This window comes from Paenibacillus vulneris, from assembly GCF_039543185.1.
Lineage (GTDB): Bacteria > Bacillota > Bacilli > Paenibacillales > NBRC-103111 > Paenibacillus_S > Paenibacillus_S vulneris.
On record NZ_BAABJG010000055.1, the window covers coordinates 461,374 to 513,152 of the forward strand.

Here is a 51,779-nt window from a genome sequence, read left to right on the forward strand (position 1 = left end):
AATTTATATTCATAATACCAATTGGGTGAACCACTTTGTTTATTGCTTAATCCAAAACGTTCCCTTACCAACAGCCCTTGTTTGCACATATCACTAAGCTGCCGCGACAAATCTTTCTCGCCAGTGAATGATTTCATTGTATCAGGATAAAACTTTTCAACATAAGCATGACAAAACTCAAGATTGAGAACATTGTCTGACCCATGTGTTAGAAAATACTCGTATAACCACGTTTGCTTATCCCTTTTACTCAAAATGGCATCACCTATTTTCCCATGAAACTTCGATTTTAATGGAAATTCATAAGTGCTTCTTTACCTGATTTATTTAATATGGAGTCATCAATAATTACATTTTTCTTATATAAATCGTCGTATTCGTCTGTCCAATGACGAATTTCATTAACTATTTCAAATGTGTTAGGATCAATCGACTTAGTTTTCTCATCGTTATGTCTGCTTTTTAGTACTATGTATTTGTTTGTTTTTGGCTGCTTAATTAATATTACATCTGGTTTCCACATCACACTTCTATTTGGCAAACCATAGATAATTCCCTGAAGTTTAGTTCTATCTTCAGTAATAATCATCTCCATAAAAACATCATCTCCCATTAAAAGATTCATTTCACCGCTTTTAAATTTTTTTTCTTTTAGGTTGTTCTGACAGATACAAGTACTCTCTTATAACTTCTCTCCTATCATCAACTAACGCATCGATAAAACGACCAAGTAACTTGTTATCTGGTGATCTAATTAGTTTAAATACCTCGGCAAGTTCCTCGTCTGTAAAACGATCACGTATTTTTTTATCAGTGAACATTATTAGCACCTCTCATGCAGTTCTCTGGGTCAAGTTTCAAATACATAACCCTTTGGAATATATTCGCCCATAAAATATCCCTTCGATCCTTCAGATTCCCACTGTTCGAGTTTCTCAACAAGTTTCCTTAGAAAGTCACACATATACTTAGGGATTGGCAACTTATCTATTCCTTCAAGATGTAAGCCTGTGGTCATATGTACAGCAATCTCCTTATCTTGAGTCATAAAAAATTCATACCTCTTAGCATATGCACTATCGTCTTCAGCCCAACCAGAAATAATATGAGGAAATACATTATGGGTTTTAAAACTTGAATCTGTCAAAGAATCAAAGTCTACATGTACAATCCATCGTGGGCATTCTTCATTCAATTTACTCCTGATGTTTGAATCAAAATCAAAAGTCTCAATTTTATGACTCAAGTAAGATTGAGGGTATCTGGTTATTCCAGAAAGGTAAAAATAATATTTTGGATCGCGCGGCACAAAAACACCTCTTATTTATGCTGTATCTCAGTCCATTCAAATCTACCGACATACCTACCCATTTTCCCTATTCTGTATCTAAATTCTCTTTTCGCGGCCTCTAAGTTCAAATGATAACCAATTACTAATATAAAAATGATTGGTGTTTATTCTTATATATTTGGCAGTTGTGTGATATATGTACCTAATCCCTTAAGCATCATCTGTTTTCCATTCACTAATAATACCTAAGTATACAACTTCATTGCCATCAAAAGTTCCTCTTACCTCAGTTTTCCACGTTCTAGTGTTTTCCGCCAAATCATACACTTCCTACAAAAGAATCACTTCATTAAACCGAAATTATTGTACTAAATTTTTATATAATTCCACAGCTTTCATAATGTCATCTTTATATTTCGTTGCCCCTTTTCCTCTTCTTTGATTACCATGGACGATTACATCAGCACAAACACCAATGATCACTCTATAAGTTCCATTATCCAGTCTTTCAACGCTGGCTCTTGTTTCACCTATTATATTGCCATTATAGATAATTGGTACTGATATTGACTTAATCAAACTAACACCTGCCCTCGTGTGCGCATCTTTCCAGAGAAAATTTATATATAGCATAAAAGTAAACATGATTTGAAAAACTTCCTAGTAAATTATCGCCAAAATAGACATCAAAATAATTACGATACTTTTCAATTGTGTATCCATTATCTAAGTCAATTGTTTCAGATGCTTTAGATATATTTCTTTTAAATTTCATAATGAATTTATTGAAAGCCATCATCGCCCCTATAAATGATCGTTATGTATGGATTATCTTAATTCTTCAACTGATTGCTTTCGATTTATTCCCATATTCGAGTTCCTTTCTATAGTATCCATAAGGATTTTGATTCCTTCAATACTTAAATGAGGAATCAATTCGTCTCGTAAGCACTCTATAAATGTCTGATCCCACTCATCATACCCACCTTGGTCAGTTTCGCTATATGCTTCTCGCATCATCCTTTGAGCTACTTCAACCTTATCATGTTTATTCATATGTGATCCCCTATTATAGACTCATTTTATTCTAAAACTTCACCATAATATTGCTTCTCTTCAACATCATCTGTCCAAATTGTAAATGGTAAATCTATTCCTCTTTGTTTTAACAATGCACAAAATTCATAATCACAACGTTCAGGGTAAAGGCGTTTATCTGGGACAAATTCTCTGTTGTCGGTCACTTCAAACTTTTTGGGTACGTTATTATAGTTATAAATCACTTTCACGATCTGACCATGTTTAAGATATACATGCCAAGTTTCTCTTTCACAGGTATAGCCATAAAGTAGTGTTCTCCCTGATTTTTCACTAAGGTCATCACATGTAATTATATTTTTGGCTTCTTGAGTACTAGTTAATTTTTCGTATTCTTCCTTTTTCATTATCCCACACCCCATGAAAGAATTGTTTTATAAAATTCGCTTACCACAATACCATGTCTTCTATTCTAAGATTAAACTCATCTAGAACAATATTTAATAAGTACGCAGCCTCTTCAGTGCCACCGCAATAATCTGGTGAAATTGCTATTGTTATCAAATCCCATGGGTATAAATCCAACAGTTTTTGAACACACAATCTAACTTCAGACTCAGGAACTAAATCTGATCTAATAGTTGAATCTAGTTGGTTAAATGTATCAATATCAAAATCTAAAATTACTGTCCTATCCCCTACAAACTCAGAAAATCTAACTTGACTAAATTCTTCAAAAAAAGCATCACAATTTTTGAATAGTTTGGTTCGATAGTTACAATCCTTTGGAAGTTTATCGACATAGTACCACTCAAGATCAGATAGGGTATTCAACTCTTGGTTATCTTTCGAAACATGAATAACTTCTTCGACAGTTCCTCTTCCAACAGATGCCCAAATAAAATTGTCTATATGCATTATATTACTAGGAGGTATTTGACCAAGAGATCTGTCAAAACTTCTGCTCACAGAAATGATTTCCTCTATAGTTTTAGCATCATGTAATCCCTTAACTGAGAGTCCATCAGTCACATCATCAAAATGAGAATCAACATGAACAACCAAAGATTTATCTCTAATCTCGCCCTCAAGTTTTGCAATCTCCCATGCAGCAAATGCCCAATTATGATCTCGCATGAGATAGATTTTTTTATTTAATGTATGCACTTTCCAATCAATATTATTTTTCCATTCCAAATCCACGGTAAGCCATCTCTCTTCTTAATAAATGTATTATTTTATTATCTTTCAATTACTCTTTTATGATAGTCAGGATCTTCTTCAAGTGCATCAAAAACTACATGTTTTTGTACATATTTGTTTAATAGGGAATAATCGTATTCTGGCCTATCTGTCCAAGACACAAGAAAAACCTTTGAAATTCTCCTATCTTCAAACAAGTCTTCAATTATCTCATTATATAATTTTTGGCTTCTCATTAATGGGTCAACAGGATACAGTACTGCAAAATCATAGTTATACCTTGTGTTTTTCCACGAAGTTTTATTAATTGTATCAATAAACATTTTATGATTTCCAAGTTTATACGGAGTACCAGTTTGATAATTGGCAGTTCTTGCTTCAAAGATCGTCCCTAAATTTTGCATGCTATTTGCTCTGAATAAAATAGTCGACGGAGTAGATATTGTTTGCGCAATAGCTCTTAAAACTAAAGGATGCTTCTCATACTGGTGTGTTCCAGTTATGAGTAAACCCTTTTCATCAGATGTTAAAAATTCAGATATCTTACGAAATGCCTCACTTCTTGTATTCATAATATGTGTCCCCTTATAAAATATTTGTTTCATCGAACAAATTCATCAGTCTTATTAAGCCAATGCATCAAACGAAATATTAGACTAGTTCTTATATATCCGCAAACTCTACAATCACTTTCCCAAGCTGAACCAATTAGTGCAGGAATATTGTTTAACCCTATACGCTTTGCGATGCAAGTTCGATGCTGCCCCCATGTAAATGAATAATGATCACAACTATGGGGGTGAATCCAAACATACTCAGTAACTCCTTTAGACTTAATACTTTCTGCTAGCAATCGACAATGATGTACTGAGGACTTATTGTGATGTCGATTTTTACCTTCAAGAGAAGTGTAGTATTCAACTTCTCTTTCAGTTAAATCTAAAGAACATTTTCCTGTTAGTTTACGAAAGCACGAGAACTTATCCAGATGATATGCATACTTATTTTTTGTTGGATCAAAGGCAGAAACTACATCGCTCAATGTAACGCTCCCCTTAAAATTGTTGTTTTATAAACTTATAGGAATGTGAATTTTATAATAATTGCCCTTTTGCTGTAATTGCCTAAATAGCTTTTTCCTTTTACTTGTAAAGACAAGTAATAAAATATCTTTAAAGGTTAGTAGCATTAGTCTTTCTTTTACCACTTTTTGTTCAATTTTTAATACTTTATGACCACTATCTGCTTCCGATTGGATATGGCGATATATGGTCTCATTAGTTGAAACCTTCATATTTGAAGTATAGAATTTAAATGGTGTTTTGTATTTAGGAATATTACCAATTTCCTTAATCCCGCTTACAAACATCCTTGTGAGAAATTCATCCCTTGTCATTCTGAAAACCCGTCGATACTGATTTAATTTGTTTACATCGGTGTCTGATCGCATGTTCAAAGATCCTGTGAACCTATTTACTGATAAGTAATCGTTTATTTTATAGTAAATGAAATCCATCAGGAAACTTGTTAAAAGAAATACTAATAAAATAAAACCAATTAAGTTGAATCCAAATAAAAAAGCCATTAGAGTGAGGCAAAAATAATATTTCATATGCCGCTCCATTAAAAATATATACTTGTTAAAAACGTATCTAAATAAAATGCCAACTCTATTCAAAAACACAACCCCCATAAAATTATCTTTTTATTCTTATTTTTCATTACGTATGGTATTTGCGTAATCTTCAACCATTTCTAAATCTTTGTGCTCAAACAACCATTTTCCTTTTTCAATTATGTAATATACATTACCTAATGACCAGTGCTTGATATTATATCCGTTAACCACTTTTACAAAGGTATGCAATGATGATCACCAGTCCCCTAAAAATGTTTATACAACCATTAGACGTTCAGGAAAATAAACGCATGTTTCATAATCTTCAAACTCCACTGTGACATTCGTTGTATCATCGTCTATGGCTATTACATTACCTTCAGTTCCATTCCAAAATCCTGAAAGTGGTTTGACTGTGGAGCCTATAAAAATTTTATTGCCTTTCTTATCTAACATGATTGAACAATCCCCTTCCCCCATGAAATTAACCTTTCATCGTGATTAGTTGTAGCTTTTCATTGATATCCGCTAATATTTGTTCATAGTGTGACTTCGATTTCTTAGCACTATCTACTTCGAATTCACTTCTAAACACATTCCCTTTTTCAAATTGACTGTTGACCAAGCTCAGAAGGGTCTCATATTCCTCTTTTTTATTATTTAACAGATCGATTACATAAGTCATACCTAATCTACTCCTCTCACTTTCCCCATGAAACTAGTCATTCATGGTAAATTATCTTCAATTAATTTAATAGTCATTTGAATACTCTTTTCTGTGGTCTCCATGCCTTGAGCAGCGTCTATAATAATGTCTTGAATTGCTCCACCACCATTTGTGTCTGTATTATCTGTACTAACTGTATCAATTCCTTTGGAAGCGAACCATTCATCAATCTCATCTCTAAGTTTACTGGCTTTATGAGAATATCTCATATATTGCTCAATTTTCTTCTTAACCTGTGTAGTTAATTCCACTTTCTCTCACCATCTCTCCTCAAAACATTCCTTTTATCTTAATTCTGCTTACATTCCCAAATGCTCTCTCTGACTCAGAAATAACATGTCTATAATGATTTCTCATTTCATTTTTCAATTTAAGAATTATATCGTCTTTATTGAACTCAGAAAGTGAATAATAAACAATATCCAATTTGTCATGTCCACGATCTATAATTTTAAATTTCTCAATATCTTCTTTCTTAATTGGTTTTCCACCATTAATTTTCTGAAATGATTTCGTTTTTTCTTCTACATCATAAGTCTTGAAATTAATAGAGCAATCATTAATATTTGAATTCAGTACAACACAGTATAGATTCAACCCTTACATTCACTCCTCCTAAGATAAATGGCCTTTACACTGGTTTGATCAATTTACAACGTTCACCTTGAAACTCCCATTTAAAATTACTCACTGTGTCACCATACTTTCCTTCTCCAAAAAATTCTTTTACAGTTCCACTGTACCCATTATTTACAACTACTTCAAATTGCTCGCTACAGAACTCAATAATATCGCCAGTGGCAAAAGTAGCTTCCCAGATAATTTTCATCACTCCTAATGAAATTAGCCTTATTTCAGCCATTAATGTAGCCTAACTCCATCTTTCAAAGTTACTGTCATAATATCATCTTCTATTTTATGTACTGTATCTTTAGAATATGGAAGCCACCTTTTAATCTCATCGAATAACTCATCAGTGACTGGAACTTTTACATCTCCTACGTACTTAACTGGTTGAACCCACAACTTCCCTCGCTCTATAGTCAATACTTGACGTTTACCAGTCCAAACGTGTTCAACCCACTCTAGAATTGATTTAGCTTCATTGCTCAAATCAGCCCATTTCATTAGTCTTCCCTCGCTCCCAAGTCCATTCTAAGCATGTTATAAATCATTGCAGGCGCAAATCGATCCTGACCATATTTACGGCTTAAAGCAAGCACTAAAGCCTCATCAAATGTCATACAAGACTCGCTATGAAACTTACCAAACACAACAGGATAATAATTTGTTTCTATTTCACCAAGTTTCGACTCTGCCTCTACTATAGCCATATCTTCACTGATAATTGTAGTCTTGATTATTTTGCGATATTTGGATTCAACTTGTTTTTCAATCTCCTTTTCTTTCTCAAGTTGCTGCTGATAATCATGTGCTAATCCATATATTTGCGCTCTTTGCATTTTCCAGTTTGCTTTTGTCTCTAGCTCTTCAAAAAATTGATCAATCTCAGGTACAGTTTGCAGGTCTTTTAACATCATTCACAACTCCCTTAAATAATTTCAAGCAGTCGCTCAAATTCGTCCAACTCTATCCGAGCGTGTGTAAAATAACCACTTTCAATTTCTTTCTCGCTAAAAAGATATTGAGCAAAAGTGAAATCTGGCGAAATTTCAACTACACAATAAAGCCCAAAGTAATCATAGTCAAATTCAGCATTACTTTCTCCAAAAAATTTATGTAGTTTAACCACAGACTCATCATCTTCAAAACGTCTTGAATAAAATACTGGCTTATCTTCTTGATTTTCATATACGATGCGAGCAAATCCTTTATTTTCAAGCAATTCTCTAGTTAACACTTTCATTCACCTCACAATAAAATATCTATTTCATTCCGTTTCGTTTAACATTAAACGCACCTTATCTAGATGTTCTGTAGACATGATTCTTCCACCTGTATTTAGTTTAATAAAATAACGTAGTTTTTGTGCTCTTGTGGCTTCTCTAACTTCTGCACAACTTATTGGATAATTCTCAAAATGGTCTTGATCCCTGTTCGTCATTTCACTAAAATAGAGTCCATTATAAGGGAATTTATCTTCATAAAAATCAAGGATTGCTCGAATTCTCTGCTTGCCATCAAGTATCTCATACATTTTCTCTACCGAATAACCCAGATGAACATAAACGAATTTGCCAATGTCTATATTGTTATAGATTGAATCAATAAGAGAAACCTTGTCTTCAAGACTCCACACATGCTCTCGTTGGTAGTCAGGATCAAAATCGATCCCAAAGTGATAAGCTTTACTAAAAATATCACCCATGTGCCGATTAGAATAGCTCAATTGAAGATCGTCTCGTTTGCAAAGTGTCTGAACATCAGACTGTGGCATCTTCCTTACATCTAACCACTTTACAAATCTTTTCTGATGTTCATTTCTAATCGGATTGCCGTAATTAGTGTTTACTGAAGTGTAATCAATCTTATACACTTTTCCATCCATTAGTACCTCTTCAATCATAACATCTTCTAGAGCACCAATCCTCACTTGTGTACCAGTTTGTAGTATCTCGCGAGGCTCTGGGATCAAGTGAATACATTCTGTAAGATCTCTAAGTTCTCTTGCTAAGGATTGATTCTGTAGTTCTTCAGGAGTTAACTCAACCTTCTTCTTTCCTCTAGCCATTTCTCTATCTCCTTCACCCTATAAAATTTCGGTTTCATTCTCATTCGTTTATTGTGTTCTCTATATTTTTCAACAGAGTCTTCAGATCACCAACTCCATTTTCAACAGTATCTATGTACTGATCCTCAATTTCCAAGTAATCCGTTGATTTATCTTCACCCAATAATCCTTGCTCTTCCAACCAATTTCTAGCTATGTTGTTAGATTCAATTGCCTTCTGAAAGTGCTTCCTTGCATCCTTAATCACCTTTAAAACATCAGTTGGAATTGACTGCATATGAACCACATTCCTTTCTCGTTTAACCCAATAAAATAACCATTTAATTATGTATTCTATATTTGCTAAAGATTTCCTATACCGTAAGTTAAATATACTAAAAACGCAACAATTAGTCAATGAAATTTTGTATTTTTCATTTTTTGTTTTATTAAAACATAGAAGAAGCTGTTTCCAGCTTCCCTCTAATGCGAATTGAGTTTCCTTTGACCAATCATTACTATAAATAAAGCAGCCCATAAAACAGATATCATAATAAGAACAATAGGCCAGTAATATTTATTCTTTTGAAATACATCGCTAAGGATTTCTTTTGTTTCTTCAGAAGTAATATTGTCTTCTCTAGCAAATACCTTATATTTTTTTGAATTTATTTCATTCCAATATACATGGATTATTAAACTAACAAGAATCCCAATAAACCAGTATGCACTTAAAACATATATCATACTTCATTTTCTCCTAATACCTCATCGCATGTTATTTGAAGTCGATTTCCAACAACAGGCATTTGCATTCTATCGCCTATAAGATCCAATTCAAACCCCTTAAACTGTTTTATAATTTCCTCCATTTTTTCTTGAGCGAGTGTTTTTGATTGCTCATAAATCACATACTTAAATGGAATATTGATCATCCCACATATCTCAAAACGTTCTTTCATGGTTTTCTCTCCTTTATGTATTGTGAACTTTTCTAGAAAAGAAATCTAAGAACTTCTTTATCTTTTTATCTTTTGTTTTTTCCTCATCAAGATATTGTACATCAAGCTGCTCCAATCTTTTGTTTTCTTTCAATCCATCTACTGTGTGTTTTACATATTTTGATTGCACTGCAGCAACTGATGCAAATCTAGTTTTTTTCTTATCGAAGTATATGTTCTTAAGCACCCCATCATAAGAATCCGCTTTGTGCATATTAACTACATTAGAGTTGTCAGTTTGTCTTAAGCCAAGATGGAATAAGTATTCATTATGATCATCTAGTGAAGTAATTAGCATATATTTTTTATCCTTGATATGATATATCGTATTATTTTTACTATCCTTTGTGATTTTCTCAATCTCTGCAAAAGAGATAACCTCAAGTTCATTTGTTATCAAGTTTATAACTGGTGGCCGAAAATCACTTAACTGAAACACAGGCAAGCACCCTCCAGCATAATCTACATAGTTTGTCAACAGTAATCTACTTTGTAATTTTCGCTTTCCGTTTAATACTTTTATTGTTAGAATGTTTTTGATAGAACACTTCTTTTAAAAGGACATTAGTTGCTGGTATCAACTAGTGTCCAATCCTTCTGTAAATAATCCTCAATAGATAAAACAAAACAACTAAGTAAATCCCATTCGCTCCCTCATTTCTTTTGGATAGTAGTATGCACTTTACAATTTAATCATAATGTATAAGCCAGATATGATAAACAAGCCAGTTTGGAATATTTTTTCCAAAATAGCCTGTTTACAAATTTACCAAAATATGTACCCATGTAGAAGAATGTCGGAAACATGTCGATAAATATTATATTAAAATAAAAAAAGAAACTCCTCTAAGTTGACGAGAGTTTCGATACAAATCCTTTTAGTGTATATTGCCCCACTTCGCTTACATCATTATGTTTTCCAAGTTCTGAGGCAAATTCATTAACAACCTTTTGAAAAGCCTGAACATATATAGATGATTCATCCACACATTCAGAAAAATAAAGTCGAAATCTATAACTATCATATTTTTTGACTTTAAATCTGTTTACAGATGTTTTTGAATCGACAACAATAAAAATATCTGGATCGAAAAACAGTGGCTCTATACCTGATCCTTTAGTTATCTGCTCAAATATTCCATCTTGTGTGTAAACCAAGTATTTGCTTTTTGGTTTTGGTAATTGTACATATAAGACATTGCTGACATCAACTAATTCTAACTCCCTAGTGCTTACATTTAAAAAAGGAATCAGTTTTCTCTCAATAACTTCAGCTCTGATTTGAGTGGCTGCATTTTCTAGGTCATCACATGTAATACGCTCTTTTCCATCAAATGACTTCTTAAGTATGGCTAAGATGTTATTTCGTATATCCATGTAGTTATTCAAACACCTCATATATTATTATATATAACCATAGGCACCAACCAATATAATTTAGCAAGTGCCTAGTTCTCTTACAATTTTTATTTTTTCAATTCTTGTGGAAGTTCTGGTTCATGGACTAGACCCACACATGTAGTGCTATAAAAATCTGCTACAACTGCGGCAACAGTAGCCACAAATGTAAAGGAAAACACTGCCTGAAAATTTCTGATCATATTTTTTTCACCTCCTTCTATTGCGTTTGATTTGATCATTGTCCTTTATGATAAAAATTATTGTCATTGTACATGATACAATAATCAGTGCAATCAATATAAATATAAAGAATAATAATTGATTATGTAAAACAAAGAGATAAAAAGTGAAACAAACCAACATAATAAAAACAAGACAAAGAATAATAAGCATGGTGGCGTTCTTTGGTTTATTTTGTTTAAATAATAGATCCGCCAAATAACCAAATCCCTCATTAGCCTTAATAATAAATAATGATATTACACATACAATTAGAAATGATGAAAGCTGCAGGATTCGACTCAATGGGGTATCAGGCACTAAATCTGTAACCTCAATCAGATTATATGTGGTTATTATTAAAAAGAAAATATTTTGAATTGATAAATATGTCATATAACCAAATGTACCTACTACTAAAGATCTTGTCAGCGGAATACCAAAAATAAACTTAAAACATGTTATATATGCAATAATTTGAATAATCATTGCTTGCGTGTGTATACCTAAAAATAATAAAACAAGGGAGACAGTAGAGCATATAACTGATGTGATAATTACTTCTTTAATGTGTAGTTTTAGATCTAATCTAAACAGGGATATTGTTAAAATACATAAACCACTGAATTCAATAATTGAAAATATTAGAAACCATACATAATTAATTAGCATGAACATTCCTCAATTCTACCCAATCTCTAACATGTGCTAATAGCAATGAAAGTGAAGCTGTAAACAAAGTTAAAGAAACTAATGAGGATTTTATAACAATTACATTGAAAAGAATTAATACAGCAGGGACTACTTTATAAATTATGTATCTTCTTGAATCACTACGTTTAGTAAACTTCTTAGTGTTTGGTGCTAGCCATAATACGAGTAAGATTGAAAGTACATCAAGTATTTCTAATTGGATATTTAGATCTATGTATGGTATTGCTATTAAAATTATGGTCGATGTAATTACACAAGCATCACAGTTTTTTAGGTGATACCCTCCAGCAAACTGTCTGAATAACACAAACACAACAAAAACAATCAATGTTTTTTCCAGAATACCTAGCAATAATGCAATAGAAAAAGACATTGCAATAGTAAAGAGTAAGTTAAATATTATTATCATTCCATAATTTATTACCTCAATGCTTCTACTATCAGCCACTTTTGATTTAATATATAAACTAAACAACGTTGCAAGCCTATCAACCAATATGCTTTCACCTCCTACCGTCTGTAAATTTCTATTTCCATATCTGTGATTAGAATATAGCATTTTTTACTTATGGAAGTCAATAATTTTAAGAATATAATATAGAAAAACCCTAGATGAAGTCATCTAGGGTAACTCATAGAGTTCTTTAATCGTGTCAATATTTAAGAAATCTGCTTTATATCTATATAGTTTAGCATCATCAAAATTGAATTGCCTTGCGATCATTTTAAACTCTTCACTATCTAATTTATTATTTGAAAGATATAGGTTTTTAGCCATTGCTAACATTCCAGAATACACAATATTCTTTGTTGTAAAGTTAGGCTCATTGATTTCTTCAGAGATTTTCCTCATTCTTCTGTGGAGAATATTATGATCGGCTTTTGCATTTTCGTTCACTCTTGTTCTCGCCAATCTTATAACATAATCATTGTCGACCAAGTCTAAGCTGCGTCTTCTTGCATCAGGATTTGGATTGCCATTCATAACTTCATACTCTGGCTCTTCATACGCTTTCAGACAAGCAATGATTAAATCCTCATCTACTTGAATCGTTCTACGAGAAGGATCGTTATCTGGATCATACAAGGACAAAGTATTATTGGCTTTATCTATGTCCTTATAAGTTAAATTCAACATCTCACTTCCTGCTTTACCATAAACCCCATTGAAGGGAAGCAGTAAGATTATTGCATCCTGATTGTTAGCGCGGCTTTCAACGATCTTTCTTATTTCTTTATCTGTCCAGTACGATTTAAGTTGTTTTTGAGCAAATTGCTCCCTCCACTCATTGTCTGTTTGAAGTAAAGGGTTTAAATTTGTTTTTCTGTAACGATTTTCTATGGCCCAATCTATGTACGTCATAAGATGGGATACTGTTGTTCTGCTTGCCTTTGCTGTCTTAGGCATAATCCTGTAAAAATAACCTCTTAACTCATCTCTAGTGAAGTCAAAGAGATCTTTTTTCAGAACATTTTCAATGGGATAGGCTATTTTGAACAACCTACGATAATTATCCTGATAGCCTTCATTATCTAAACTCCCAAGAAACTCCTCTTTTCTTTCAGGATTATACATTATATCATCATACATTACATTAGACATTTGTAAATCTTCCCTCCCCAAATACTACTTAGTAGGTACTAAGCCATACATTTCCTCCATTAACTTCTCACCAAATTGTTTAATCTTTCTCTTAGTTTGATTTGAGTTTACTTTACCTTGAGCAGTCCCACCATCAGTAAGCAGATCATTAAATTGATGACCACTTTCTTTTGCAAAGTCAATGCTTCCTACAATTTTTGTTATCTCATCTAGAGGGAAATCCTTACCGAAACGCTTATAAAGTTCGTGTGCAATTGTCACATATAAAACAAAAGTATTGTGATGGTTGATCCAAGATTGTTTCCAAGTCTCTTCAACATTCTTAACCCCATTAAACGCTTCTGGATAACTCCCTAACAGATAATCAAAGAATCTAATTAATACATAAGAAACTTCAAGTCTGTCCTTACCTGTTTGCGGATTAAACGTTTCCTTGATAGTATCACTCAGAATTGCAAAGTTTGTGATTTTATTGAGTTTTCTTTGCACTGCTGTTTTCGTAGCAATACGTTTTCTCAAATCGGATTTTGAATCAAGATCCTCTACTATTTTATCTGCAATTTTTAGACTCTTTAAGCGTCTTACATGAGTCTTATCAAATGTGTTAAAGCTATTATGTTGCCCTAAATAATATCTTGCAGTCTCAAGGTCATAGTTTCTCACACTTATATATAGGTATCCCTCTAGTTCTGGATTTTCCTCTAGTGCTACCAAAATCGCAGAAACACGATGGAACCCATCAATAATATCAATCTCTGAAGCTTTCTCGATAATCAAACGGAAATTATCTTCATCGTAGAAAATTTCATCATTACCATCCTGCAGAACGTTGACTACAATTGGAGAGTCAGGTTTATAAACACCATCAAGCATCAATTGAGAAATCTCTTCTACACTCTTTTTAAATACTTTAGGTTTTTCCTTCAGATCCCCATTTTTCTTAACAGTTTCAACAGGTATCCTTTGTGTAGCAGTATTATACTGCCATACTTGTTCAATATGTCTTTTAATTTCTTGATATGTCAATTTAGTTATATAGTCGCTATCACTACCAGAAATGGTCTTTTCATAGACAAGTGGAAACTCTAATACTTCATCTTGCTTTTTGAATTTATATTTTAGAGCCTTCTTGACAGTGCTTTGAGTGAAGTACTTAACAGCTGCATACTTTTCATCATTTGTGATTTTATTGATTGCATTTAAAATAACAACTAACTGACTCTCTTCTAGTTCGTCCAATTTTGCTTTATTTATAACCAACTCTTGAAAAAAACCAATTGGAAATTTGTGAGTACCGAACAAATAATCATCAATATCATTCATTACTTTACGATCTTTTGATATTTCATCTAGGGATTCTGTTAAGAACTCAACTACATTTTCTTCGCTCATTATTTTACATCCTCTCCCATTAAACTATATTTTATTATATCATAAAATAAGAAAAAATATACACATTTGCACGCCAAATAAGCATGAAAATATGTATATTTACAATAAAATAAAGCTATTTCTTCTTATCAACCATCAATAAAACGATATTTAGTATTCATTTTTTATTAAAATGTTTAGAGACTCTTACTAAAATGATGCCTATAATGCCATTCAAGAATATATTATTAACTTCAATAAAAAATGAGCATTTTTTGTCTGTAATACTGGTTCAATCTTCTATTATATTGGCATATCATTTTTTTCAAACCAATTATCGTAAGCATCAAAAATATTCCACACTCCATCTGCAAGTATTTTAATCTCTACTTCATTAGAGACATCTCCAGTTCCAACACGTTCATGAAGCCATTGCAGAACTGTGGCATCAAGTCTATTGTCAGAATGATAATTAATACGTATATAATCATTAAAATCGGAACATATTTTACCTATATTCGAATAATGATCTTCAAGGTGCTTCAGAATTTCAGAATAATATCGAGTGAAATAATCATCATTTAACTTTCTTATTGAAAGTATTATCGATGCAGCCATAACGTAAGTAAAAAGATCTTTACCTTTGCCCTGAAAGTAACCAAATTCTTCGTCTTTCTGCATTATAGTATCATGAACTCTGTATGAAAAAGGGGTTAATGACACGACAATTCCCATAACTGATAATTGATTAGCCTTCTTTTTTCTCCAAAAAACCACTTCCATACCTCCATATGAGATAAAGTTAAGTTCTTCCTTAATGAAATGAGCGTTTTATTGCGATATCTTTAAATAGTGAATCAGGTTTTTTGGTGTGACAATAATTCGTCTATCATTCTCGATAAAGGTATAGGAATGATCATCATTTTCTATCAAGCATTTGGCATAGTGTTCTCCATCGTTCAATTTTAAAAAGTATAGTTTTCCTTCTTCAAATACATCTAGTTTCATTTTCACACTCCCAATAGGAAATTTTTCACTGAATCCCATTTTCTTTTTTATGTTTATTTAAATCGATGGCTAATTTAGCATAGTCATCCTTGATCTTTTCTAAAATAATATCTTTTTTTGCATCAAATTCATCTGTAGTAATAATACCTTTTTCTTCAAGCAAAAGTACTATAGCCATATAGTTGGCATCAGCTTCTGCAATATGTTTTGCTAATATTTTTATTCTATCATCAAAATCTTTCATTACTTCATATGTAACCTTTTTTAGAATTTCTTTTATGTCATCGCTCATACATTGATTCCTCCTCATGAAAATATAAATCTATCTCAAACCACAGAGATTATATTCTTACCTTGCTCCGTAAACTTCTGTACTAATTCTAATACCTTGATGGAATTTCTAGAGATTCGGGACAAGTCTTGCACGATCAGATCCTCTACATCATTTATAATCATTTCTTCAAGTATGTCATTAAATCGCTTATCTGGTATATGGGTACCAATAACATCTTTATAGACAGCATAAACAGTTAATTCATTATCCGCGGCGAATTGATTGCATAGATTAATCTGCTCTTCAAGTTTTCCGCTTGCTTGTTCATTACTTGCCACACGAGCATAAATCATCGATTTATTCAATAATATCCAACCCCCAGTATGATAAAACTGACATTTTATCGTAGTTCATTCAATAAACTTGAGAGCAACCAGTATGTTTTGTAAATAGCATCATTTGAACTTCCGCTTTTAAATCGATGTTTTTCTCGATCCTTTACGTGGGGGACAAGCGTTTGCATTGCATCTTCAATATTCTTTATCGCCTTATTCACTCGTTCATCTGTTTCCATTTGTTCAACTTGTCGATTATGATATTCAACTAATAATCTGATTCTCTTTAATTCATCTTCACCAATATGAGTGAGAATTTGTCCTCCTGTCGGAGCATCTTCATAGAGGTTATGATTTTGCCAATATTCGTTTCTCTCTAGTTTCCACTTTCTCATGATTTCTCACCAACTTTTCCTGTAAAATTGACCTTTCATTTAAACCTTCTCTTATAAGACTGACTATATAGTGGTTTCTTGGGTTTTGGATTAAAAGTCGCTCTATTTCTCTCTAAATACCTCTCGCTACTCCTTTGTTGCCTTTTCAAATACCTGAGAGCTCTCTCCTGTTCCCTTTGTTCTTTCATATCGTTGTATCCATTATAACTTCTAGAATATCCTTTTCGTCTATATCGCCGCTTATTTGAACCGCCAAAAATTGAAACAATAATTATCATAATAATTAAAAAAACAACAATTGTTGTAGTCAATTACCCAACCCCCATTATGCTTAAAATAAAAGTGAACTTTCATTGTGTTTTAAATTTCTACCCAATATGACGAATATTGGGGGAAGTCTTTTGGTTTTCTGTCACAAACAACATATGCACCTAGAATTTCATCATGACCAGCTAATGTGGCATTAACCGTAGCCAGCACTTCTCTTACCTGATCCTTAGTCGGGTATTCTGATCTTGGAGTTCCATTGGGAACCAATGTTCGAAGTTGATATTTTGGCATCAAGATTCTCCTTTGATTTCTTGATAAAAGTCAGTTTTCATTGGCAATTTGCGTTCTTACTTCTATTCTTCCAAGCATCAACTGAAAATGTATTATCAATTTCTAAGTCTTGAATGCTTCGTTTGTTTTTTTCACACCAATTTACATATTGACGAAATTCCTTAACAGACATACCGTTTAACTTTGCAAGTCTTGAGACCAATGAATCCCATCTACTAGAGTCAATATCATAATGAACGTTTTTAATCCATTTAAAAGGATTTTTGATTTGCTTAGATGAGTTAACCTCTCGCGAAACAACAAAAATATTTCCATAATAGCTGCCACCATGTCCCCATGAAACAGGTATAAAATGTTCTATTGTAAGATCATTTGTTGCACCTGTCAATTCGCAGACTCCATTTTCTCTTAGTTCCTTTAATTCTTCTTTAGAAATGGTATTTTTCAATTTTTTCTCTATTGCTATTCTATTTTTCTTATATTTCGCACTAACAATTTTTTTATAAAACTTTTTATAAACTGCATCATAAATATGGGTTTCCAAGTATTCTCTTTCATCGTAAAAATAACTTGAATCTCTTCTCAATTTTGGATAGTGCATATTACATTCTTGAATTGCATTGATACTTATATCATGAAAACAACTCTCGCATATATTCCAATCATCATCTCGAAAAAAATAAGCGTCATAAAATTTAACATCCATATTTTTTTTGCAACAAAAACATTTCCTCACCCTTACAACTCCTAGAAGGATTATAAAACTAGTATTTTATTCGGATTCTGGCGTTACATCATTAATTGAAGTAATCTTTATCTTCTCAATATCAACTTCATTAGTTTTACATATTCGATCTTTGATAATTTTTCTAAGATTTAATTCATGATTTTCTTCAATCCATATTGTCATTGTGAAATTCTTAGTTAATATTCTATACTTAACTTCGTATAATCTCTCCATTGGCTCTCTCCTTATAAGACCAATCCTTTATCTCGTTATTAAAACAAATAATGGAATTTGAGTTTTACCCAATCTGGAATATTAAATTCAGCTTCTGTTAAAGAAAATTTATTATGGTAGAAAAACTGATCCGTATTCTTATTCTTCCAATCCTTGTTAGTGTATTGGTGTGATTCTGTCCACTGAACAATCGAATCCTTAATCGAGTCGTACTCCTCTTTATTGTCTCTTCGATATTCAAAAGCGAAACTCCAAGCTTCTCCTTCATATTCCGTAAACGCCACTTCCCAGAAGTCTTGCGATTTGCGTTGTACAGACATGCCGTTTCTCGTTGAAGTTACTCCCTCACCCGGATGCCTGTGATAAACATGCCCTATTTCATGAAGAATTCTCAATAGCAACCCTTCGCCAAGCGTTTTAGCGCTCCAAGGAGGAGAGATGAGATTACCCCAAAAAGTCCCCCTTGCGTTAATATAGATCGAATTTTGAGCCCTTAGTGAGTTTTTATGCTTTTCATCATCTACAAAATAGATTTCATCAACTCCAAATCTTTGAGTGAGTTGAACTACTTCATCTGGAGGCGCTAGAAGCCTAACACCAATTAAATGCGGCGGTAATGACATAATATTTTCCTCCCTTCGTATAAAATCTCCGTTTTATTGAGAATCTTTTTTAAACTGCTCGAATTTTGTCGCCAATTTCTCTTTAAGAATTTCCTGACAATAAGCTAGTATTTCCTGTTTATGATCTTCAATTTCATAACCTTCTATTTGCGTTTTTGGAACATTAAATTTCAGCATTACATGGGCAATGTCATTCGAATCAATACTTACTTTGATTCCATCTTGAGACAGTTCCAATAGGAACAACTCATTCATTAAGTTGACGATTTTGCTTTGATACTCATCGACCACAAGTTTTCCATCCACCATTTTGTAACCAAATGGAATGTTCATGTCGGCTCCTCCTGTTGACACAATCAGTTTATTTGATCTGCTAACTCTTTGAATTTATGTAAAATAGCTTTACAATTTCTTAATTGCTCCTCTAAGTCAATTGAATTCACTTCGTTTTTATATTGAACTCCATTTACAATCCAATCGATAGAAACACCATAAAGATACGAGAGTTTGGATATAGTTATTAAATCTGGCTCACTAATACCATTCTCATAGCCACTGATAGTTTTATTACTAATACCAGTGAGTTTTGATACTTCAATTTGCGAGAATCCCTTTAATTCACGCGATTTTTTCAGTCTAAGTGCTATCTCATTTTTATTTGTTACCACATTTTGCTCTCTTTTTATTTCGCGGCCAAATAGGTAGTCTATGGATACACTATAAAAGTCAGCAAATTTTATTATAGAACAGATATCTGGTTCTCTTGTTTCTGTTTCATATCCAGAATAAGTAGTTCGAGCTATATTCAATATTTTTGCAAAATCTCCTTGTGACAATCCTTTTGATTCTCTTAGTAGCCTCAATCTTTTTCCAATAGACACTATCTCACCCTGTTGTTCGGAAATTTATGAGAAATCCAATAAGATCTTGTTTTAAGATCAATCTTTAAATCCCCATATCAATGTCTTTTATTCGGGTCTCGTCTCTCCATAAAATCAGTTTTTCATCTCAGTTTTTCAATCCCTTTAAGTTCATGGTCATATATATACTCACTCAAAAATTTTTCTTTATCCCAGACAGCAATCCGATTCTCATATACTTCGACATCTTCTATTTCTACAATGTCACCATTTTCCCATAACATATCACCTTGTTTTATTAATGACACATCAACAATTTTAATAAATTCAGTGGGCTTAAACTCACTTATTTTCATCATCTGATCTCCTATTCATAAAATCTGCGTTATATTTAAACCTCAATCTTCCCATACTCCTGCTTTTTTAAATCTCTGGATAAGCCAATTAACCCCTTCTTGACCATGCACTAAGGCAACAAAAGCATCACGTGAATTTGTTATCTCACATAACTGATAAAGAAAGTCAGCCTTAACAATTTTATTATTCCTCTCGTATTTACTAATGGCGCTTCTCGAAATATCAAGAAGGCAGCTCAATTCATCTTGAGTCATGTTTGCTCTCTTACGACACGCCTTCAAAACTTTGGCGAGTACATTATCAATATTCTTTAATGGAGTAATTGATTTAGACTTATAAATTTTTATAAATTCTTCATCAGTGAAAGTAAGTAAATTTTTTATTACCTCTTCTTCATTGATTGAATCTATATCGAAGGAATTATCATTAGCCAATGTATCGCCTCATCTTCATTTCTTAAAAATCAACCTTATATTAGTGCTTTTCTTTGTACAGTTCGTTACTAAAGAAATTCTGTAACATTGAGTAAAGCTTCCTATGCGATCCATCACCCATATTGCGCACTCGGACAAGTTCCTCATAGGATAGATTCAACAGATCTTCAAGGCTATTAACTCCTACCCTCTTAAGGCAATTGTACACCCTTACCTCTGAACATCCGCCGCTCATTTCCATAAAATCTTCAATTAAAATTGCTGAATATATTGCTTCAGCCCCAAAGAAAAACCTTAGTTGTTTTTTTGGATGGTTTTTTAAATCTTGAAAAGTTTCGGTTAGCGGCAGATCAACATTTCTCTTTATAGCCTTCTGAGCGAGCATCTCTTGTCTCTTTATAGTTGCACATTTAGAACAGCCTTTATTTTTCACTCTCAGTCTAACTGGTTCATAAACACTGTGATCTGACTCACAAATCCACCATACTCTTTTATGTGATGTGCAAGTAACATCCATTGGAGTGCAGAATTTTGTTTTTAATACATCCCATTCTTTAACCAACTCCTCATGGGTATGAGCAAGTGGCATTAATTTCGTATGCAATTTAATCACCTGTTGTTATGAAATCAGTTTTATAGTATTTGAATTTTCACTCCAGATTTAACTGCAACTTCTCTTACTTTTTCAAAATCACCTGTTACATTTTCAAATTTATATCCCTTATCAACAAGGTAAGCTCTATAACAAATATTAATGTCAAATAACTTACTCATAAACCTAGAAAGATTATCTTTTTCGCCAGTTGTTAAAAAAATCATGAGCATACTCCTTATGCTATTCCATTAAAATCCGTGTTTTATGTGTTTCTGTTTTCTGTTAAGTAACATCATGCTTGCTGAAATTGGTTCGTTAGAGGGTTAACCACATAGCCTAAAAGTGATGCGACAGTAACAACTTGATTCATTGTTAATGCGTAATCATCAATAATGCTATCATCTTCATCGAGTAGATCAACAACACACTCTGGCTCATTTTTGTTTTCAACAAATTCTGTTTTAATTCTATTGAAAATTTCTTTTGCTTTTTCTTCTGATTCCAGATTTAACCCTAGAAGTGTTTCGAATTCATTCTCTTTCACATTAACCTTGACAAATTGCAATCCCCATGAATTTTGTCTCATAAGAACATCTCCTTTTTGTTTTTGAATAAGTAAATGAAATCAGACTTTTATTGTATTATTTCAAAATGCTCATTTACCCATTTATCGTCAGTTACTCTGTGAATAGGGGCATAATCGAGCAGTTGTTTACTACCGTTGTCATCTGAAGTAATCAGTGCTCTCCTTCCCTCCTGAATAACCTCGTAACATTTGCCAAGTGTATAAGCACCTGCGCCATTAAGTATCGTTTTCTTCGCTTTAACAAACATTTTATCCACTACCTTTTCCCATAAAATCTGAATTTCATCAAGATATCTTTAGTACATGAACTTGAGGTTTTCTAACCATATACCCTCTGTCAACCCAAATCAAATATTTTCCATTTTCATCGTGTTCGATCCATCCATCTTCAAATAACATAATCCATTTTATCAGTAACTTCTCAAGAAATTTCACTTTTAGCCCCCAACCTCAGAATTATGTATTTTTCCCTTAGTAATATATTACCATTTATATAATCGCAGTTCAATCGTTTTATATGATATTTTATTCATATTTTATATTTAATTTCCGTCATCTCACATCAATGAGTTATAGGAAGCCTACTCTTTTTCATTCAAGGGCAGGCTTTATTCCTTATCTCCAAGCATATAAATCATTGCTATCTATAGCTAAAACTTCTTCAATATCACAAATCTGGAGTATAAAGCTTTCAATCTCGCTCACGAGATAAGGAAATTCTCCCCTTCCTCTCATTAAATTAGCCCTGTTCTGAATACTCCTTAGACTAATCCCAAATTTTCCTTCTTTCTCTGAATTAACAACTAGATCACTGAGTGTAACAGTAAAACACATTTCAATGTCAATAAATTCATCAGCAGTCTTTCTTTGGAATGGTACCTCAATTGGAACATAAACAAAATTCTTGGCCCAATCAATCTTCCCTTTTCCAAAATTAATAAACATCCATTTAGGCGATAGTCCTTCTTCATAATAATCATAGTAAACATCAATATTAGCCATTAGACATCAAACACCACCATTTTAACCTGCCCTTGGATGAAAACATCTTGAATAGATAATATTCTTGGAGGAATATTCTTATTAGAAGCTTGTAGTATGACCTTATCGCCATCATAGTACACTCTCTTAAGTGTTGCCTCATCTCCATTAACAATAACAACACCAATTTTACCATTTTCAACAAAAGTTTGTTTCTTAACTAAAACCTTAAATCCTTCTCTAATTCCTTCATCAATCATTGAATCTCCTTTAACAATTAAGTAAAAATATTCACCATCCGAAATTTCCTTTTTTGAAGCGAATGTATAACCTACAATATTTTGTTCAGCCACGTAGTCATATCCTGCCTTTATGGTTCCATAGATAGGAATTTTAATTACAGAATCGTCATTCACTACTCTATTAGTAACTTTGGTCCCCAATGTTGGTATCAGGTCCATTGTTAAATTGTCTCTTACTATAATATCCTGGCTATCCAAGTAACCTGCCTTAGTCATTATTTCATCATATTCTACTCCAAGAGCAATTGAAATTTTCTTCAGTATTTCTGGCGATGGAACCCCACGCTTTCCATTCTCCATTTGAGAGAGATAAGAAAATGATACACCAGACTTGTCTTCCAGTTCTCTTATTGTTAGATTCTGGCGCTTTCTTAACATTTTAAGATAGCCACCAAACTCTATTGCATTTGTTTTCATATGTGATCAACTCTCTTAAATTAGTGTTTGCAATTGTGATATCATGTATGTTATATTATGGATATAGAGATTATCACAAACTTACTAACACAATTGTAAACCAAAATGTTTGATTTGCCAATATAATATTTAGGGGATGATAATAATATTTCAATACGAGTTGGATCTTGAAAAATACTTATGTGATAATATCAATTTAGTTGAAGAGAATATGCTCTTTGTTTCAAATCAAGTTCGAATACAATCTCGAAGATTAGATATTTTATCGTTAGACAATAATCAATATTTGTGTGGTATTGAATTAAAAAATAAGAAGCCTAATCAGGGAACAATCAAACAATGTGAATACTATATAAACAATTGCCTACCATTGAAAAGACTTTTATTAATTGCCCCTGACTACAGTGACAAGATTGCCAATCAACTGAAATTATTAAACAAAGTTGAATTAAAAATATACTACTATGAAAATAATAAGATTATAATTAAGGACTTTGTTTCTAATCCAACAAAAAAAATTAAAGTTAAAGTCGCCAAAGAGAAAATTAAAGATAATCTTCAATTGAATCATTTCAGTAATTCGAGTGATTCACTAAAAAACTTTGCCAAGAGATTGAGATGTCTCAGAGAATCGAAAGGTATAAATCAAAATGAGCTCTCTCATGTATTAGGCATCCCACGTCCATCAATAGCAAATTATGAAAGCGAAAAAAATAATAGATTACCCAGAAATGATAGATTAATAGCAATTGCTAAGTATTTTGATGTTTCAATTTCTTATCTACTAGAAGGTTAGTATCTAATACATTCATCTTAAAATACATAAGAGGAGCTGGGTCTATGGATCAACATGAGAATATTTATAAAGTCTATGGTGAAATTACAATACCATTTTATTTTGAAACTCTTAGTACAACAGAGAAAGAAGCGCTTGAAAAAGTAGGTATTATCCTCAATAAAAGATCAATAGAATTGATTGAGGCAACCGTACATACGCATGAAGGAAAAGAACATCTGTTAATTGCCAAAAAATGCTCTATTAAACTTCATGAAGCTTTGGGAGAGAATGATATTTAAGAATAATAGACCTGCTGTATAATTGCAGCAGTTTTTATTTTATATTGTATCATTCTCATACCTACAAACTTCTTTCCCTGAAGATATCTCAACTATTCGATATCCTTTTGTGGCAAAAGGTAAAAGCGCTTCAATGTTTTCACTACATAATTTAGTCATCTGCCAAACCTCTAATTTAGTTTCTTTGTCATATGAAACTAATAATTCAATTCGATATTTCTTTTCCATTGTTGTCTCTCCTAGTCGCAATTGCTAACACAAGTAATTGCAATATTATAATTGCGAAATTCGCAATTGTCAAGCTGCTCTATTGCCATATTTTAGTTATCCACTATATAATAAGGGCAATATCTTTTGGGATAGGGGTAGCAAATGCGGAAACGAAAGGTGATCAAAAGCAATCTTAAGGAATTATTGAATAAGCGCGGCATGGATAATAAAACACTACATAAGATCACCAAAGTTAGAGAGGCCACTATTGGGGAAATGGTAAACAACACAAATAAATCATTTGTTGTTGATAATTTAAATAGTATTATAAATGCTCTCAATATTGAAAATATTGAAGAATTACTTACAATAGTTGATGAAGAGGATATAAAAAAGGACACAGACCGTTAGGCTCATGTGTCTTTTTGCTTTCCTTTAAAATGCGGATTTCATCGGATTCCATCATCTAACAAAACCTATGAATTCATTGCCGCGATCACTAAACTCTCTTACCATAGAGCAAACCAATCCAAAGGACATCCCTGAATGGTTCTGTCCTTCAATTGTCTTTTTTGCCTCATCAAGACTGCCTCCATCATTCAAAATCTTTACGATGTCTAAGCAGCACCCCAACTCCATTCCATGGTATAAATCATTAAGTCTAATTGGAACAATTCGATCCCAAAGTTCCCATTTATCTTCAGTTAAAACTTCCCTACCTTTAATCTTCCACTCTTCACTTAGAGATGGAATATTCTCAATAAATTCTCTTTCTCTGCGTTCGTGGTCTTCTCTCCACTTTCTCTGAGACTCATCGAATTCGCTCTTTGTCTTCCCTGTAATGGCTTCATATGCCCCATCCATTGTAACTGTGTCGGAATATAACATAACCCCATTAAACTCTCCGCAAACCAGAATGCCTGATTCTCTATACTCTAATAACTTGCGAACAGCACTTCCGATTGTGCTACCTGCCGTGAAATCAATCTTTAGATATTGTTTGTTCATGTATATTTTTTATCTCCTTATGAAGTACGAATTTTATTTACTTTTTTGTACTAACTCAGTTACGAAATCCATTCGGCTTTTTGCTGCGTTAAATTGTTGTTCCGCTTCTTTTATCATATGATTCAGTACCTGCTCTTTTCCCCATTCAATTTTGTCTGGAGTAACGTATATTTCTCCGTCATTAAATAGAACTCTATTTACCCATTCCATGCTGTCTTCATAATTCAAGATTCGCTTTATTTTTAACTTAGGCTTTTTCCTGTTCTCTCTGATATGGTAGACCTTTTCGTAAGTTTTAACTTCTCGACCAAACATTTGACCACCCCCATTTCCAATGAAAGACGAGTTTTAATGGATATTGAAACCTAAGTCATTTTACTTATTTTATTTATTGAAATCTGTCTTTGTTATTCATCACTCGTTCTTTAATCTCATTATAATTAAAATCTAAGTTCAGCATTCCAGCAATAGCACGTTCTACCTTTACGACTTTCTTTAAGTCTTCAGTACTAAATGCATCACGCAACAATTCATTCTTTTCTATTTCATAAATTTCCTTTAAACGTTTTGCGTCTGTATCCCAAAGAACTTTATATACTAGATTAGTGAAATTTGCATATTTGAATTTGTCATCCATATCAGACAAAGCAACATAAAATTCTTGAATTGCATCGGTCAACAATTTTCTTTCCCTTTTAGAAATCTCACGCTCAATAGCCCAACGTTTCACTTCATCAGGAGCAAATTCTTCAACATTCAACAGATAATTGCGGATAGACTTCGCAACCTCAGACTCTGTAAGCAGCATTCCAATTCTAAGTAGTCCGCGTCTTGTGAGGAGCGTTAGGGAATTCATACCTTTAAACGCTAGTTCATCCTGAACCATCGTCTTAAAATCGCTTAAAGACCTGCCTTTAAGAACTCTCATTTCTCCGTATTCGTTAAATTCATCTCTATGTCTTTTAATTATTGTTCTAAGTGTTTCAATTGGAACCTCATAATAATTTGCAGCCATCTCAATTGTAACTTCCACTGAATTAGGAAGAGTAGAAACAGTCTTCACTTTATCCATAACTGTATCTTTAAACACATATTCATCACGCATTGTTTTGCTTTCGATTAAAATTAACTCATTACCACTGAACTCCATTGAAATTTGTTTTGACATACATTACATATCTCCCTATTTTTTTATTTTTTAATTCTAAATGAAACACAAATTTTATCCTATATCATATTTTAGGCATCTATATCCAAATGAACGAAAATTAACTATTTAATAAACATATTTAAGGTCTTATGTATTTCAGAATTCAATTCAATTGGTGATCATCCCCAAATCAACCAACCAACGAAAACTCCGCTTCCGAAAATACTGCAAAATATCACTAAGACCCGAACAAATGCTTCTGCCGCAATTCAAATCCACCCATGTCCATTCCTCCCCATGTTTTTCCATATTCAGTCGGTGTTCCTTGAATTATGCGATTCGATCAGTAAATTAATTTTTTCAATCAGTTCATTTTGCTTGTTTATTACCGTATTTATGGCTTCCGCAAGAATCCTGATATCACTTCTTGAATCGTGAAAAATCCCACTTCCATCTGAAGGTCGTACCGTAATATTTGTTGGCGAAATTCTTTTAATTTGCATCTCTCTCATGTCCCTCCATATTCAAATCTGTCCGTAAATTTCTCTTTCCATTTCGATGGTGTCCTTTAATGCAAACGTCTCCCAATCTTCGGCAAATTCCTTATCACGTTCGCCACTTATCGCTCTGACAATATCAAATCCATACCACGCTGTTAGTGGTTCATACTTTTTTGTTATTTCGCAAGTATATCCGCATTCTGAGCACCACACCCAGTACTCGTTACTCGCATACTCATAATCAGTGGAATCTATAACAAGCCCACGTTTTTTGCACTCTGGGCACTTGATAGCCGTCCTATACCTTTGAGCTATCACTTCAAACAGCTTAATTCTTCGTACGGCAACCGAATAACTAATTCCGCATTGTTCGGCATACTCTACTGCCCGAATATGCTGCCTTTTTCTCCTCGCTGCTCCCACTGGCGAAACCTCCCACGTATTTGAATATTCAAATTCAGTCTGTAAACAATTTCTCAATATATGGCTTTTGAAGTGGATGCTTATGCCCTTCGATATACACCTCAACGTGATAACCAGATTTGGTTATTCGAATCACCCTGCCAGATCGCATTAGTTTTGTTCCATGGAAGTATCCGACAATATCGTCGATAGAAACTTTGTTTCCTTCCCTGTCCTTGACTGACTTCACTTCGATCAATGTCGTGCACCCCCAAGTTCCTCGATATTCATAATGTTCATAGCCCTTCTGCCATTCCACGCAATTCCTCCATGCTGATATTGGCGTGTTTTTCTTTATTATTTTCTGGCTCTTTAAGTTCGAGTGCTTCCATCACATAGAGAGTTGATGAATGTTGGATTGGAATAGTCTTTCCGGCTTTTTCGAACTTCTCGACCAATTCCTTTTTGTGCTGTTTCATCGTTTTCCATAACCACTCATATTTGTTCACCATTAACCCTCCCATGTATTTCGATATTCATCGAATTACTTAACGTTCAATTCACTAAGAATGCCTTTGGCAACAGATATTAGTTGCTGCTCGTATTCGCCTAAGACTCTCTCCTTAAGTTGATCTTTCAAATGCCATATTTCTCTTTTAAGTTCCGCGTTTTTATTCAGTTGCTCTAGGAGTAATCTCTGTAATCGATCATTTTCTGCCAGAGCCTTTTTTAGCTCGCTCTCGTATTCCATACAGCCTCCTAGTACGCTTGATATTCAATATGTTGTGTGACGGCGTTTTTCGTTTTGTTTACGATCAAAAATTATTTGTTTGTAGTACTCTTCAAAGGCTTCATTTTCTTGCTGTTCCATATCGGCTTCATGATCAACTCCATAGCCAGCAATACAACCTGCCCTAAAAAAATTATTTAACAGTTTTTTCAATTCATCTTGTTTGATGTATGGCAATTCCATCACGCCTTACGAACAAATTTATTCATTCTATCACTTCAACATCCGCAAGCTGTATGATCCACTCGTCAAAAATTAGAGGTTGCAAACCATTTTCGACACATGAGGCTATATATGCTTCGTAGAGTTCATCTTCCTTTAATTCAGATAAACAGACTTCGCATACATCGTCACCATCCTCATACTGATGGAACGAGTGTCCACAGCGTTCGCATAAAACTGATGTCCCGGCCATCTGGTTCCCCTTCCTGACGGACAAGTTTATTCATTTTGTCACTTCGATAATAGCTTCATAGAGATCATGAAGACTCCTTACATCACCAGTAGCCAACTTATTTGATAAATCATCTCGAAACTTTCTAATTACCTGAATATCTCTAGAACCCGATACATTGCTCAATAACATCCCAAACTCAGTATGAACCTTTTGATTTTTGTCCATTTCTCATGCACGCTCCCTATTCATTTTGTTGTATAGCAGCCTATCTGAGGCTTATGTTGATTTGCTATCAAGCAAATCCAAAACTGATTTCGCTTCGTTATACATCCGTTTAGAGTAAGTTTCAGGATCTCCCCACCCATATGCCTTTATGATCTGTTCGAGAGCCCCTTTTAAATGTTTATTCTCTTCAATAAGTTTTTCTTCTCTATCTAAGGCGTTTCCTAGCCATGTATAAGCATTTATTGCTAAAAAAATATCAGCATTTGTATAATTACCAAAGCCTTTAAATATTGGTGAAGCATTTTCTAGGGTTTTTCTTATTTCTTGACGTTCTTGTTCTGAAGTCATTCAAATATTCCTCCTTACATATTTTTTATTCTAACATTGCTTATCTTTTTCATTATACGCCTACTAACATGCTTTCCTGCCATTTCAAAAATACATCTCTTATTTGCCTCATCTCCAAGGTATCGAATCGCATACTGTTAAACCAACTATCTGGGTCAGACTGAAGCAATTGTAAAAGATCCTGTTGAAAATAGGTTAATTTAAGCTTCAATTCATTCTCTGCAAATTCTACGATATTCATTTAATATATCTCCTTTATTAAGTTTCTTATAATTTTCAAAATATAGTTGTAACTAGACATAAACAACATTAATCTCACATATGTTATGCCCCTACTCCTGAAAACAATTTTTCTCTAATTTCTCTTTTGCATCTTGCAACTGACAGTTCTTTTATTTGACGAATATAATAATCAAAAGCAAATCCGTTCAACTCATCAACTTCAACTTTCATATTAGTATAATTATCAATAATCACTACATTCCAGCCGCGGACGCGCTCATAAAATTTAAATGTGTAATCGCACCATTTTGTATTCATTGAATCAAGCAATTTATTAATTTCAGACTCAGTTATGTATGAATTATTAAGTTTCTCAATATTGTATACGTAGTCTCTTTCAATAAATCGTCTATTTATTACCTTCATTTTTCATCTACTCCTTATATGATTGGTTATATATTATTGATCTAATGAAACGAAGATTTTATTGTAGTTCGATTATTCCCAGCCAAGAAGAGCTAACATGTCATCACACCATTTACGACTGCTTTTATCTCTTCCATACTCAGTACTTCCCTTTTCGCCATAAAGCCAAGCATCATTGTCCAGCATAGAACAGCCGATTTCATTTTTGCGCTCAACACAATATTTATTTTTATTTATTCTAACTCTTGGTGTCTTCTCAATAAAAGCAACTCGTTCCTCAACATTATCGGGATTGCCACCGATTTTTACTCTCGTTGCACAATGACCATCAACAATAATCCAGTCAGATAATTGCTTAAATTCCACTCATCTCACTCTCCCTATAAAATTCACTTTTTATCTGATATTGCAACAGCTACATAAGGATATCCATCGTTCAGATGTTTCACTATAAATGCATTTTCATCGATAAGATTCTGTAAAAAATATCGAATTTGGTCTCTGGAAAATCTCATTGTGACTTCTGTCTCCATATCTGAAACTTTTATACTGTAAAAATCGCCATCCCCTCTAAGTAAGTAATGAGAGATATGATCACCTTCGCTAAAATCATAAATTACATTTGCCAAAACTAAATCACTCCTTATGAAATCTGCTTTTTATGTTCTATCGAAAAATACTGCATCTCTTAAAGCCGATTCGAACGCTTCATGAAACTCTGTGTTATTCTTCATCCAGCCGCTAATATAGCAAAGAACAATTACTTTATCTCTGTCACTTAGTTTATTGATTTGCTCCATTCTTTCATTGTGTAATGTCATATTTTCCTCTTTCAACATATATCACCCTATTTCATATGAAGTTGATTTTTCATCTTTTATTGTCGTGATTATTTCTTGACTATGCATCTGTGCTGATCAAACGAATAATTTCTTCCAAGTGGTGCATAATAAGTCATGATAAAAGGAGGTGCAATAGTGAAACATAGTGTCAAACAACAGATTGCAGCAGAAGCTGGTATTACTGAATATCAAGCAGAGAAAGCTGCAGATGCTCTTTTGGGCTACTTTAAAACACGTTTACCTGTAGAAATCAACGATGAACTTTACAACTCGCTTATTGGCGAAGATAAACTTGACTAACTCCCTCATGGGAGTTTTTTAGTCTCGTTTTCAAGTGTTGCTCTTATTATTCTTTACTTTTTCAATATCATCTCCAAACCAAGTCATAAAATACTTCGAATGTCTTATATGTCCTGCTATATCGCCTGCAATGATGCTATTATGTACCACTTCTTCTCGGTGAGCACTAAATTCTGAATTTGAACATATTTCATACTTAAATGTCTCAAATACATTTAAACATTCGGCGTATACCACGTAAGTTGTTACTGTTATAGTTTTATCGATATAGGGAGTGCTGATCCACTTTTCACAACCAGTTATGGTTGTTGCCCATTTGTATTTATCAAATCGCTTGTTTTGCTGTTTTAATACTTCATCTTGTAATATTTGAGGACACTCAGAAAAAACGATTATCATTCTTTTCAATCCCTTTCAAAATACTTCTTTTTATATTTTATTTTAATTTTTGTAGATCTTTTTTCTTCTTAGCCAAGAATTCATCTATAGTTATTTCAGATATAGAAACCAATTCATAATTTAATCCATCTCGAATCACTTCGGCTTGCGCCAGAATAATTGCTTCTCTCTCGTTAAAAGAAGAAACGTATTGTTTACATCCAGCCAGAACAACTTCGTAATATTTCTTTTTCATTTAATGCGGCCTCCACATAAAAGACTTATTTCATTCGGTTTCATCAACATCAAAACTTAGAAGTTGAATCCTCATGACTCCCTTATCGTTTAAATCACCAGCACGACCAAAGTTGCGACCTTTATTACCTTCGATAATTTTAGATAGATCAATTTCAACATAAAGTCTATCTTCTTGCCATTCCCCTTCACCATCATTTACCGTTTCTCTTTTAATTTCAGCAGCAATAATTTCAATTTGCATGTTTTACACTCCTTATAAAATACTTCTTTTATAGCATTAAACTACCTTAACGTATTTGTCTTCAATAAATCCGACAACTTTATACTTCTTTCCGTTTCCCAAAATAATTTCTTGGTCAATTTCTAAGTTTACATCTTCCTGCACATATATCCATCTGTCGGTAATGATATTTACAGCATTCTTGCCTTCTCTGATAAGCATCTTTCTACCCTCCCTTTCAAATAAAAGAATCCTTTCATTTGCTTTTTTTCCTGATAATTTCGAGAATTTTTTCTACTAGGCTATGCTTATCTCCCACATGAAATAAACAAGCCGAATGTATTTCATCCAATTTCTCTTTATTAGTCATCTATATTTCGTCTCCTTATAAAATAATCTTTTTATCTTAATTTTATTTCTTTAGTAAAGTATCTATACAACTCATCAAAAATTGAAAGTCACCTGCATACACAACCCCTTCTTGCAACTTGTCATCTTCACCTAATAGATCAGCATAACGAAATTTCATGAATTCTACTTTCTTAATATCAATTACTTCTTCCTCGTTCATTATTATCTCTCTCCTTATTTACAAATGAAATATTCATTTTATTATTAATATCGGTTACAATTGCAAGCTCCACAAGAGCAAACCAACCAACGACATCTTCTACATTTATTGTTTCTTCGTGATGAAAGCTCTGCCTTGCATTTCCAACAATGTGTTTCCCTAATTGCAGGTGGTGTGTATGTGTCTCTTTGTATGTGTTTTGTTGCTATTCTTAACCTTTTCATAACTTCTTCATTCTTTTTAATTTCTTCTATAGCCGTATTTAATAATTTTTCTAATCGACCCTGATCATTTAGTCTTTTTAATGTTACATATGTAATGTCATTCCCACTTTGTTTTTGCTCACTCATTATTTGTTGCTCAAGATATTTTTTGTTGTGATTAGAGTCAGATCCATAATTCAGATTATCAATAAATCTGGATACAAAGGAACTAGAACGTTCAATTTTCCCACGGTATTTGATTGCTAAATTTTTAAAGGCCTTCGAATGAAGAACATCATTTTCTTGCTTTTCTTGCATTTTTTGAATTTCAACAACTTTTCTCTGCTTTTCTTCTATTTTACTCATTACTTGATTTATGTACTCTTCTGCTTTTTTAACGTGTTTTTGAACAATTTGATCCAGAGTAAATTGATGATATTCATTGTCCGTCATACATCTCAACTGAAAATTTAATGTAACTGCCATTACTTCTATTCCCTCAACAATTGCTAATCTATATTGTAAAAGTTCTTCCTTATTGTAAATCTTAGGGATAGTTCCAAGTATAAAATCATTAAATTTTACTATGACATCACTTCCGTTTTTCTGCAGCTCTACTATATCTCCAACATGTATTTTGTTCCTCAATATGGATAGTGAAACTTGCACCCTTCTATTATCCAGCCCTTTAATAATCACAATATATTCCTCCGTAACCAAATATCACTGTAATTATTATAATGTTATTTGATTTTTCTTGCTACATTTCTTGAAACTTAGTAGTTTATAAAATTCGATTGAAAGGATCATTTCATCTTATTTATTAATTCTGACTTCTGCTGCCATTTTTGCAAGGTTCTAAACAACTTAGAAAATCGTTCTTCATTAATTTCACCATTTTTAAATTTGTTAAAAATAACTGGATAATACATGTCGTATATTCTCATCTTCACTACCTCTATGCCCCAATCGCTATTTTGATCATTTTATTAACTCATAATATTTCTTGATGTTTTCCACCTTCACCTGTCTACGGCTTGAATTGCTGTGATCGAGAAAAATCGAAACCTTATCATGCCATTGTTCAAATACAATTAAATTTGTAACCTGTTTACGAGTTTTCCTATGAATAAGTTTGAAGCCACATGTTTTCACATTTTCCCAAAACATCTCACACTGTATAGACCACTTTAAGCTCTGTAATTCTTCAGACACTTCTTTAAATAAATCTGGTTCGATGATCACTTTGATCAGCTCCCGATAAAGATATAGTTTCATTGTCATTTATGTATTTTTCATTTCTTACCTATATTATACATTTTATTTCGAATATATCAAGCATTATTTTCTATTTTTTATTCTTTAATTTTTCATATGAATAAATAAAAGTCTAAAGCAACCCCCAATGGATCACTTTAGACTTCATGTCTTATACCATATTTTATACACCTATGTACACCCATTTCTCCAATTAATAAACGCGTACAAACTATGCTACAAAGGCCATTATTCTATATCTTCCTCGAACTGCTATTTTTCTTTCTTTTGCCTCTTTAATAACTGAATCTGGATCACTAAATCCCAACTGCAGCAATTTTTCTTTTAGCAACTCTTCTGTAAATGCACCCTTACCAACTAATAAATAACTCATGTTCATACCTCCTTATTTTTTAAACAAAACAAAGTGATTTGCCTGTTGAATGACTATAATCTCTTCTTTCATCATATGTAATTTCATCTTCTGTATCCAAACTTATTCTTATAGCATTATTTACTTCCTTTTCAAGACATGGATTCAATCTTGCAACTTTCGCATATAACCTGTTTTTATCAATTGTTCTCAATTGCTCTAACATGACGTACGAATCTCTTTCTAATCCATTAAGTTCTGCATTTAGATAAACATGTGTTGGAATCTTAGCTTTATCCATCTTTGAAGTAAGTACTGCAACTGTCACTACTGTACTAAACTTATTTCCCAAGTTATTGCTACAAATTAATACAGGTCTAGATTTTCCCCCTTGTTCGCTTCCAACCACGCCTGACAGATCGGCAATCCAGATATCATACTTTTTATATTCATTAATAATCATCTATGTAACAACTCCTATGTTAATGTAATCTATTATATTCATTATATTTGTATATTTTATTTTTATCAAGTAGAATATTTGTTCGTATGTATAAATTTATTTTGTTTTGAATATATTTAATAACAATGGGTACAATGATATATTAAACAATCATTATATGGAGTTGATTCAAGTGTCTAATACCCTAGAAAGAAAAGATGGTTGGAAACCTTCAGAAGATAAATTGCTTGCAAATGTAATAATAGAACATGTACGCCAAGGCAGCACGCAACTAAAAGCTTTTGAGGAGGCTGCTGAACATTTAAATAGAACAGCTGCAGCATGTGGCTTTAGGTGGAATAGCGAGATAAGAAAACAATACGAACATGAATTAAAAAATGCAAAACTATATAGATCTTCTAGAAAGATTCATAATAAAAAGCAAGTTCATGTTGTAGGTGTCAAAAATAATGAAACTCATGAATTCCCTGCTGTTAAACCACTAGACTCATTAATGGATCAGCTTTTAAGATTTAAAATGACTGTGGAGAACATGGAAAAACAAATACGCGAATTGACAAATGAGGTTCGTGAAAAAAATTCAATAATTGAATCTCTAACCAATCAAATTGAAAAAGGGAAAACCCCTCAAGAAAAAATGACTGAGGATTACAAAAACCTAATTCAAATCATAAATCGTGCAAGAGAGCTGGGGCTCATGGATCGTATAAGCTAACTTCTTCAGATGAAAAAGACTTGTCCATATATTTACTCTTTTGGGACAAGTCTTTTTCATTACGATAAAACCTATATTTTATCAGAACATAATTCCCTATAATTACATCCTGAACATGCCATTTTACTTGGTTCAGGCTCAAAAGCATCTTTATGAAATGGTTTATTTAAATTATCGTCTGAGACATATAGCCTCATTTCCTCAATACTATTTACAACCTCTTGTTTAGTCCACCTAAGCATTTCTTCAGTTGGTTCAATTTCGATACATTCTCCAAACATCAAATACTCTAATCTAATAACTACATCTTCAATCTTCAAGTTAGGAAATTGATCTTTTAAATAAAGTACATAAAACAAAGCTTGAAATTTATTATCCTCATCAGGCTTACCAGTTTTCCAGTCAGTAATAATAAACTTTCCTGATTCATTTCTGTACAACAAATCCATTTTCACATAAAGCTTATCATCAAGCATGTTAAACGTATTAAGTTGCTCTACCTCTAAAATTGATGAATCTTCAACCTGTGTAATATCATGTATCGTCTTACTGGCAAGAAGATTATCGATACAAGGCTCCAAACGCTCTTTAATTGCTTCTGTTCGTTTCTGGGGCAACTTACCATTATAATATATCTCATGTAGCATAATGCTCTTTTTGGGTCTGTTCAACCATTTAGAACGTGATTGGGAAGCTATAAATGCATCATTAAGATTTTTCCTGCAAGATAAAACTATATCATCTCTATTGGGAAAGTCCTTCAGTAACCTCCATTGATTAATGGAACTCTCTGCGATAAAATGAAGGCTTTCACCAAAAATCATATAAAGGTTAGTTAAGTTTTTAAGTCTGTAAGCCATTCTTTGCTCTTCAGTTGCATCATCAAGCCAACCATTATGAGATCCATAGTAATGATAATAATACTGTCTCTTACACTCTTTAAAGATTTTAGCTCTTGATGTTGACCAAGACCATTCTGGATAAGTACGTACCTCGTATGACATATACTACTCCTGTGGTGGATATTCTTTTTTCAGTTCTTCAACTGAATCATACTTGGGAGTTTCAAATATAATCTTTGCTGGTGCTTTATCTGTTTTGTTTTGCACAATGTGACCATAATACTTAGCATTTTTAACGAAGACAAACATTGTTTTATCAGGCTCTTTCTTTAAAGCATATCTTCCGATCAAAAGAACACCTCCATCCTACACAAACATATATTCGCTATATTATAAAAAAATCCTCTATATTATTGAATTTTTTTGTAATCATACTATCTGGGGGAAATCAGAAGAAAACCATAACTAAACTCCCCTTACAATTTTGGACAGGTTACTCTTGATGCTTTATCATAAAACTCATCCCTCATAACACATAATTTTCATATCTTTAAGAACCACTTCATTCTTCCAAAGCACAATTCCCCTAACTTAGGTTTAAAGAATCCACACCAAAACAGAAAAATAGATGGTTATGACCTATATTTTACCATGTAATTTATTGGTATCATATCCATTGTAACTGGCCAGTTGCGATTAAATGCAATGGGGGAATGTTGTGTGAAGAAAATTAAGAAAATGATAAGTGTTATTGTTGTAGTTCTTTCAATGTTAACCTTTACACAATCTGCATTTGCCGATATCACTCCGATCACTTCATGGACTACAACAGAATACTTTGGTTGTGAAGACGGGTATTCAAGCTATAGCGTTTATGAATCTGTAGATGGTATTAGCCTTAACCAAGCTTCAAGTACTTCTTGCGATCTGGAAATCACAGGTACGACTTATGTATCGAGTGGAAATCAAATTTTAATCGATTATAGTTATGAAGAATGGGATAGCGGCGATGGTTATATTACGATTTCAATGTATAGAGGAGATGGAACTAGTGAATATTTCGATTTTTACGATGCTCCTAGAACTGGAGATGGAACAGTAGCCTTGGACGTATCGGGATACACCGGACCTGTAGAAATTAAGTTTACCTCATATACCTATGGTAATAGACATTTATGGGCTAATTTCTATATACATCAATAATTTCTATTAAGACACTAAAGAGGAGACTTTGTCTCCTCTTTTATTTTTATGCAATAGTTAGAGTAGAGAGATCACAATGAAACTTGCATTTTATTACGATCTAAATTTAATATCAGAATTCAAGCTGTGTCGATCAATTGCATCCAATGCTATTTTAGTCTTATCAAACTCATTTTGGTGATACTGTCTGACTTTTTCCTTAATTGTCCTCCGAGCCACAGCAATCTCATTAGAGTCCACTAAAGCAATCTGATAAGAACCGATAAATCTGCTTTCCTCTACTTTTCCAATTTTGTTTTTGTCAATTCTTGTCCCTACACAAACATAAGACTTTGGCTTCTCTTCCATATCCTCAAACACATCAACCACTTCTGTATACTCACCAAACATAGATCTTCCTGATACTATGTAAATATTCATTGTTCTTGCTCCACTCCTTTTCCCATAAAACATGCCTTTCATCTTGATATCTTTCGTTCCCTTAACATTCTGCCTATTTCAAAAATAACAGCAAATTCAATAAATTGAACGCTTGAAATAATCGAATTATCAGCAGTTCTTCTATAATAAATACCATCTGTATAAACATAGTCATATACTAAGCTAATATCATAGACCTTACTTGTTGTTACTGTTCCTTTGCCAGATATAATTCCAGATGTGATAGAATGATTCCCACCTCTAACAAAACAAATACCTAGTGGAAGATACATATCAACACGATGATTAGAATCTTCTTCCCATTCTCCCCATGGCCTCGACGATCCAATTGATGTAATTGAAGTAACATATCTATCTACATTCCAAGGCCACGGAAGAACTAAGTCTTCAGTAAGGTCAACCTTGAACTGAGTTTCTAATTTATTCCCAAAAAGAATATCATAAAACTTTTTTCCATCCAATGTTAATACTGCTGAAATATCGAAAAATGTATGCCAAGGAGTTATGTCAGGATATTTTCTAGTCTCACCATAATCATCAGCGTATAACAAATAAGTTAGATAATCTGTTTGCATTTTCATGCCAAGCAATTTTATAAAATTAAATATAGGATGTTTATATTCTTTTGAGGGAGTATGTTCATCAGAATTTTTAAGTATATCTTGAGCCATGCTAATCATTCTAGTGAATTGTTGTTGTTGAACTTCTGCAGCATTATCGCTACCACTAACCTTAGAGGTCTTATTCTTATTAAAGAAGTTGTTGAACATTTTTTTTGCTCTCCAAGTTCATTTATTATGAAATAGCCATTTTATCGTGAGAAGTTAATTGTTTTAAACGTCTCAAAATCTCCAATTAAACCGTAAACTCGCACTGATTTATCTTCAGGATAAACCTTATACCCCATGCCCTTAACTGTTCTATCGAGCTCAAAAATGATTGTGAAGCCTTGTAATTCATAAGCCAGTAATTTTTCTTGAATATCCTTATGAAAAGTTTTGCCCCCCATGATAATCCTCCATTCTACATAAAACAGTCATTTTATTTTGATATTTCTGATTCTACTCAGTTCATTTTCTAATTCATTAATCCATTCTTGCTTAGTTTGTTCAGCAAATTCTATTAATGGTCTTTTTTGAGTGCAGAAGTAATAAACACTGTTATACTTAGTAACTTCGTCTGTAATGCTATCTTTTAATTTATAAAAGACTTTCCTTAAAGGCTTAATTTCAATTTTACCTTCAGCTTTATCAATGTATAAATTATACATTTACTTTTCTCCTTTAACTAATGAAATAACCCTTTTATTAGTCTCTTGGATAATCTACACTCATGATGTCCATAAAGGGCACCTTTACAATTCCACTAGCTTGTTCAATATGTACCTTACCTGTTCTAGAATCCATCTTATCAATTTGACCACGAACGGTTTCTTCTCGACCCCAAACAGTTAAAACAATTTCAGATTTTTCATAAAATGCTTCAGTAAGTTGATTTCCAAGTTCCTCCAAAACAAATTCATCTCTTGTTGGCCGCTTGGGAACTTTGGATTTTGACATTTTATTAACCTCCAATTTTTTCTGCTATAACCAATTATAGCACATTTTTATTGTTTTGTTAATTTATATTTTTTACTTTTATAAAGTAAAAATTGCTGCAAACGAGCAATTTTTTACTCGAATATTATGGTGATAAATTCAGTCAAACATATTATCTATTTCCTCGTCTTCTTTCTTACGCATAAGTTTATATTCTTCAAATGTCATGCTTTTAGAGTAAAATCTTTCATAGTCACTTATAGTTGCTTGCTCCTTTATTTGCAGCGATCTCTGAACAGTGATTTCTCCTTCGCCATTGCAAACTACACATATTCCATCATCAATATGTTTATATCGTCTTATTCGTCCTTTTCGACCACGTTCATGTCCGCAATGTGGGCAAACAACATATCCTTTTCGAATATAATACATGAACTTCTCCCCTAACGATATCCTAGTCAATGCATATAAATGATAACACTGGCTTCTATGATTTTACAATAAAATCATCTTCTCATTACCAAAAAAGAGCCCTCGATTAAATCAAGAACTCAATGATCTATGTCTGAATATTTTATCATATAAGAAACTCACAGAATACAGGACTTCTCAGCATTCCATTTTTGGTCCAGTTTCTTGTCTTGATCCTTGCTTTAATTAGTGGTTCCATATATGCAAAATTGGCGTCCTCTTTGTAAATTAGACGTTTTTTCACACTCCGTAAAGCTTCCTTATGATGAGGTAAAACACCAAACTCTACAATACCCACATTTCTTTTCAGTCCATTAGTCGCATCATCTATAGATATAAGGAGTCCAAATTCATTTTTCCTATATCCTGATATGTAGACATCAACATAGGTCCAATTTATGACCTTTTGCCACGACCATGAACGTTTATTTATTTCATATAGCGAATTTTTATATTTTATAACTATACCTTCTAAGCCATGTTGACTTACTAAGTTGAAATAATCGATTGCATTGCCCTCAAAGGTTTTCACTTTTTTATAGTGTTGCGAACCCATAAAAGATTCCTCAAGTATTTCCTTTCGTTTCATTAAAGGCAAACCATAAACATCAATACCTTTGTATTTAATAATATCAAAAGCACAAAACGAAACTGGCGTTTTATTTTTCTTTGATTGAAACCTTGCCTGCAATGCTTCAAAATCAGGTTTACCTTCAGGATCTTCAACAATCAATTCTCCATCGATTATAGTTCCTGCAGGCAATGGACATTCGAATAATTCTGGAAATCTATTTGTAACTAAATTGTTGTGCCGTGTGTACAATCTCAACTTATCCATATTTGACACAATTAAGCGAAATCCATCTAACTTAAGCTCTGAAATATGGTTTGGTTTATTGAATGGTTCGTTATTTTTACTGTATTGAAGTAACATTGGAGAAATGAACATAAGTAACACCACCTAAGTCCATTTTACTTCAATACTTTTTTGTTTTATCTAGGGAATTATTGGTGATCAAATGGGGAAACATAATTGGGGTTAGGAATGATTTCACTTAACTTATCTAAGTTACCAATCTTCTTTTCCCATAACCAAACATCATTTTCAGTATGTAAATTGCTAAATCGTTTGGAATTATCTTTATATATAACAATCCATCGGAAGTATTTATCCATACTCATCAAGTCACCTCATCAAATATACTTTTTATTGGGTATGAGGAGAACATATTATTCTCTCCTCATACGATATTCTGCTTACCCCAACGAATATAAGCTTTACCTTCTGAATCCCTTTCCTTTGTCATTAACATATCAAGCAAATCAAAGTGTACTCCGTATTTTTCATACAGTTCCTCATCTTCTAATTCTTGATTTTTCATAAACAAATTCAACTTTTCTTTGGTAAGGATTAATCCCAACAAATTACTTTCTATGCTGTTTTCATATGTAACAAAATGAATTTCTTTAAGTTCAGTACTGTTATATCTTACAAACCTGAAATAGTACTGACTCATAGTGGCCTCGTTCCATGATAACTCAGGGATTATTACTTTATTCACAAAACCAATATTCATGCTGCTGCTCAAGCTTTGCTGAGTACTTAACAAAATTCCATTCCCAGACTGTCGCAATGCCTTTACAATCTCTTTTCGCTTATTAAGGTTTACTCTATCTCCAGTTATAATATACAAAGGTCTATCAGGATATTTAGCACGTATAGCCGCGGCATAAGCATTAACTGTTTTAATATGTCTAACACCTATAGCTACGCATTCATTGTTCCATTTACCAAGCATAGAAAGAACGTCTTTAAACTTGTTAGGCGTTCCACCTAAGTACTCTTTATATACTTGAGGAGCCGCACATATTTTGAGCATTAGCATTAACTGATTCAGTATCTCCAACATTCGATCCTTACGAAGATTTCCCGTGGATTTAAATAGGTGTTTCATCGAATAAAATTCTTCAATCGCTTTTCTGTATAACTCTCTTTCATTAGATGCAAAAGTACTTGTATTCTGAGTTATTTCATAAATCTTCTGGCCTCTTACTTCCTCGAAAGTTCGTGTAATAATTGTCTTATCAATCAGCTTCTTTAATATGTCACTGTTATAAATATCCTGAGTATGTTGACCTATTCCAAATACAGTTATCTTTTCAGGTATATGGGACTCTTGAAATAACTTGTAGCCTTTATGATATGCAGGGATTGGACGTTTATAATAATCATTCGGTGTTTCTTTCAATTTGTCAGGATCGTCCTTATCACGTTTATAGATATACTGAGACTCGCTTAACATATTGAGACTATTGTTATAAAGCAATTCAAATTGTGTAGCAGCTTCAGCAATTGTATTTCGCGTCATAGTGCCAGTCATAAGGGTTTTATATTTCACCTTACGAAAGACGCTTAAAACGGCTTTAGTTCGTTTTGATGTAGGACTAGAAATATTGTCGGCCTCATCCAGAATTAGCGAAACCTTTTTAGATTGCATTTTGATATACTTTTTAATTTGTTTCTGATACTTACAAAGAATGTTTAAAGTAACAATAACAATTTGATTTTTTTTTATTTTAGTAATATCGGACAATTCATTGATACGAATGTAATCAAGCTTGTAATTATCTAGAATAACTTGCCATGTGTTATTGATTGCAATTGCTGTAGAAACTACGAACACATTACGTACGCTGTTACCTTTTAATCTATACATTAAATTTGCAATCCCTGAAATACTTTTTCCAGATCCTTGCCCCCATTGTAAAAAGCCATACTGTTTTTGAAGAATCTTATTTGTATCTTCTTTTTGAATTGCATTGAGTCGTATTTCTTCATCATTCTCATGATCCACTATTACCAAAGCGTTAAGAAACTTTTCAATATTTGAATTTAGTTCCATCTTGTTAAACGGAATACTTTGTTGCTGGAACTTTTTTAACTTGCTGTTATATAACTTTATGTATGTTGGATCATCGAATGGATAATTTTCATTTAGAACCATATCATTAAAGCTAATTTCTTTTATTCCGTTATACTTGGATAAATATAATTTATTCTTTTGAGAATAACCTTTTAATTTTAAACTGTAATTGGTTTTGACCAATTTTATAGAGTCTGCTTCTTTAACATGTTGGTTGCTAATAATGCGTTTTAAATATGAAAGTACTTTACCTTTTGTAATTCTGATCTTTTCCCATTCTTCCCACTTCATTCCTTCTGGTCTAACTTGGTTATAATACTTAGAAACATACTCAGTACACTTTGCATATTTTGAGTCAATATTCTTGTTACGTTTGATATCAAATAGATACTTTTTTACTTTTTCCTGAAATTCTCTATCGTCACTGTTATGTTGTAATTGTTCAAAAAGCAGTTTATGTTTAACTTTTTCCTTTTGGTCAACCAATGGCTTTATGTATGTTTCATAAATATAGTCGCTGGAACTTTTATTGAGTTCTGTTATATGAAAAATTTCCGTGGAATACAAGAGGTTGGCTGTTATATGTTCGCTCTTCTTTTGCATGAACATAATTTTCGTTTTATATTGCTCTACTCCAACAGATTTAAAAACATCTGAAGGCAATTCTGCTTGGTATATAAAATTAAATCGATTATTGATTTGTTTTATCATTCCGCTATCCATAAATTCATCTGAAAGGAAAGAATATGGAACGATCAGTGCAAGTATTCCAGCTGGCTTTAAAAGTTCGTATGCCTTAATGCAATAATATAATTGACTCAAATACTCTTCTTTACCCACAGTCCATTTTAGATTAAATGGAGGATTACCTAATATTAAATCAAATGTTGTATTAGGATTGTAGTTCCTAACATCGTCAGCTGTTATATGAACTTTTGGATAAAGGAACTTCATTACTTTATAAGCTTTAATATCTAACTCATTTGCATATACATTTTGCTGGTTTGGCAGCCAGTTAAAGAAGTTACCTATTCCTGCAGTCAAATCCGCAATTAGATCATGTTTAGTCGGATTGAGACATTCTACAAGGAATTTGCAAACATGATGAGGCGTGAAGAATTGGCCGTTCTCAATTTCTTTTTTAGCTTGCGTAAATGAATGGAAGGAATCATAATCATTAAATGATAATCCATGCAAAGCACCATCACCTGTATATGAGGAATATACATCTTGTGCTGTTATACCGTATCTTGAACAAAGGTTATTCTCGATCAGATATAATATTTTATCGTTTATTTCTTTTCGTTTTGCTTGTGGTATTACTGTATTTGTTATTTTATACATACAATCACCTTATTTCTAGGGAGCCAGTTAAAAATGCTGGCTCCTATTATATGTTGCTGTTATGCACTTACTTTCCTATAACCGAGATATTCATAAGCAAATTTAGTTGCCATTTGATTTGATTTAAATTCAATTTCCAGTTTTCCATTTTTGTAAAATTTTATTGATTCAACTTTCGAGAGCGAAACAGGTTGGTACTTTTCATAATTTCTATCATTTCTTTCGTTCTGGTAGCCACAATATCTACTATGTAGTTCAGTTTCCTCTCTAGGGATTGAACCATTATCAAATAAATATAATGCTGTAAATATTTCGTTAAAGTCTCCTCTTAACCTGTATTGATTCCAAATTGTATCCTTATATACATACGAACCATCAATTACAATTTTATTATTCTTTATATCCATATTACTCTGTTTTTTATATTCATTATAATAATATGTATTTTTTGTTTTATCTAATAGTTCTTTGACTGCTTTTTCAGCAAATGAAAAGCCTTCTAGTTGCAACATGATGTCATCAATAATATTTGTATATGTAATGTCATAATCATAATTTTTAAGCAGTCGTTCCTTTTTAATAGTGACATTGTATTTTTCGGTAAAATAGCAAACAATTTTATCGATAAAACATTCTTTTATACTCATTGCTATTACTTTTATTTCTCTTAATCTGTAACTATCAAGGTATGTATTCGATGATTTATCTTTGTGCCATTCACCAGTAAGTACATTTAAACCTGAAACTATATTTATTTCATTAGCGATATCAATAAACACTCCAATGGCCACATTATATAATTTTTGCTCAGTTTTGCAGAATTCTAAATCTTCACTAGGAATTTTCTTCTCTAATGTTACTTCGACATTATCAAATTTACTTAAAATATCATCAAACATACTTGTTTGAGTCTCCTCCTCTTGTGCTGTTTCCTCTGCTGTTAATTCTTGATCAATCTTTCCGAAATCATGATAGATAACATTAGATTTCTCTTCAGATGAAATTGTGGTTTCATAGGAATTATTTTTTTGCTCAAACTCAAATATCGACAACATGAATATATATTCCCTAGCCATATATGATTTCATTGCTTCTGTAAACTCCATATCATGTCTGGACATATATTCCACCATATGAGCCTTACAAGCGGTTTTTTGTTCGTCTGACATCGGTCTTTCATTAGCTAAGATGTAATCTGTTAGAACATCGGCCAAACAATCTGTATTATATATGTCTTCATTCTCTTGTGTATTAGTTTCTTTGATGTTTTCAGGCTCCGCCATTTGACCTAATATTTGTTTTAATTCATTGATGATACATTGACCGTTCTTTGATTTACTGATTAATTCGGAGGCTTTTGTTTTACTTATATTTGCTCCTCTTGTATCGAGTTTAGTCGCACAATGTAGCGCCCATAATTGCTTACTAGTTGCAAGTTCATCAGTTGTTTTATATGTATTTATTTCTTCATGCTCTTCATTTTTCTTATCTTTCGGTATCTCTTCTAATGTTTCAAGTTGTACAGCATCGGACATTTTTTGTTGACGTTTAGTTTTCTTGAATACTGTTTTTTCTTGATATTCTGTTACTTCAATCATTTCAATAATAGCAATATGACCCTTTTCTAACATTTGATTAAGCTTATCAACAGATAACGGCCAAGACTTATTCATACTTTTGGAAGCTTTGCCGCGTTTTCCTAACTTGCTAAACATATGGTATTTATTAAATTGCTCGTCTTTATATGTAAATGCATATTTTGTACCTTTATGAATTCCGTTTGTGTAATTAACTTTCATAATAAACATTAAACCATCTTTTATATCTGTATCAATCAGAGTTTGAATTTCTTTTTCTACAATTTTAGTAACTGTAACAGGCACTTTTATAACTTCCACTTGTAATGCGTCAGAGTCCTTAAGAACCTTTTCAATACGATTTACAAATGAATTTACTTTATTGATTCGTTCGCTTTTATATGGTTCCATATGGTCATTAGCCACATAACAAGCAAAAACACCGTTACCCTTTGCAAGAATTTGTCCATCTTTTTCGATGTGCCAGCTTGACCCTTTAGGGTTTCCATTTGTGAATGTTGGATAAGTCTCAGTAACTATGTATTCTGGTTTAACCTCTGCTTTTTCCTTCTCTTTTTGTATAAGTGCTTTACAAGATTCCTTTTCATTTTCTGTACTTGCTGCATCGTTCATCATTGCTTCAAGTTTTTTGATACGTTTATAAGCAATGTGTGCTTTATTATTGCAATTATACTCTTTTACTTCGTAGCCGCTATAATATGTACCATGCTGATCGATGACCAAAACAAAACCATTTTTTTCTGCTATACCGTTCCAATGAGCAGGAGAATAATAATCGGTCATACTATCAGATTGATCAGGAGTAAAGCCATAAACTATCCAACCTCTATTAACGAGCTCTTCCATGATGTTTATTTTGGCTTCCATTTTATCTCCATAGTACATATTATAACGCCTCCAATTATGTATTATTTACCTTTTATAGTTATTATTATAATTGATCAGATGATAATAATCAATATAATATTATATTTATGTATATTTTATTTATAATGAAACTGATATTTTATTGGTTTATTTTATCTTGAATCATTTTATATACCTTTTTTGGGATCTTAACTTCAGTATTTCGCTTAGTAGTAGTCACAATAATGCTTCCATTATCATCAAACTCAACATTATATTTATTTCCTTTTGGATCATACAGAATTCCATAGCCTACAATCATTGTTTTAGAGAAATCCCATTCCATTGTATCAACCCCTACAAAAGGATTATATATGTATTTATTTTAAAATAAAACAACAAAATTATTTTCTTTTATAGTATTCATATAACGAGTCTATTTCGAGCATTGGATAGTCAGGGTACGTATATAAATTAGAAAATTCATACTCAAACTCTTCTGCATTGAAACCATTTTCCATTAGTTTAATTACTTTATATGCTCTTTTCGTAGCTGTTGCAGTTAGTTCATAATTTAGTGCCATATGTCTATCACCTTCCCGTAAAATATAATTAAACTGCAATTTTACAACTCGAAAAATTCATTAAATGATTTTATTTTTGTTTTTACAAAAACCTTAAATATTTCACTTGTAAATGCACTTTTGATTATTTCGCTATCATCATATGATGTTAGTTTCTCATACACTTTTGAAACTATAGATTCAAAAGCTTCACCTGATAGATTTTGAATATCTTTATTGATCACATCAAGAGCTGCCATCTGAATATGTACGTTAATTTTGTTCTTTGTGCTTTGTTCCACAATAAAACCTCCTTTTTAGTTAATTTTAACATCTTCTGAAATCCATTAAAACAGCTATTTCATGGGGAATCTCAGGGGAGTTAATCTCCCCTAAACCTCGATAAATTGTACAAAACTTTTATGAATATTTGCTATTCCTTCTTCAACCCCATTATTCCATTTGAAATAAATTCTATCCCCCTTTACTTCTTCGACTTCACAGATGGTGCCTTCAGGGACAGTATAATAGAACCCTTGGTTGTTAGATTTTATTGTCACATCTAATTTGATTTTCATGTATATCGCCTCCAATATGTATCATAACAATTTTTAAATGCCTTTAAAACAATTAATTCATGCATATTGTTTACAATTCTTCGTAGGCTTCAATAATTACTTTTTGAAACTCCATATCGCACATTTTAGCCAATCCTTCATATGTATATGTCCAACTATCAATGCAACTTAACACATCATCTGTAATGAGCACCTGTTCAATTTTATCAAGTTTATCGATGTGAAATAGTTCGACCAGTACTTTCTTTGAACGCTGCTCAATAACCCTTTTGTTATCATAGGCTTGTTGAATTGTTCTATTTTCTTTTTCAATTACCCATTTAGGCGGTTCGTATTCAATTCTCGGTCTGGGTAATGTGAACTTATCATCGACAAGCCCACGACCATTACAGGCGTAACATTTACCGCCATCAATTATTATGTAATTCTGAATTATACCTTTACCTAGACACTTTGGACATTTTTTCATACTTTATTCCTCCCTTGTTTTCCCTTAAAACAACTCTTTTATAAGCTATATCTTTCACATAGCTTCACAAACTTTATTCCAATCCCAATCAATTTTTTCTTGTTTTGCCCATTCTTCAATGAAACAAAAACCACGTAAATCATTATACAATTGATTTAAGATCCATTCGACTGTATCAATGTCTTTTGCAGCAATGCTACGAGAAATTTCAACATTGTTTCCCTCTGATATATAATATACTTTTGTCTTATAATTTCTAGGGCAATGCAATTCTTTAATATTTATCAAAGATCCATTCTCTCCATGAAATTGATATATAAATTGACGGCTGCACTTCTCGCAATCAGAAACTATACAATCATCGACTGTGCCGACATCTATCATGTTAATTTGTAGATTATTACCACACATACAATACTGATTTTTATTCATTTATACACACCACTTTCAAAAAAAATTTATATATGTAAATAACCTTATCTAAGTAATATTATACAGATAAGGTTAGTCTATGTAAAGTTTTTTATTATATTTTATTTATGTATTTGTTTCTAATTTATTTTCTTCAACTAGGCGATAATAATGATCTCTTGCGTTTCTTTCATAATCAAATGTTTTAATGTCTGTATCGTTAATTGCAACTTCATAGCCATTATCTGTAGAGTAGAGAATGATAACAATGTCTTCACTTGCTGCAATTAGTTCAAGGATTTTCATATATGTATCACCTCTTTAATTAGGTTATAAAAGTAACATTTTATTGTGTTACAGAACAATTCACATAATTTTTTCTCATTTGCTCCGATTCCTGTAAGTATGCATTATAACTTAATTCATTTCCACCATTCTCTAAATATCTCCATAGCGGCAAAGGCATCTCCATTAATAATATTCCTTTTTCATCACTAACTAATCTTAGTTTCCGTGTGTCATTTAAACAATTCATGTATGATTCAACAGTATAAACTTGTTCCCAATCTACAAAATTCACTTGATTCCCATTAATTAATCTTGAATAAAAGTTTCTTTTTTGCTCTTTATCCATTTTTTTATTTCCTCCATTTTCTAATAAAATTAAAATTTCATACCCTTTTATGAGACATTCCATAATGATAAATCATACTCATTCACTTCATTCGTTGTTAACGGTCTGTCGTATGCTATAATTCCGTGACGGCCTTTTGTTTCATCTGACTTAACAAAACCTTTAGGCTGTGCTCCTATGCTTGCAGGACGTAACCGCATTTCATACCAGTATAAACCATTTTGATCTTTATTTTTATCTGTTTTACTTTCTTCCAAGTATTTTTCGAATGTCTTTTCTGCATTATATTTTTTAATAAAACCTCTATATGTTTTTAATTCCTCTTTTGCACTTTCTAATTGTTCGCTTTCTTTTTTAAGAACTTTCATTTCTTCACTGTTAATGGACAATTCTAGGCATTCCGAGACATCTTCTATAATTATTTCATTGTTATGTTTTACATTGGTTACAATTTGAATGTTTTTATATCCAGCCTTTTGCCACTCATTAAAAATATGTAACACTTCATTTAATGAATTATATTCACGCTTATATACATTTGAATAATCAATTTTTACATCTTCTTCATGTCTAGTTGTTTCAATAATATAGATCAGTTCCATTTCTTTTCCTATTCCCCAATATTGAACCCCGTTTTTTGTTCTTTGACTGAATTCAGATTCCCATACTATATTTTTCATTTTTATTCCTCCAATTATAATAAAATTTTACTTTCATTTTGACTGCGTTTAGATTGTAAATAGCCTCATATCGATTGCTTTTGTATTACTTGTTGAAAAATCTTTGGAAGTGCCAATGGTCCAACCAATAAGCGGATATTTGATAAGGTAAAAATTTTCAGTATAGTGTTTTCCCTTATGCATTTCTTTACATTGTTTTTTCACTTGTGCTAATGTCATATTTTATTCCTCCACATCTCATGAGTTCAATGTTTTAACTTATTTTATTATTAAAGGCATAATAATTTTAAGTTTATCCAATTTCCATTACGAGTTCTAACATATAGAGAACCATTTCTGTACTTACCATGCTTATACATGCTTTAAAACCTCCTATAATGGATTATAATGCTTAATTACTTTCAAGAGTATATTAAGCGACATCACATTCACAAAAGTCGATCAGAAACAATTTTAAGCGGTTTATGGTATTCATGAGTTTGTTTATCATAAAAACAACCCCAATCAATATTTATATTTTTTTTAAAATTGTTGAAGCATTATTTTTAAACCTATTTCCATACTGTACATAACGATCAACCATAAAACGAGTGTTATGTCTTGTTTGTTGCATTATTGATTCTGTATTAAAGTTTTCCATAGCTGCTGAAGTCGCAAAGCCTGAACGTAATGAATGTCCTGCATAATGTGTTGGATCAAATCCAGCAAGAGTAACATATTTTTTCACAATAACAGCAACATTATGAGGTTTTAAACGTTCGCCTATTTTACCTGATTTGTTTATTGATCTGAAAAGAGCATTGTTTTTTATTAAAGATGCATCTAACCAGTCATTCAAGGCTTGAATAGGACAATAGTTATTATGAGTGTAAACAATTGACTTTAGAACGTGAGTATTGTTCTTTTGCTCATAAATTGAGATATCCATACCCTGAGATGTCAATGTAAGATCCTGTAGGTTAATTGATACTAGCTCAGACCGTCTAGAAGCTGTTGAGAAGCCTAATAAGAGTATCGCCTTATCTCTTTTGCCTTGCAGTGTTGTTGTGTCTATACAGTCAATTATGGCCTTTATTTCGTCCAATACTAAAGCTTTCTTTGGTGTTTGCTTATTGCCAATTTTCCGCGCAACTCCATCAAGTAATTCTTTAACAGTTTGTATATTTGTTGGGCTTGGATGATTTGAAGAAGTATGTGCTTTATTGATAGCCGCTAAATGTCTTTTAATTGTAGATAGCTTGTTTGTGCTGGATAGAGTTGTTATATAAAGTAGAATTGTATCTGGATGAGCTGGCAATGGTGTTAAGTTGTGTGATGAACAAAAGTATGTAAAGTGGTTCCAATCTGAATTATATG

At 32.5% G+C, this 51,779-nt stretch carries 97 protein-coding genes and 1 pseudogene (2 of these 98 only partly in view); 6 read left to right on the top strand and 92 right to left on the bottom strand.

What is annotated here, in order from left to right:
• The 47 genes from ABEA66_RS34945 to ABEA66_RS35175 all read right to left on the bottom strand — a co-directional run.
• Window positions 1-254 carry the 5' portion of a hypothetical protein gene (locus ABEA66_RS34945; protein ID WP_345594961.1) on the bottom strand. It extends 7 nt beyond the left edge of the window, so the window shows 254 of its 261 coding nt (coding positions 1-254); the start codon lies at window positions 252-254; its stop codon lies beyond the left edge, outside the window.
• Between the two features lie 35 nt (window positions 255-289).
• Window positions 290-595 carry a hypothetical protein gene (locus ABEA66_RS34950; RefSeq protein ID WP_345594963.1) on the bottom strand — a complete coding sequence of 102 codons (306 nt, stop codon included), beginning with the start codon at window positions 593-595 and terminating at the stop codon, window positions 290-292.
• A 40-nt stretch (window positions 596-635) separates the two neighbouring features.
• On the bottom strand, window positions 636-821 hold the full coding sequence (locus tag ABEA66_RS34955; RefSeq protein ID WP_345594965.1) for a hypothetical protein: 186 nt from the start codon (window positions 819-821) through the stop codon (window positions 636-638).
• 29 nt (window positions 822-850) lie between these two features.
• Window positions 851-1,309: a hypothetical protein gene (locus ABEA66_RS34960; protein ID WP_345594967.1), complete on the bottom strand. Its 459-nt coding sequence runs from the start codon at window positions 1,307-1,309 to the stop codon at window positions 851-853.
• A gap of 342 nt (window positions 1,310-1,651) precedes the next feature.
• Entirely contained in the window at window positions 1,652-1,936 is a 285-nt protein-coding gene (locus ABEA66_RS34965) for a hypothetical protein (protein ID WP_345594969.1), read from the bottom strand.
• 183 nt (window positions 1,937-2,119) lie between these two features.
• Entirely contained in the window at window positions 2,120-2,347 is a 228-nt protein-coding gene (locus ABEA66_RS34970; protein WP_345594971.1) for a hypothetical protein, read from the bottom strand.
• Window positions 2,348-2,373: 26 nt separating this feature from the next.
• Window positions 2,374-2,736: a hypothetical protein gene (locus ABEA66_RS34975; protein ID WP_345594973.1), complete on the bottom strand. Its 363-nt coding sequence runs from the start codon at window positions 2,734-2,736 to the stop codon at window positions 2,374-2,376.
• 40 nt (window positions 2,737-2,776) lie between these two features.
• Window positions 2,777-3,532 (bottom strand): hypothetical protein, encoded by a 756-nt coding sequence (locus ABEA66_RS34980; protein ID WP_345594975.1) that lies wholly within the window; start codon window positions 3,530-3,532, stop codon window positions 2,777-2,779.
• Window positions 3,533-3,570: 38 nt separating this feature from the next.
• Window positions 3,571-4,104 carry a hypothetical protein gene (locus tag ABEA66_RS34985; protein WP_345594978.1) on the bottom strand — a complete coding sequence of 178 codons (534 nt, stop codon included), beginning with the start codon at window positions 4,102-4,104 and terminating at the stop codon, window positions 3,571-3,573.
• Window positions 4,105-4,133: 29 nt separating this feature from the next.
• Window positions 4,134-4,574: a ParB N-terminal domain-containing protein gene (locus ABEA66_RS34990; RefSeq protein ID WP_345594980.1), complete on the bottom strand. Its 441-nt coding sequence runs from the start codon at window positions 4,572-4,574 to the stop codon at window positions 4,134-4,136.
• A gap of 27 nt (window positions 4,575-4,601) precedes the next feature.
• Window positions 4,602-4,928, bottom strand: a complete 327-nt coding sequence (locus ABEA66_RS34995; RefSeq protein ID WP_345594982.1) for a hypothetical protein — start codon at window positions 4,926-4,928, stop codon at window positions 4,602-4,604.
• Between the two features lie 498 nt (window positions 4,929-5,426).
• A complete protein-coding gene (locus ABEA66_RS35000) occupies window positions 5,427-5,606 on the bottom strand; it encodes a hypothetical protein (RefSeq protein ID WP_345594984.1) in 180 nt (59 codons plus the stop codon).
• A gap of 28 nt (window positions 5,607-5,634) precedes the next feature.
• Window positions 5,635-5,835 (bottom strand): hypothetical protein, encoded by a 201-nt coding sequence (locus tag ABEA66_RS35005; RefSeq protein ID WP_345594986.1) that lies wholly within the window; start codon window positions 5,833-5,835, stop codon window positions 5,635-5,637.
• A 41-nt stretch (window positions 5,836-5,876) separates the two neighbouring features.
• Window positions 5,877-6,128 carry a hypothetical protein gene (locus tag ABEA66_RS35010; RefSeq protein WP_345594988.1) on the bottom strand — a complete coding sequence of 84 codons (252 nt, stop codon included), beginning with the start codon at window positions 6,126-6,128 and terminating at the stop codon, window positions 5,877-5,879.
• 19 nt (window positions 6,129-6,147) lie between these two features.
• Window positions 6,148-6,474, bottom strand: a complete 327-nt coding sequence (locus tag ABEA66_RS35015) for a hypothetical protein (RefSeq protein WP_345594990.1) — start codon at window positions 6,472-6,474, stop codon at window positions 6,148-6,150.
• A gap of 34 nt (window positions 6,475-6,508) precedes the next feature.
• On the bottom strand, window positions 6,509-6,739 hold the full coding sequence (locus tag ABEA66_RS35020) for a hypothetical protein (protein ID WP_345594992.1): 231 nt from the start codon (window positions 6,737-6,739) through the stop codon (window positions 6,509-6,511).
• Window positions 6,739-7,005, bottom strand: a complete 267-nt coding sequence (locus ABEA66_RS35025) for a hypothetical protein (RefSeq protein WP_345594994.1) — start codon at window positions 7,003-7,005, stop codon at window positions 6,739-6,741. Before ABEA66_RS35025 ends, ABEA66_RS35020 begins: the two co-directional genes overlap by 1 nt.
• Entirely contained in the window at window positions 7,005-7,418 is a 414-nt protein-coding gene (locus tag ABEA66_RS35030) for a hypothetical protein (RefSeq protein WP_345594996.1), read from the bottom strand. Before ABEA66_RS35030 ends, ABEA66_RS35025 begins: the two co-directional genes overlap by 1 nt.
• 11 nt (window positions 7,419-7,429) lie before the next feature.
• Window positions 7,430-7,738: a hypothetical protein gene (locus ABEA66_RS35035; protein ID WP_345594998.1), complete on the bottom strand. Its 309-nt coding sequence runs from the start codon at window positions 7,736-7,738 to the stop codon at window positions 7,430-7,432.
• Between the two features lie 30 nt (window positions 7,739-7,768).
• Window positions 7,769-8,569: a DUF262 domain-containing protein gene (locus tag ABEA66_RS35040; RefSeq protein ID WP_345595000.1), complete on the bottom strand. Its 801-nt coding sequence runs from the start codon at window positions 8,567-8,569 to the stop codon at window positions 7,769-7,771.
• Window positions 8,570-8,609: 40 nt separating this feature from the next.
• Window positions 8,610-8,846, bottom strand: a complete 237-nt coding sequence (locus ABEA66_RS35045; protein ID WP_345595002.1) for a hypothetical protein — start codon at window positions 8,844-8,846, stop codon at window positions 8,610-8,612.
• 185 nt (window positions 8,847-9,031) lie between these two features.
• Window positions 9,032-9,295, bottom strand: coding sequence for a hypothetical protein (locus ABEA66_RS35050; protein WP_345595003.1), 264 nt, complete (start codon window positions 9,293-9,295; stop codon window positions 9,032-9,034).
• Window positions 9,292-9,510: a hypothetical protein gene (locus tag ABEA66_RS35055; RefSeq protein WP_345595004.1), complete on the bottom strand. Its 219-nt coding sequence runs from the start codon at window positions 9,508-9,510 to the stop codon at window positions 9,292-9,294. The genes ABEA66_RS35050 and ABEA66_RS35055 overlap by 4 nt, the downstream gene beginning before the upstream one ends.
• A 13-nt stretch (window positions 9,511-9,523) precedes the next feature.
• Window positions 9,524-9,988, bottom strand: a complete 465-nt coding sequence (locus ABEA66_RS35060) for a hypothetical protein (protein ID WP_345595005.1) — start codon at window positions 9,986-9,988, stop codon at window positions 9,524-9,526.
• Between the two features lie 407 nt (window positions 9,989-10,395).
• Window positions 10,396-10,926 carry a hypothetical protein gene (locus ABEA66_RS35065; protein ID WP_345595007.1) on the bottom strand — a complete coding sequence of 177 codons (531 nt, stop codon included), beginning with the start codon at window positions 10,924-10,926 and terminating at the stop codon, window positions 10,396-10,398.
• An 89-nt stretch (window positions 10,927-11,015) separates the two neighbouring features.
• Window positions 11,016-11,150, bottom strand: a complete 135-nt coding sequence (locus ABEA66_RS35070; RefSeq protein ID WP_345595009.1) for a cyclic lactone autoinducer peptide — start codon at window positions 11,148-11,150, stop codon at window positions 11,016-11,018.
• A 680-nt stretch (window positions 11,151-11,830) separates the two neighbouring features.
• Window positions 11,831-12,379 carry an accessory gene regulator B family protein gene (locus tag ABEA66_RS35075; protein ID WP_345595011.1) on the bottom strand — a complete coding sequence of 183 codons (549 nt, stop codon included), beginning with the start codon at window positions 12,377-12,379 and terminating at the stop codon, window positions 11,831-11,833.
• Window positions 12,380-12,505: 126 nt separating this feature from the next.
• Window positions 12,506-13,486, bottom strand: coding sequence for a phage lytic cycle repressor MrpR family protein (locus tag ABEA66_RS35080; protein ID WP_345595013.1), 981 nt, complete (start codon window positions 13,484-13,486; stop codon window positions 12,506-12,508).
• A gap of 24 nt (window positions 13,487-13,510) precedes the next feature.
• Entirely contained in the window at window positions 13,511-14,878 is a 1,368-nt protein-coding gene (locus ABEA66_RS35085) for a DNA sulfur modification protein DndB (RefSeq protein ID WP_345595016.1), read from the bottom strand.
• 282 nt (window positions 14,879-15,160) lie between these two features.
• A complete protein-coding gene (locus tag ABEA66_RS35090; RefSeq protein WP_345595018.1) occupies window positions 15,161-15,634 on the bottom strand; it encodes a hypothetical protein in 474 nt (157 codons plus the stop codon).
• A 256-nt stretch (window positions 15,635-15,890) separates the two neighbouring features.
• A complete protein-coding gene (locus tag ABEA66_RS35095) occupies window positions 15,891-16,157 on the bottom strand; it encodes a hypothetical protein (protein WP_345595020.1) in 267 nt (88 codons plus the stop codon).
• Window positions 16,158-16,192: 35 nt separating this feature from the next.
• Window positions 16,193-16,504: a recombinase family protein gene (locus tag ABEA66_RS35100; protein ID WP_345595022.1), complete on the bottom strand. Its 312-nt coding sequence runs from the start codon at window positions 16,502-16,504 to the stop codon at window positions 16,193-16,195.
• A gap of 35 nt (window positions 16,505-16,539) precedes the next feature.
• Window positions 16,540-16,869: a hypothetical protein gene (locus ABEA66_RS35105; protein ID WP_345595024.1), complete on the bottom strand. Its 330-nt coding sequence runs from the start codon at window positions 16,867-16,869 to the stop codon at window positions 16,540-16,542.
• Between the two features lie 360 nt (window positions 16,870-17,229).
• Entirely contained in the window at window positions 17,230-17,430 is a 201-nt protein-coding gene (locus tag ABEA66_RS35110) for a hypothetical protein (protein WP_345595026.1), read from the bottom strand.
• Window positions 17,431-17,467: 37 nt separating this feature from the next.
• The gene (locus tag ABEA66_RS35115; RefSeq protein ID WP_345595028.1) at window positions 17,468-18,166 is read right to left on the bottom strand and encodes a hypothetical protein; all 699 of its coding nucleotides are present in this window, start codon (window positions 18,164-18,166) and stop codon (window positions 17,468-17,470) included.
• 36 nt (window positions 18,167-18,202) lie between these two features.
• Entirely contained in the window at window positions 18,203-18,391 is a 189-nt protein-coding gene (locus ABEA66_RS35120) for a hypothetical protein (protein WP_345595030.1), read from the bottom strand.
• Between the two features lie 38 nt (window positions 18,392-18,429).
• Window positions 18,430-19,014 (bottom strand): hypothetical protein, encoded by a 585-nt coding sequence (locus ABEA66_RS35125; protein WP_345595032.1) that lies wholly within the window; start codon window positions 19,012-19,014, stop codon window positions 18,430-18,432.
• 33 nt (window positions 19,015-19,047) lie between these two features.
• Entirely contained in the window at window positions 19,048-19,347 is a 300-nt protein-coding gene (locus ABEA66_RS35130) for a hypothetical protein (RefSeq protein WP_345595034.1), read from the bottom strand.
• Between the two features lie 23 nt (window positions 19,348-19,370).
• Window positions 19,371-19,895, bottom strand: a complete 525-nt coding sequence (locus ABEA66_RS35135) for a helix-turn-helix domain-containing protein (RefSeq protein ID WP_345595036.1) — start codon at window positions 19,893-19,895, stop codon at window positions 19,371-19,373.
• Between the two features lie 122 nt (window positions 19,896-20,017).
• A complete protein-coding gene (locus tag ABEA66_RS35140; RefSeq protein ID WP_345595038.1) occupies window positions 20,018-20,233 on the bottom strand; it encodes a hypothetical protein in 216 nt (71 codons plus the stop codon).
• Window positions 20,234-20,272: 39 nt separating this feature from the next.
• Entirely contained in the window at window positions 20,273-20,665 is a 393-nt protein-coding gene (locus ABEA66_RS35145) for a helix-turn-helix domain-containing protein (protein WP_345595040.1), read from the bottom strand.
• A 40-nt stretch (window positions 20,666-20,705) separates the two neighbouring features.
• A complete protein-coding gene (locus ABEA66_RS35150) occupies window positions 20,706-21,269 on the bottom strand; it encodes a zinc-ribbon domain-containing protein (protein WP_345595042.1) in 564 nt (187 codons plus the stop codon).
• A 29-nt stretch (window positions 21,270-21,298) separates the two neighbouring features.
• Window positions 21,299-21,484: a hypothetical protein gene (locus ABEA66_RS35155; protein WP_345595044.1), complete on the bottom strand. Its 186-nt coding sequence runs from the start codon at window positions 21,482-21,484 to the stop codon at window positions 21,299-21,301.
• A gap of 68 nt (window positions 21,485-21,552) precedes the next feature.
• A complete protein-coding gene (locus tag ABEA66_RS35160) occupies window positions 21,553-21,846 on the bottom strand; it encodes a hypothetical protein (protein WP_345595046.1) in 294 nt (97 codons plus the stop codon).
• A 47-nt stretch (window positions 21,847-21,893) separates the two neighbouring features.
• Entirely contained in the window at window positions 21,894-22,094 is a 201-nt protein-coding gene (locus tag ABEA66_RS35165; RefSeq protein WP_345595048.1) for a hypothetical protein, read from the bottom strand.
• Between the two features lie 367 nt (window positions 22,095-22,461).
• Window positions 22,462-22,848, bottom strand: a complete 387-nt coding sequence (locus ABEA66_RS35170; RefSeq protein ID WP_345595050.1) for a hypothetical protein — start codon at window positions 22,846-22,848, stop codon at window positions 22,462-22,464.
• A complete protein-coding gene (locus ABEA66_RS35175; protein WP_345595052.1) occupies window positions 22,848-23,546 on the bottom strand; it encodes a helix-turn-helix domain-containing protein in 699 nt (232 codons plus the stop codon). The genes ABEA66_RS35170 and ABEA66_RS35175 overlap by 1 nt, the downstream gene beginning before the upstream one ends.
• Window positions 23,547-23,682: 136 nt before the next feature.
• Between ABEA66_RS35175 and ABEA66_RS35180 the strand changes: the two genes are divergently transcribed.
• Together ABEA66_RS35180 and ABEA66_RS35185 are read left to right on the top strand one after the other, a co-directional pair.
• Window positions 23,683-24,342: an endonuclease NucS domain-containing protein gene (locus tag ABEA66_RS35180; RefSeq protein WP_345595054.1), complete on the top strand. Its 660-nt coding sequence runs from the start codon at window positions 23,683-23,685 to the stop codon at window positions 24,340-24,342.
• Between the two features lie 44 nt (window positions 24,343-24,386).
• Complete coding sequence (locus tag ABEA66_RS35185) at window positions 24,387-24,623, top strand: hypothetical protein (protein ID WP_345595056.1); 237 nt, start codon at window positions 24,387-24,389, stop codon at window positions 24,621-24,623.
• A 39-nt stretch (window positions 24,624-24,662) separates the two neighbouring features.
• On the opposite strand, the gene ABEA66_RS35190 is transcribed toward ABEA66_RS35185, so the two are convergent.
• Window positions 24,663-24,851 (bottom strand): hypothetical protein, encoded by a 189-nt coding sequence (locus ABEA66_RS35190; RefSeq protein ID WP_345595058.1) that lies wholly within the window; start codon window positions 24,849-24,851, stop codon window positions 24,663-24,665.
• A 144-nt stretch (window positions 24,852-24,995) separates the two neighbouring features.
• On the opposite strand from ABEA66_RS35190, the gene ABEA66_RS35195 reads away from it, so the two are divergent.
• On the top strand, window positions 24,996-25,244 hold the full coding sequence (locus ABEA66_RS35195; protein WP_345595060.1) for a helix-turn-helix domain-containing protein: 249 nt from the start codon (window positions 24,996-24,998) through the stop codon (window positions 25,242-25,244).
• A 51-nt stretch (window positions 25,245-25,295) separates the two neighbouring features.
• Here the strand turns inward: ABEA66_RS35195 and ABEA66_RS35200 are convergent, their stop codons facing one another.
• The 14 genes from ABEA66_RS35200 to ABEA66_RS35260 form a co-directional block, all read right to left on the bottom strand.
• Window positions 25,296-25,841: a hypothetical protein gene (locus tag ABEA66_RS35200; protein ID WP_345595062.1), complete on the bottom strand. Its 546-nt coding sequence runs from the start codon at window positions 25,839-25,841 to the stop codon at window positions 25,296-25,298.
• A 33-nt stretch (window positions 25,842-25,874) separates the two neighbouring features.
• A complete protein-coding gene (locus ABEA66_RS35205; RefSeq protein WP_345595064.1) occupies window positions 25,875-26,156 on the bottom strand; it encodes a hypothetical protein in 282 nt (93 codons plus the stop codon).
• Between the two features lie 73 nt (window positions 26,157-26,229).
• Window positions 26,230-27,009, bottom strand: a complete 780-nt coding sequence (locus ABEA66_RS35210) for a hypothetical protein (RefSeq protein WP_345595066.1) — start codon at window positions 27,007-27,009, stop codon at window positions 26,230-26,232.
• Between the two features lie 506 nt (window positions 27,010-27,515).
• Window positions 27,516-27,914 (bottom strand): hypothetical protein, encoded by a 399-nt coding sequence (locus ABEA66_RS35215; protein WP_345595068.1) that lies wholly within the window; start codon window positions 27,912-27,914, stop codon window positions 27,516-27,518.
• Window positions 27,915-27,948: 34 nt separating this feature from the next.
• Window positions 27,949-28,212, bottom strand: a complete 264-nt coding sequence (locus ABEA66_RS36505; RefSeq protein WP_486348716.1) for a hypothetical protein — start codon at window positions 28,210-28,212, stop codon at window positions 27,949-27,951.
• Window positions 28,190-28,405 carry a hypothetical protein gene (locus tag ABEA66_RS35220; protein ID WP_345595070.1) on the bottom strand — a complete coding sequence of 72 codons (216 nt, stop codon included), beginning with the start codon at window positions 28,403-28,405 and terminating at the stop codon, window positions 28,190-28,192. Before ABEA66_RS35220 ends, ABEA66_RS36505 begins: the two co-directional genes overlap by 23 nt.
• A gap of 32 nt (window positions 28,406-28,437) precedes the next feature.
• Complete coding sequence (locus ABEA66_RS35225) at window positions 28,438-28,644, bottom strand: hypothetical protein (RefSeq protein ID WP_345595072.1); 207 nt, start codon at window positions 28,642-28,644, stop codon at window positions 28,438-28,440.
• Window positions 28,645-28,668: 24 nt separating this feature from the next.
• Window positions 28,669-28,860, bottom strand: a complete 192-nt coding sequence (locus tag ABEA66_RS35230) for a hypothetical protein (protein ID WP_345595074.1) — start codon at window positions 28,858-28,860, stop codon at window positions 28,669-28,671.
• Window positions 28,861-29,128: 268 nt separating this feature from the next.
• On the bottom strand, window positions 29,129-29,305 hold the full coding sequence (locus tag ABEA66_RS35235) for a hypothetical protein (RefSeq protein WP_345595076.1): 177 nt from the start codon (window positions 29,303-29,305) through the stop codon (window positions 29,129-29,131).
• Between the two features lie 51 nt (window positions 29,306-29,356).
• Window positions 29,357-29,653 carry a hypothetical protein gene (locus ABEA66_RS35240; RefSeq protein WP_345595078.1) on the bottom strand — a complete coding sequence of 99 codons (297 nt, stop codon included), beginning with the start codon at window positions 29,651-29,653 and terminating at the stop codon, window positions 29,357-29,359.
• 52 nt (window positions 29,654-29,705) lie between these two features.
• Window positions 29,706-29,894 carry a hypothetical protein gene (locus ABEA66_RS35245; protein ID WP_345595080.1) on the bottom strand — a complete coding sequence of 63 codons (189 nt, stop codon included), beginning with the start codon at window positions 29,892-29,894 and terminating at the stop codon, window positions 29,706-29,708.
• A gap of 83 nt (window positions 29,895-29,977) precedes the next feature.
• On the bottom strand, window positions 29,978-30,301 hold the full coding sequence (locus tag ABEA66_RS35250) for a hypothetical protein (protein ID WP_345595082.1): 324 nt from the start codon (window positions 30,299-30,301) through the stop codon (window positions 29,978-29,980).
• Between the two features lie 72 nt (window positions 30,302-30,373).
• Window positions 30,374-30,667 (bottom strand): hypothetical protein, encoded by a 294-nt coding sequence (locus ABEA66_RS35255; RefSeq protein WP_345595084.1) that lies wholly within the window; start codon window positions 30,665-30,667, stop codon window positions 30,374-30,376.
• Between the two features lie 23 nt (window positions 30,668-30,690).
• Window positions 30,691-30,930, bottom strand: a complete 240-nt coding sequence (locus ABEA66_RS35260; protein WP_345595086.1) for a hypothetical protein — start codon at window positions 30,928-30,930, stop codon at window positions 30,691-30,693.
• Between the two features lie 348 nt (window positions 30,931-31,278).
• Between ABEA66_RS35260 and ABEA66_RS35265 the strand changes: the two genes are divergently transcribed.
• Entirely contained in the window at window positions 31,279-31,443 is a 165-nt protein-coding gene (locus ABEA66_RS35265) for a hypothetical protein (protein ID WP_345595088.1), read from the top strand.
• 30 nt (window positions 31,444-31,473) lie between these two features.
• On the opposite strand, the gene ABEA66_RS35270 is transcribed toward ABEA66_RS35265, so the two are convergent.
• From ABEA66_RS35270 to ABEA66_RS35310, 9 genes and pseudogenes are all read right to left on the bottom strand, one after another.
• Entirely contained in the window at window positions 31,474-31,842 is a 369-nt protein-coding gene (locus tag ABEA66_RS35270) for a hypothetical protein (protein ID WP_345595090.1), read from the bottom strand.
• A 37-nt stretch (window positions 31,843-31,879) separates the two neighbouring features.
• Window positions 31,880-32,077, bottom strand: a complete 198-nt coding sequence (locus ABEA66_RS35275; protein ID WP_345595092.1) for a hypothetical protein — start codon at window positions 32,075-32,077, stop codon at window positions 31,880-31,882.
• A gap of 30 nt (window positions 32,078-32,107) precedes the next feature.
• Window positions 32,108-32,320, bottom strand: a complete 213-nt coding sequence (locus ABEA66_RS35280; RefSeq protein ID WP_345595094.1) for a hypothetical protein — start codon at window positions 32,318-32,320, stop codon at window positions 32,108-32,110.
• 36 nt (window positions 32,321-32,356) lie between these two features.
• Window positions 32,357-32,521 (bottom strand): hypothetical protein, encoded by a 165-nt coding sequence (locus ABEA66_RS35285; protein ID WP_345595096.1) that lies wholly within the window; start codon window positions 32,519-32,521, stop codon window positions 32,357-32,359.
• A gap of 190 nt (window positions 32,522-32,711) precedes the next feature.
• Window positions 32,712-32,870 carry a hypothetical protein gene (locus ABEA66_RS35290; protein ID WP_345595097.1) on the bottom strand — a complete coding sequence of 53 codons (159 nt, stop codon included), beginning with the start codon at window positions 32,868-32,870 and terminating at the stop codon, window positions 32,712-32,714.
• A gap of 44 nt (window positions 32,871-32,914) precedes the next feature.
• Window positions 32,915-33,772: a hypothetical protein gene (locus tag ABEA66_RS35295; protein WP_345595098.1), complete on the bottom strand. Its 858-nt coding sequence runs from the start codon at window positions 33,770-33,772 to the stop codon at window positions 32,915-32,917.
• A 282-nt stretch (window positions 33,773-34,054) separates the two neighbouring features.
• On the bottom strand, window positions 34,055-34,318 hold the full coding sequence (locus tag ABEA66_RS35300; protein WP_345595100.1) for a hypothetical protein: 264 nt from the start codon (window positions 34,316-34,318) through the stop codon (window positions 34,055-34,057).
• A 244-nt stretch (window positions 34,319-34,562) separates the two neighbouring features.
• Window positions 34,563-34,724, bottom strand: a complete 162-nt coding sequence (locus tag ABEA66_RS35305) for a hypothetical protein (RefSeq protein ID WP_345595101.1) — start codon at window positions 34,722-34,724, stop codon at window positions 34,563-34,565.
• A 97-nt stretch (window positions 34,725-34,821) separates the two neighbouring features.
• Window positions 34,822-35,166: pseudogene (locus ABEA66_RS35310) on the bottom strand (type II toxin-antitoxin system PemK/MazF family toxin); the annotation flags it as partial.
• A gap of 172 nt (window positions 35,167-35,338) precedes the next feature.
• On the opposite strand from ABEA66_RS35310, the gene ABEA66_RS35315 reads away from it, so the two are divergent.
• The gene (locus ABEA66_RS35315) at window positions 35,339-35,881 is read left to right on the top strand and encodes a hypothetical protein (protein ID WP_345595102.1); all 543 of its coding nucleotides are present in this window, start codon (window positions 35,339-35,341) and stop codon (window positions 35,879-35,881) included.
• A gap of 71 nt (window positions 35,882-35,952) precedes the next feature.
• Here ABEA66_RS35315 and ABEA66_RS35320 read toward each other — a convergent pair whose 3' ends face one another.
• Together ABEA66_RS35320 and ABEA66_RS35325 are read right to left on the bottom strand one after the other, a co-directional pair.
• Window positions 35,953-36,885 carry a RecB family exonuclease gene (locus ABEA66_RS35320; RefSeq protein WP_345595103.1) on the bottom strand — a complete coding sequence of 311 codons (933 nt, stop codon included), beginning with the start codon at window positions 36,883-36,885 and terminating at the stop codon, window positions 35,953-35,955.
• Between the two features lie 3 nt (window positions 36,886-36,888).
• Window positions 36,889-37,074 (bottom strand): hypothetical protein, encoded by a 186-nt coding sequence (locus ABEA66_RS35325; protein ID WP_345595104.1) that lies wholly within the window; start codon window positions 37,072-37,074, stop codon window positions 36,889-36,891.
• Between the two features lie 369 nt (window positions 37,075-37,443).
• Here ABEA66_RS35325 and ABEA66_RS35330 point away from each other — a divergent pair, with 369 nt between their 5' ends.
• Window positions 37,444-37,926 carry a hypothetical protein gene (locus ABEA66_RS35330; protein WP_345595105.1) on the top strand — a complete coding sequence of 161 codons (483 nt, stop codon included), beginning with the start codon at window positions 37,444-37,446 and terminating at the stop codon, window positions 37,924-37,926.
• Window positions 37,927-38,019: 93 nt separating this feature from the next.
• On the opposite strand, the gene ABEA66_RS35335 is transcribed toward ABEA66_RS35330, so the two are convergent.
• The 19 genes from ABEA66_RS35335 to ABEA66_RS35425 form a co-directional block, all read right to left on the bottom strand.
• A complete protein-coding gene (locus ABEA66_RS35335; RefSeq protein WP_345595107.1) occupies window positions 38,020-38,346 on the bottom strand; it encodes a hypothetical protein in 327 nt (108 codons plus the stop codon).
• A 38-nt stretch (window positions 38,347-38,384) separates the two neighbouring features.
• A complete protein-coding gene (locus ABEA66_RS35340) occupies window positions 38,385-39,137 on the bottom strand; it encodes a DUF6710 family protein (protein ID WP_345595109.1) in 753 nt (250 codons plus the stop codon).
• Window positions 39,138-39,178: 41 nt separating this feature from the next.
• Window positions 39,179-39,376: a hypothetical protein gene (locus tag ABEA66_RS35345; RefSeq protein ID WP_345595111.1), complete on the bottom strand. Its 198-nt coding sequence runs from the start codon at window positions 39,374-39,376 to the stop codon at window positions 39,179-39,181.
• 27 nt (window positions 39,377-39,403) lie between these two features.
• Window positions 39,404-39,637: a hypothetical protein gene (locus ABEA66_RS35350; protein WP_345595113.1), complete on the bottom strand. Its 234-nt coding sequence runs from the start codon at window positions 39,635-39,637 to the stop codon at window positions 39,404-39,406.
• Window positions 39,638-39,674: 37 nt separating this feature from the next.
• Entirely contained in the window at window positions 39,675-39,926 is a 252-nt protein-coding gene (locus tag ABEA66_RS35355; RefSeq protein ID WP_345595115.1) for a YolD-like family protein, read from the bottom strand.
• 138 nt (window positions 39,927-40,064) lie between these two features.
• Window positions 40,065-40,337 (bottom strand): hypothetical protein, encoded by a 273-nt coding sequence (locus ABEA66_RS35360; protein WP_345595117.1) that lies wholly within the window; start codon window positions 40,335-40,337, stop codon window positions 40,065-40,067.
• Between the two features lie 145 nt (window positions 40,338-40,482).
• Window positions 40,483-41,325, bottom strand: coding sequence for an ATP-dependent DNA ligase (locus ABEA66_RS35365; protein WP_345595119.1), 843 nt, complete (start codon window positions 41,323-41,325; stop codon window positions 40,483-40,485).
• Between the two features lie 292 nt (window positions 41,326-41,617).
• On the bottom strand, window positions 41,618-44,644 hold the full coding sequence (locus tag ABEA66_RS35370; RefSeq protein WP_345595121.1) for an N-6 DNA methylase: 3,027 nt from the start codon (window positions 44,642-44,644) through the stop codon (window positions 41,618-41,620).
• Between the two features lie 59 nt (window positions 44,645-44,703).
• Window positions 44,704-47,127 carry a hypothetical protein gene (locus tag ABEA66_RS35375; protein WP_345595123.1) on the bottom strand — a complete coding sequence of 808 codons (2,424 nt, stop codon included), beginning with the start codon at window positions 47,125-47,127 and terminating at the stop codon, window positions 44,704-44,706.
• 121 nt (window positions 47,128-47,248) lie between these two features.
• On the bottom strand, window positions 47,249-47,434 hold the full coding sequence (locus tag ABEA66_RS35380; protein ID WP_345595125.1) for a hypothetical protein: 186 nt from the start codon (window positions 47,432-47,434) through the stop codon (window positions 47,249-47,251).
• Window positions 47,435-47,713: 279 nt separating this feature from the next.
• Window positions 47,714-47,953 carry a hypothetical protein gene (locus tag ABEA66_RS35385; protein WP_345595127.1) on the bottom strand — a complete coding sequence of 80 codons (240 nt, stop codon included), beginning with the start codon at window positions 47,951-47,953 and terminating at the stop codon, window positions 47,714-47,716.
• 90 nt (window positions 47,954-48,043) lie between these two features.
• The gene (locus ABEA66_RS35390; RefSeq protein ID WP_345595128.1) at window positions 48,044-48,229 is read right to left on the bottom strand and encodes a hypothetical protein; all 186 of its coding nucleotides are present in this window, start codon (window positions 48,227-48,229) and stop codon (window positions 48,044-48,046) included.
• 70 nt (window positions 48,230-48,299) lie between these two features.
• Entirely contained in the window at window positions 48,300-48,698 is a 399-nt protein-coding gene (locus tag ABEA66_RS35395) for a hypothetical protein (RefSeq protein ID WP_345595129.1), read from the bottom strand.
• A 54-nt stretch (window positions 48,699-48,752) separates the two neighbouring features.
• Window positions 48,753-49,130 (bottom strand): hypothetical protein, encoded by a 378-nt coding sequence (locus tag ABEA66_RS35400; protein WP_345595130.1) that lies wholly within the window; start codon window positions 49,128-49,130, stop codon window positions 48,753-48,755.
• Window positions 49,131-49,235: 105 nt separating this feature from the next.
• A complete protein-coding gene (locus ABEA66_RS35405; protein WP_345595131.1) occupies window positions 49,236-49,415 on the bottom strand; it encodes a hypothetical protein in 180 nt (59 codons plus the stop codon).
• A gap of 40 nt (window positions 49,416-49,455) precedes the next feature.
• Window positions 49,456-49,743: a hypothetical protein gene (locus tag ABEA66_RS35410; RefSeq protein WP_345595132.1), complete on the bottom strand. Its 288-nt coding sequence runs from the start codon at window positions 49,741-49,743 to the stop codon at window positions 49,456-49,458.
• Between the two features lie 47 nt (window positions 49,744-49,790).
• A complete protein-coding gene (locus ABEA66_RS35415) occupies window positions 49,791-50,423 on the bottom strand; it encodes a defense against restriction DarA-related protein (protein WP_345595134.1) in 633 nt (210 codons plus the stop codon).
• 48 nt (window positions 50,424-50,471) lie between these two features.
• Window positions 50,472-50,642, bottom strand: a complete 171-nt coding sequence (locus tag ABEA66_RS35420) for a hypothetical protein (RefSeq protein ID WP_345595136.1) — start codon at window positions 50,640-50,642, stop codon at window positions 50,472-50,474.
• Between the two features lie 292 nt (window positions 50,643-50,934).
• Window positions 50,935-51,779: the 3' portion of a site-specific integrase gene (locus ABEA66_RS35425; RefSeq protein ID WP_345595137.1), read on the bottom strand. It continues 115 nt past the right edge of the window; only the last 845 of its 960 coding nucleotides appear in the window; its start codon lies beyond the right edge, outside the window — the gene reads right to left on this strand; its stop codon occupies window positions 50,935-50,937.

What these genes read in the sequence shown, in the direction of transcription:
- ABEA66_RS34950 (WP_345594963.1), bottom strand. Translation starts at nt 595, where the DNA reads ATGGAGATGATTATTACTGAAGATAGAACTAAACTTCAGGGAATTATC.
- ABEA66_RS34955 (WP_345594965.1), bottom strand. Translation starts at nt 821, where the DNA reads ATGTTCACTGATAAAAAAATACGTGATCGTTTTACAGACGAGGAACTT.
- ABEA66_RS34965 (WP_345594969.1), bottom strand. Translation starts at nt 1,936, where the DNA reads ATGTTTACTTTTATGCTATATATAAATTTTCTCTGGAAAGATGCGCAC.
- ABEA66_RS34970 (WP_345594971.1), bottom strand. Translation starts at nt 2,347, where the DNA reads ATGAATAAACATGATAAGGTTGAAGTAGCTCAAAGGATGATGCGAGAA.
- ABEA66_RS34975 (WP_345594973.1), bottom strand. Translation starts at nt 2,736, where the DNA reads ATGAAAAAGGAAGAATACGAAAAATTAACTAGTACTCAAGAAGCCAAA.
- ABEA66_RS34985 (WP_345594978.1), bottom strand. Translation starts at nt 4,104, where the DNA reads ATGAATACAAGAAGTGAGGCATTTCGTAAGATATCTGAATTTTTAACA.
- ABEA66_RS34995 (WP_345594982.1), bottom strand. Translation starts at nt 4,928, where the DNA reads ATGACAAGGGATGAATTTCTCACAAGGATGTTTGTAAGCGGGATTAAG.
- ABEA66_RS35000 (WP_345594984.1), bottom strand. Translation starts at nt 5,606, where the DNA reads ATGTTAGATAAGAAAGGCAATAAAATTTTTATAGGCTCCACAGTCAAA.
- ABEA66_RS35005 (WP_345594986.1), bottom strand. Translation starts at nt 5,835, where the DNA reads ATGACTTATGTAATCGATCTGTTAAATAATAAAAAAGAGGAATATGAG.
- ABEA66_RS35020 (WP_345594992.1), bottom strand. Translation starts at nt 6,739, where the DNA reads ATGGCTGAAATAAGGCTAATTTCATTAGGAGTGATGAAAATTATCTGG.
- ABEA66_RS35025 (WP_345594994.1), bottom strand. Translation starts at nt 7,005, where the DNA reads ATGAAATGGGCTGATTTGAGCAATGAAGCTAAATCAATTCTAGAGTGG.
- ABEA66_RS35030 (WP_345594996.1), bottom strand. Translation starts at nt 7,418, where the DNA reads ATGATGTTAAAAGACCTGCAAACTGTACCTGAGATTGATCAATTTTTT.
- ABEA66_RS35040 (WP_345595000.1), bottom strand. Translation starts at nt 8,569, where the DNA reads ATGGCTAGAGGAAAGAAGAAGGTTGAGTTAACTCCTGAAGAACTACAG.
- ABEA66_RS35045 (WP_345595002.1), bottom strand. Translation starts at nt 8,846, where the DNA reads ATGCAGTCAATTCCAACTGATGTTTTAAAGGTGATTAAGGATGCAAGG.
- ABEA66_RS35050 (WP_345595003.1), bottom strand. Translation starts at nt 9,295, where the DNA reads ATGATATATGTTTTAAGTGCATACTGGTTTATTGGGATTCTTGTTAGT.
- ABEA66_RS35055 (WP_345595004.1), bottom strand. Translation starts at nt 9,510, where the DNA reads ATGAAAGAACGTTTTGAGATATGTGGGATGATCAATATTCCATTTAAG.
- ABEA66_RS35065 (WP_345595007.1), bottom strand. Translation starts at nt 10,926, where the DNA reads ATGGATATACGAAATAACATCTTAGCCATACTTAAGAAGTCATTTGAT.
- ABEA66_RS35070 (WP_345595009.1), bottom strand. Translation starts at nt 11,150, where the DNA reads ATGATCAGAAATTTTCAGGCAGTGTTTTCCTTTACATTTGTGGCTACT.
- ABEA66_RS35080 (WP_345595013.1), bottom strand. Translation starts at nt 13,486, where the DNA reads ATGTCTAATGTAATGTATGATGATATAATGTATAATCCTGAAAGAAAA.
- ABEA66_RS35085 (WP_345595016.1), bottom strand. Translation starts at nt 14,878, where the DNA reads ATGAGCGAAGAAAATGTAGTTGAGTTCTTAACAGAATCCCTAGATGAA.
- ABEA66_RS35095 (WP_345595020.1), bottom strand. Translation starts at nt 16,157, where the DNA reads ATGAGCGATGACATAAAAGAAATTCTAAAAAAGGTTACATATGAAGTA.
- ABEA66_RS35105 (WP_345595024.1), bottom strand. Translation starts at nt 16,869, where the DNA reads ATGAGAAAGTGGAAACTAGAGAGAAACGAATATTGGCAAAATCATAAC.
- ABEA66_RS35110 (WP_345595026.1), bottom strand. Translation starts at nt 17,430, where the DNA reads ATGCCAAAATATCAACTTCGAACATTGGTTCCCAATGGAACTCCAAGA.
- ABEA66_RS35120 (WP_345595030.1), bottom strand. Translation starts at nt 18,391, where the DNA reads ATGGAGAGATTATACGAAGTTAAGTATAGAATATTAACTAAGAATTTC.
- ABEA66_RS35125 (WP_345595032.1), bottom strand. Translation starts at nt 19,014, where the DNA reads ATGTCATTACCGCCGCATTTAATTGGTGTTAGGCTTCTAGCGCCTCCA.
- ABEA66_RS35130 (WP_345595034.1), bottom strand. Translation starts at nt 19,347, where the DNA reads ATGAACATTCCATTTGGTTACAAAATGGTGGATGGAAAACTTGTGGTC.
- ABEA66_RS35140 (WP_345595038.1), bottom strand. Translation starts at nt 20,233, where the DNA reads ATGATGAAAATAAGTGAGTTTAAGCCCACTGAATTTATTAAAATTGTT.
- ABEA66_RS35155 (WP_345595044.1), bottom strand. Translation starts at nt 21,484, where the DNA reads ATGATTTTTTTAACAACTGGCGAAAAAGATAATCTTTCTAGGTTTATG.
- ABEA66_RS35160 (WP_345595046.1), bottom strand. Translation starts at nt 21,846, where the DNA reads ATGAGACAAAATTCATGGGGATTGCAATTTGTCAAGGTTAATGTGAAA.
- ABEA66_RS35165 (WP_345595048.1), bottom strand. Translation starts at nt 22,094, where the DNA reads ATGTTTGTTAAAGCGAAGAAAACGATACTTAATGGCGCAGGTGCTTAT.
- ABEA66_RS35170 (WP_345595050.1), bottom strand. Translation starts at nt 22,848, where the DNA reads ATGGCTAATATTGATGTTTACTATGATTATTATGAAGAAGGACTATCG.
- ABEA66_RS35175 (WP_345595052.1), bottom strand. Translation starts at nt 23,546, where the DNA reads ATGAAAACAAATGCAATAGAGTTTGGTGGCTATCTTAAAATGTTAAGA.
- ABEA66_RS35180 (WP_345595054.1), top strand. Translation starts at nt 23,683, where the DNA reads ATGATAATAATATTTCAATACGAGTTGGATCTTGAAAAATACTTATGT.
- ABEA66_RS35185 (WP_345595056.1), top strand. Translation starts at nt 24,387, where the DNA reads ATGGATCAACATGAGAATATTTATAAAGTCTATGGTGAAATTACAATA.
- ABEA66_RS35190 (WP_345595058.1), bottom strand. Translation starts at nt 24,851, where the DNA reads ATGGAAAAGAAATATCGAATTGAATTATTAGTTTCATATGACAAAGAA.
- ABEA66_RS35195 (WP_345595060.1), top strand. Translation starts at nt 24,996, where the DNA reads ATGCGGAAACGAAAGGTGATCAAAAGCAATCTTAAGGAATTATTGAAT.
- ABEA66_RS35200 (WP_345595062.1), bottom strand. Translation starts at nt 25,841, where the DNA reads ATGAACAAACAATATCTAAAGATTGATTTCACGGCAGGTAGCACAATC.
- ABEA66_RS35205 (WP_345595064.1), bottom strand. Translation starts at nt 26,156, where the DNA reads ATGTTTGGTCGAGAAGTTAAAACTTACGAAAAGGTCTACCATATCAGA.
- ABEA66_RS35210 (WP_345595066.1), bottom strand. Translation starts at nt 27,009, where the DNA reads ATGTCAAAACAAATTTCAATGGAGTTCAGTGGTAATGAGTTAATTTTA.
- ABEA66_RS35220 (WP_345595070.1), bottom strand. Translation starts at nt 28,405, where the DNA reads ATGGTGAACAAATATGAGTGGTTATGGAAAACGATGAAACAGCACAAA.
- ABEA66_RS35225 (WP_345595072.1), bottom strand. Translation starts at nt 28,644, where the DNA reads ATGGAATACGAGAGCGAGCTAAAAAAGGCTCTGGCAGAAAATGATCGA.
- ABEA66_RS35235 (WP_345595076.1), bottom strand. Translation starts at nt 29,305, where the DNA reads ATGGACAAAAATCAAAAGGTTCATACTGAGTTTGGGATGTTATTGAGC.
- ABEA66_RS35240 (WP_345595078.1), bottom strand. Translation starts at nt 29,653, where the DNA reads ATGACTTCAGAACAAGAACGTCAAGAAATAAGAAAAACCCTAGAAAAT.
- ABEA66_RS35245 (WP_345595080.1), bottom strand. Translation starts at nt 29,894, where the DNA reads ATGAATATCGTAGAATTTGCAGAGAATGAATTGAAGCTTAAATTAACC.
- ABEA66_RS35250 (WP_345595082.1), bottom strand. Translation starts at nt 30,301, where the DNA reads ATGAAGGTAATAAATAGACGATTTATTGAAAGAGACTACGTATACAAT.
- ABEA66_RS35270 (WP_345595090.1), bottom strand. Translation starts at nt 31,842, where the DNA reads ATGATAATCGTTTTTTCTGAGTGTCCTCAAATATTACAAGATGAAGTA.
- ABEA66_RS35275 (WP_345595092.1), bottom strand. Translation starts at nt 32,077, where the DNA reads ATGAAAAAGAAATATTACGAAGTTGTTCTGGCTGGATGTAAACAATAC.
- ABEA66_RS35280 (WP_345595094.1), bottom strand. Translation starts at nt 32,320, where the DNA reads ATGCAAATTGAAATTATTGCTGCTGAAATTAAAAGAGAAACGGTAAAT.
- ABEA66_RS35285 (WP_345595096.1), bottom strand. Translation starts at nt 32,521, where the DNA reads ATGCTTATCAGAGAAGGCAAGAATGCTGTAAATATCATTACCGACAGA.
- ABEA66_RS35290 (WP_345595097.1), bottom strand. Translation starts at nt 32,870, where the DNA reads ATGAACGAGGAAGAAGTAATTGATATTAAGAAAGTAGAATTCATGAAA.
- ABEA66_RS35305 (WP_345595101.1), bottom strand. Translation starts at nt 34,724, where the DNA reads ATGAGTTATTTATTAGTTGGTAAGGGTGCATTTACAGAAGAGTTGCTA.
- ABEA66_RS35320 (WP_345595103.1), bottom strand. Translation starts at nt 36,885, where the DNA reads ATGTCATACGAGGTACGTACTTATCCAGAATGGTCTTGGTCAACATCA.
- ABEA66_RS35335 (WP_345595107.1), bottom strand. Translation starts at nt 38,346, where the DNA reads ATGAATATTTACATAGTATCAGGAAGATCTATGTTTGGTGAGTATACA.
- ABEA66_RS35340 (WP_345595109.1), bottom strand. Translation starts at nt 39,137, where the DNA reads ATGTTCAACAACTTCTTTAATAAGAATAAGACCTCTAAGGTTAGTGGT.
- ABEA66_RS35345 (WP_345595111.1), bottom strand. Translation starts at nt 39,376, where the DNA reads ATGGGGGGCAAAACTTTTCATAAGGATATTCAAGAAAAATTACTGGCT.
- ABEA66_RS35350 (WP_345595113.1), bottom strand. Translation starts at nt 39,637, where the DNA reads ATGTATAATTTATACATTGATAAAGCTGAAGGTAAAATTGAAATTAAG.
- ABEA66_RS35355 (WP_345595115.1), bottom strand. Translation starts at nt 39,926, where the DNA reads ATGTCAAAATCCAAAGTTCCCAAGCGGCCAACAAGAGATGAATTTGTT.
- ABEA66_RS35360 (WP_345595117.1), bottom strand. Translation starts at nt 40,337, where the DNA reads ATGTATTATATTCGAAAAGGATATGTTGTTTGCCCACATTGCGGACAT.
- ABEA66_RS35365 (WP_345595119.1), bottom strand. Translation starts at nt 41,325, where the DNA reads ATGTTCATTTCTCCAATGTTACTTCAATACAGTAAAAATAACGAACCA.
- ABEA66_RS35370 (WP_345595121.1), bottom strand. Translation starts at nt 44,644, where the DNA reads ATGTATAAAATAACAAATACAGTAATACCACAAGCAAAACGAAAAGAA.
- ABEA66_RS35375 (WP_345595123.1), bottom strand. Translation starts at nt 47,127, where the DNA reads ATGTACTATGGAGATAAAATGGAAGCCAAAATAAACATCATGGAAGAG.
- ABEA66_RS35380 (WP_345595125.1), bottom strand. Translation starts at nt 47,434, where the DNA reads ATGGAATGGGATTTCTCTAAAACAATGATTGTAGGCTATGGAATTCTG.
- ABEA66_RS35390 (WP_345595128.1), bottom strand. Translation starts at nt 48,229, where the DNA reads ATGAAAATCAAATTAGATGTGACAATAAAATCTAACAACCAAGGGTTC.
- ABEA66_RS35395 (WP_345595129.1), bottom strand. Translation starts at nt 48,698, where the DNA reads ATGAAAAAATGTCCAAAGTGTCTAGGTAAAGGTATAATTCAGAATTAC.
- ABEA66_RS35400 (WP_345595130.1), bottom strand. Translation starts at nt 49,130, where the DNA reads ATGAATAAAAATCAGTATTGTATGTGTGGTAATAATCTACAAATTAAC.
- ABEA66_RS35405 (WP_345595131.1), bottom strand. Translation starts at nt 49,415, where the DNA reads ATGAAAATCCTTGAACTAATTGCAGCAAGTGAAGACATTGTTATCATT.
- ABEA66_RS35410 (WP_345595132.1), bottom strand. Translation starts at nt 49,743, where the DNA reads ATGGATAAAGAGCAAAAAAGAAACTTTTATTCAAGATTAATTAATGGG.
- ABEA66_RS35415 (WP_345595134.1), bottom strand. Translation starts at nt 50,423, where the DNA reads ATGAAAAATATAGTATGGGAATCTGAATTCAGTCAAAGAACAAAAAAC.
- ABEA66_RS35420 (WP_345595136.1), bottom strand. Translation starts at nt 50,642, where the DNA reads ATGACATTAGCACAAGTGAAAAAACAATGTAAAGAAATGCATAAGGGA.